Source organism: Polaribacter sp. P097 (genome assembly GCF_036864555.1).
Taxonomy (GTDB): Bacteria; Bacteroidota; Bacteroidia; order Flavobacteriales; family Flavobacteriaceae; genus Polaribacter.
This window is the reverse complement of record NZ_JAZETJ010000001.1, coordinates 1,499,460-1,557,130: the sequence shown is the minus strand read 5'-3', so window position 1 is coordinate 1,557,130 and position 57,671 is coordinate 1,499,460. Positions and strand designations below refer to the sequence as shown.

Genomic DNA, 57,671 nt, shown 5'->3' with positions numbered 1-57,671 from the left:
AAGGTTTAAGGTCTTTAGGAGCTTACAGAAACTCTTTAGTAAGTAATGGAAATTTTAGAGGTACGTTCAGGTATAGAACTAAAAATAATCAATATGAAATTAGAGGGCATTTAACTACTCAAGATTTCTATCATCAAGAAAATGGCGGATTAACTGCGGATGCTCTAGACAATTTTATAAACGAGGACCCAAATTTTGACCAACGTTCTAGACTAGATGTTAATTTAAATGATGCAGAAAGTCAATTTGATGCCACAAGAATTTATTTAGAACACAGTTATAAACTTTTGGCGAACAAAGATACTTTATCTGATAAAGACTTTAGTAATTTAAAGATTGGCCATGTTTTTACTAATGAAAATAAAAGTTATGGCTTTAATCAAACCACAAATACTACTGCAATTTTTGGTGATGCAAATGCAACTGAAGCTACAAATACAGATGCTGATAGCAAGTTAACAAACAACGAATTGAATTTAGAATTCAATTCTAAATATGTACTTGGTCAATTTAAAGCTAAAGTAAATTTAACCAATTACAATTATGGGTATGATACTATTTTAAATCAAAATAGTACCATAAATAAATTAAGGCTCGAGAGCAATGCCATTTCTTTTGGGGCTGATTGGAATGCCAGAATTAAAAACTTTAATCTAAATGCTGATGCCTCTATAACTCCAGGATCTGGAAGGTTATCTGGTAATTATTTAAGAGGAACAGCTGTTTATGAAAAAGATAGTTTATTTGCAATTAAAGGTTCTCTTTTAATCAGTTCTAAATCTCCAAATTTTAATACGTTATTGCATCAAAGTAGCTATGATGATTACAATTGGCAAAATGAATTTAGCAATGTAAATACTAGAGATTTAGGTTTTGCTTTTAGCTCTAAATGGTTAAATGGTTCTGTGAATTTTACCAACATTGATAACTATACCTATTTTGATGAAGATAGCAAACCTCAACAATTTGCAGATCAAATCACATACTTGAAAGTAAAAGCGAATCGTGAATTTAAATTCTGGAAACTGGCTTTAGATAACACAGTAATGTATCAAAATGTTAGTAATGGAAACTCAGTATTTAGGGTACCAGAATTTGTTACCAGAAACACGTTTTATTATTCTGATAATTGGTTTAAAGGAGATGCCATGTTTGTTAATATTGGTGTAACTTTTAAATACTTTACAGCATATAATGTAAATGCTTATAACCCTTTATTGGCTGAATTTAGACTTCAGAATGATGAGGAAATAGGTTTTCCAACTATAGATGTATTCTTTAATGCTAGAGTTAGAAGAACCCGCTTGTATTTAAAGGTAGATAATGTTACTTCTGGTTTTACTAAAAAGAATTATTTCTCTGCACCTAATTATCCTTACAGAGATTTTACAGTGCGTTTTGGTTTGGTTTGGAATTGGTTTATATAACCAAACAAAAGCAAATTATGTTTTATGAAAAATCAACTTAAAAATAACTGGAAATTATTTCTAATTGCAAGCTTAACTTTGGGCTTAGCTCCATTTAATCCTCCTCACTTATTAGGCAAAATTCAATGGATTTTAGGTGGCAATGCTTTTGATTCAGAAAACGGTATGCACGCTGCAGATTGGTTTGATGTTCTCTTACATGGATTACCTTGGCTATTGCTTATTATTTCTGCAATGCTCAATCTTTTCAGTTTCAAAAAAACTAAATAATTTTAAGTATTTGGGTCTTCTTTAAATACTTTAAGAATATTTAAAATCAAGATACAGAAAACTACCCAAATAAACCCTGCTACAAATCCGCCAACGATATCCGAAGGAAAATGTACACCTAGATAAATTCTACTTACTCCTATACTTAAAATAAGCAGCAATAAAACTGTAACTAAAGCAAACTTTAATAATTTACTAATTTTAAATGTTAAGATTAAATAAATTAGAAAACCATAAAAGGCCATTGCTGTCATTGCATGGCCACTAGGATAACTTAAAGTTTTAACCGTAACTAAATGCTCTAACGTTGGTCTTTCTCTATTAATAATTTCCTTTAAAATTAAATTAGAACTTAATGCTAAAACTAAGATCGATGACAATTGTAATACATACTTCCAGTTTTTAAAAAACAAGTAAAACAAAAAGGAACAAATAGAAAACACTACTAAATAGCCTAAAGCATCACCAACATCTGTAACAAATTTAAAATAAGTTGTTAGAGCATCTGTTCTAAAACTAGTTACATATTCGCTTACAACTGTATCAAAATCAGCCAATAAATCTGTATGTAAATTACGAGTTAGTTTCAAGAAAAACTTAATACCTAAAACAACTACTAAAAGTGTAACAACAACTGTAATTATATATGGAATTTTACCATCGTATTTTTTAAATTTCTGAGATAGAAATTCCTTAAATTTTGATATAAATAATTTAAGTTGTTTGTACATAAAAATAAATTGTTTTTAGCAATGTCATCAAAAATGGTCTGTTAAATCTAACTTCATAACTGGTAAAAATCTGTTGTTCACTGAGCTTTCTTTTTGATTTATTACCACAAATCCTTTCGATTTATAAAATGCTTCTGCATTAGGATCTGCCAACAAAGTTATTGTTTTTACATTTAAGGTAATAGACTTAAAAATAGCATGCTGAAGTAACTGATTCCCAAATCCTTTACCAATAAAGTTTGGTTTTACAAATAAAAATTCGAGTTCAACATTCTTGTTTTTGGGTTTATTTAAGATATAGAAACCCACTGTTTCTTCATGATTTAAAACTTTAAAGCAATGCAAGTTTTCAATCATAGTTTTGGTTACAGTTAAATCTGCTTTCCAACTCCTCAATAATTCTGATGAATACCCCCAAAATGATTTAGATTCTATTGCAATACTTGTAAGTAATTGAGCATCTAAAGCAGTTGCTTTCACAATCATTCTACTTACCTCTAAGCATTCTAATTTTTAAATTTAATGCTGCAAAAAGTAGTGTGGTAAATGGACTTAACCAATTGAAAATCGCATACACAAAATACTCTCCTACTCCAACTCCTAAAACTCCAGATTGATAAGCTCCACAAGTATTCCATGGAATTAAAACAGAGGTTACAGTACCAGAATCTTCTAAAGTTCTACTTAAGTTTTCTGGTGCTAAGCCTTTATCTTCGTACGCTTGTTTAAACATTTTACCTGGTATTACTAATGCTAAATATTGATCTGAAGCAACAATATTTAAACCCAAACAACTAACTACTGTACTTGCAAACAATCCAAAAACAGAAGAGGCAATTGAAAGTAAACTTTTGGTTATTTTTGCTAAAGCACCTATAGCATCCATAATACCACCAAAAACCATTGCACAGACAATAAGAAAAATTGTCCAAAGCATTCCATTCATTCCACCTGCTGCAAATAGCTCTGTAAGTTTTTCATCATCCGTTTCAATTTGAGTATCAGTTAAAATAGAGTTTATAATGGTTTGAAACTTTGAGTCAGACAGGCCCTCTAAAACATCTCCCTGAAAAATAAATGCAAAAATTGCAGCTAAAATAACTCCAACCCCTAAAGCAACTAAAGGTTTTGTTTTCATTAAAATCATTGCAATAACAGCCACAGGTACAATAAATAATAGTGGAGTAATGTTAAATGTATTGTCTATAGAAACTAATAAATTACTTATATCTGCGCTACCTGAAGTATCTATAGTACCACTTAATATTGCAAATACGACTAGGGTTATAACAATTGTTGGCACAGTTGTATACCCCATATATTTAATATGGGTAAATAAATCTGTACCAGCCATTGCAGGCGCCAAATTCGTTGTATCTGATAAAGGAGACATTTTATCTCCAAAATAGGCCCCAGATATTACAGCTCCAGCAATCATTCCTGGAGGTATACCCAATGCACTACCAATACCAATTAGTGCAATACCAACTGTTGCAGAAGTAGTCCAAGAACTACCTGTTGCTATCGAAATTATTGCAGCAATAATTACTGAAGCAGGTAAAAATACTGCAGGACTTAATACTTGCAAACCATAATAAACCATTGCTGGAATAATACCACTTACTAACCAAGAGCCTGCTAAAGCACCAACTAAAAATAAAATTAATATTGGTACAAAAACACTTTTCCAATTTTCCCAAACTTCTGCTGCCATTCTAGAAATGGTTACTTTATTAAAGAAACCAACTATTGCAGATACTAAACCTCCTATTAATAAAATAAATTGATTGGTATATGCTCCAAACCACTCTTGCCCTTCTACAAAAAAGATATTATAAGCCAATAAGCCCATTAAAATTACAACCGGAATTAAAGATTCAAATAAACTTAACTCTTTGTTTTCAACAATTTTCTGATCATTAATTTCTATCTCAGAAAGGTTTTTATTCTCTTGCATATAATATAAATTCTACTGTAATGTTACGATTTTACAGAATGCTATGCAAATCAAATTGGTTCACGTATTTTTGTAAATATGGATTCATTAACTCAGATTATTTTAGGCGCTGCTTGTGGTGAAGCTGTACTTGGCAAAAAAATTGGAAACAAAGCACTTTTATTTGGTGCAATTGGAGGTACAATCCCAGATTTAGACGTTTTTATTGGAAAATGGATTTACTGCAATGAAATTCAAGCTATGGCGTTTCATAGAGGATTTATGCACAGTATTCTCTTTGCCATTGTTGGCTGTTTCCTTTTTGGATGGCTTACCTATAAACTCTACAATACTTCGAAAAGAAAAGGAACAACTGAACTTAAAGATTGGGTTTTACTTTTCTTCTGGGCAATATTAACACATCCTATTTTAGATTGTTTTACACCTTATGGTACACAATTATTTGCGCCATTTTCTAATTATCGAGTTGCATTCAATACTATTTCTGTGGCAGATCCTTTATACACAGTACCATTTTTAATTTGTATGATCATCCTTATGTTTTATAACAGAACAAAGACCAAAAGAAAATGGTGGTTAAAGGCTGGGGTTTTTATTAGTTCTTTGTATTTAGTCTTCACTGTATTTAATAAGTTTTATATAGATAATGTTTTTAAAAACTCTTTTGAAAAACAAGGAATAGACATCACTAGATTTTCTGCACAACCCACAATTCTAAATAATATTTTATGGTATGCTGTAGCAGAAACGAAAGAGCAATACCACTTAACTTTTTATTCTTTATTAGATAAAAAATCAATTAGTGATAAGTTTATTACTTTAGATAAAAGCCCATCACTAATTGACATGACCGATAAAAATTTACAAACCTTAGCTTGGTTTAGCAATCAATATTATGACATAAGTAAAAAGGATAAAATTGGTACTTATAAATATGTCGATTTACGTTACCCAATGTTAAATCCTGATGATTTGAATTCATCAATTTTTAATTTTACCCTATACAATGAAAATAACGAATGGGATATTTTACCTTTTGATGGAAACCCACCAAATAAAGAAGATTTTGCAACTTTTATTGAACGCCTAAAAGGAATTTAATATTACAAAACACCCACTTCTTTCATACAGTTTTTCATCATTTGATAAGTACGTTCAATATTATTATCTAAACCAATTGAAAAACGAATTAAACCATCTGAAAGCCCCATTTCTTTCTGCTCATCTTCAGGTATTTCCGAAGATGTAGAACTACCTGGAGCTGAAAATAACGTTTTGTAAAAACCAAGACTTACTGCCAAATACCCAAGGTTTTTTTCTTGCATTAACTCCATTAAAGTATTTGCTTTTTCTAATGATCCAACATCAATAGTTAGCATACCTCCAAAACCATATTCTTTGTTCATCATTGTTTTAAATAAATCATGTGAAGAATGTGATGCTAAACCAGGATACACCGTTTTTAAACCATCATCTTGAAACTTTTCTGCTAAATAGTGAGCGTTTTTACTATGTTGTTTCATTCTAATATGAAGAGTTCTCATATTTTTTAATATAGAAGAAGCTCGCAAACTATCCATAGTAGAACCTAACAACATACAAGCGCCATCGTTTACATTTCTTAAATCATTAATAAATTCTTGTGTACCACAAACTACACCACCAACAGTATCTGAAGAGCCATTAATGAATTTTGTTAAACTATGTATTACAATATCTGCACCTAGTTTTACTGGTGAAATTGATAATGGAGAAAATGTATTATCTACCACCAATTTTAAATTGTATTTTTTAGCTAAAGCTGATAATCCTTTAATATCTGCAACCTCAAGCAGCGGATTACTCACAGATTCGCAATACAAAACTTTGGTGTTTTTAGTGATTGCAGCCTCTACAACATCTAGCTTTGTAATATCTACGAAAGTAGTATCTATAGCTAATTTCGGAGTAAAGTTTTTTAGAAACGCATAAGTACCTCCATAAATAGTTCTACTAGAAATAATATGATCATTTGCGCCACACAATTGTAGTAAAACAGGTGTAATTGCACCCATTCCTGAAGCAGTAACATTTGCTGTTTCTGTACATTCCATAGCCGCTAAAGCTTCACCCAAATATAAATTAGATGGTGTTGAATGACGTGAGTATAAATAACAGCCATCTGCATTACCTTCAAAAGTATCGAACATGGTTTTTGCTGATAAAAACGTGTAAGTAGATGAATCTGAAATAGAAGGATTTACACCCCCAAATTCTCCAAAATATTGTAAGTCTTGTATTTTATCTGCTGGATTATAGTTCATAATTGTATTCTTTATTTTTACACAAATTAACCTATAAGCAGAATAATAATCAACAAATACTTTTAATTATAGTTTTTTTTACTATTAATTATAATTAAAATAGTTTTAATATCTTTCAAACTTATTAAAACCATCCATTTTTAGAAAAAATTACCATCCATGCAATTAGATGTTATCGATAAAAAACTAATAAACCTGTTACAAAACAATAGCAAACAAACAACCAAACAGTTATCTATTGCCTTAAATTTATCTGTAACTGCTGTTTATGAGCGAATTAAAAAACTTGAAAAAGAAGGTGTTATAGAGAAATACGTAGCAATCATAGACAAGAACAAAATAGAAAAGTCCTTTTTAGTTTTTTGTCACGTAAAACTGATACAGCACACCAAAGAAAATGTAACCACCTTTGAAAGAGAAATTCTGAAACTAGAAGAAGTGTCTGAATGTTTCCATGTAAGTGGAGAGTATGACTATATTTTAAAAGTATACGTAAAAGATATGGAACAATACAGAACATTTATGGTTACCAAATTAACTGCCATTAAATATATTGGCAGCACTCATAGTACATTTGCCATAGAAAAAGTTAAAAATACAACAGCTATTTTCTTATAATAAAAAACCCAAAACATTACGTTTTGGGTTTTAATTTACTCTTGAATTGTACCTAAGATTTTACAAGTACAATTTTCTCTGTTTCTTTTTTTACAAGTTTGCTATAAAAGTCTTTTAATGCTTGGTAATATTGAGGTGGAACCATTGAACTATTTACTTGCAATAAAGACACCAACTTAATCTTGTTGCCCCCATTTATTACTTGATACTTAAAAAAACCTAAATTGTCTGGTAATGCAATTGCCAATTGTTCAGGCACAGTTTCTATTGCATATCCATTAGGAATTTGTATGGTTACTTTGTTCGTTTCTTTAAATGCAGAAGTAAAATCTACAGGATATTTTCTTTCCTCTAACTTAAATGGATTACTACGTTTTGTTAAAAATAAAGAAGGCTCTATATATAATTTATTACCTATCGTTTCTAATAAATCTTCTGAGGTGAACTTTACGTTTCTAACAACTGGTTTGGCTAAATTATCTTGATTTACCAATTTAAAATCATCAACTTCTAGATTATTGTTTTCTTCAAACCTTTCTATTAAATCTTCATCTTTAATATGATTGTATCTAATTCTAAATCTCTGAGCGTCAAAATTATCGAAAATAGTTCTTGTAAATCCAGTTACTTCTAATTCATCAGAAATTTTAACCATAATCATATTCTCTTCTGCAGCGTGTTTAGATGAATTTAAATTTACCCAAGTAGATTCACCTGTTTTTGTAACCAATCTACCATTCCAATTTAAAGCTCTAGCAGGTAATTGATTTGGCATGCTATAAGGCTCTGTTGCATCTAATAACACCATAGAATTATCTGCTAATTTTATTCCTGAAACTACATAATCAAATCCCTTAATAGTAGGAAAAAGTGGTACACCATTTCCTTTAGAACTTACTAACACAGGATTTGCATTTAAACCTGCATAACGCAACATAGAAGTAAGCATCAAATTTATTTCTGCAGAATTACCTGTTTTATCTAGGTAAGCTTTTCTAACACCATCATTTGTATATTTACTGGTGTAACCATTCCATTTAATATTAGATTTCACATATTGAAATATCATTGCCAGTTTTTCTAGATTTACATTAGAATTAGCAATTAAAGCATCTATGTCTTTCTTATAATAATTGGTTTTTTCTAACTCTTTACCAAAAGCGTCAGATTTATAAATTTGCTTTGTAACATCATCCCAAGATTTAGAAAAACTTTTAGGAATAGAGTTTGGAAACTTCGTACCAACTAACTCATATTTAACTCCTCCTCTATATGCATATGCACTACCTACATAAGGTTCGTTATCTTTTAAAGCTGGAATATTTTCAGCTTTGTATGTAGAACTATTAAAAGCCATATCTATTTCATTATTGTCATATGTACTACCAACAGTTGTTCCTCCAGGACCAGCTTCTCTAGTTATGGTTCTTACTTTATTTCTAATTGTAATACTCCCATTTCTTACAGTTTCGACTGGTGAAATTAAATAATAACCTTTGTTCTTTTTCGCAAAAATTAACCATTCAGGAGTTTCTACTTCTATAGACAATTTTTTTACTGGTATTCCATACTGAAACTGTAAATCATCTACAATTTCTGTATAAGGAGATGTCATTGTATATTTCAATTCAATTACAGAACCTTCTTTCAAATTTGGAAATGTAATACGTTTTACATGCCTAAATTTACTGGTAGTTTCATCGAAGATGTACTTTTTAGACACCTTATCTTCAACTATTTTACCTTTTTCATTTAAGTTGTAAGTAACTGCTTTGATAGATGAAATTCTTTCTGATTTTCCACTCTCTGGTCTTACATAAGGCAATTTAAATGTTGCAAAATCAAAACCTTCTTTTGTATATAATTTTACTCTTAGATAAACTTCATTTATAACTTCAAAACCAGTATTGTTGCCATAATTAAAGTAAGTTTTTCTTTTTTTATACAAATAGGCTGCATCAGCAGTTGAGTCTAATGGATAAAATTCTTCTTGAAGTTCGTCTTTAGAGACCTTACCAAATTCATAATTTTGGGCATGAAAAGAAACCTGACTTATTAAAATAAGTCCGAATATTATTTTTTTAATCATCATTGTTTTTTGGTTAATATAATTCTTAAATTTTCTGATTTTGCAATTTTTTTTCTAAAAGCACGATAAGCCTTATAGTCTTCTTTAGGGTATACACCCTCCCTAATCTCTATTTCCTTTATATAAGTAAAAGTATTTTTATCTATAACTTTAAAAGTGATTTTATAACTACCAAACTTAGAATTAACCTCAATGTTTGCAGGCTCATAATTGAGTGTAAAATTCGATGGCAGTTTAAATGTAATAGAATCTAAATCTTTGTAACCTCTATCAATTTCTAGAGGCATTTTACGATTTCTGTATCTTTTAGGCACAAAGCTTTCTCTGTTTAAAATATTAACCCTGAAAATGTAATCGTTGTTATTTATTGTTGCAAAATCATTGATAGTTATTTTAAGTGCCTCAACAAATTCAACTTTTTCTTTATTATTTTCGAGCTCTGCTTTATCGATTTGAAGATTGTTGTTATAGTTCCAAACTCTGGTTTTATAATGTTTCTTTAATTCGTTTTCAGTTAGGTTATCATAGTAACTTTTATCATCATACTGCAAACCTTGAGATGTTCTTTTAAAATCCGCCTTTATAGTACCATTTTCTTGCAAATCTATTTGACCAGAAATGGTTTGTAGATTATTCTGATTTTTATAAACAGCTGTTTTTTTGATAATACCTCCTTCAGGTGTTATCACCAAAACATTTCTGTCGTTCGTAAAATCTCCTAAGAAACCAAAAGGTATGGTTTGATTTGTACATTCTAACCAAACATCTTTACCATCAATAGGTATATTTAGAATGGCGTGATTACCTTGTAAAGAAGAAAAATCTTTATCTATATCTCTTTTATCTTTGGCATAAACCAAGGTATAATAAGATTTTACATCAACAACATCTAACAACGCTTTTGTGTAATTTGTAAGACCTTTACAATCACCATAACCAACCTCATCTACTTTATTAGCGGCTATAGGTTCCCAACCACCTATACCAACTTGAACACTTATATAGCGTGTTTTATCTTGCATGTATTGGTATACAATTTTTGCCTTTTCTAGTGGCGATGTTGCATTTTTAGTCAGTTCTAAAATTTTTGCTTTGGTAGTTTCATTTATAAAATCTCTACCATCAATTAAAGAACTATGCATCCACTTGCCAAATTCTTTCCAATTTGTAGCTTCCCCAAAAACACCTTTTAAATAAAATTTATCTAGAGCAACCTTAGCTATAGGTAAAATTTTTAGCGAGGAAATAGAATTGCGTTCGTAGTCCAGCGCTTTTTGATTTTGAAGTGAAAAACGTATTTCTGTTTCAGTTTTATTTTTTTCTATCTCAAAGTTATCAAAGTTAGCTTCTTTTACCCTCCAAGGAATTTGAGTAGGATTTTTAATGGTATAACTACTATTTTCTACTGATAAATAATACCCATTTACAGGAACCCACCAGGGAATAAAACCTGTTGTTGAAGTTCTATATTCTGTTTCAAAAACTAAGGTGTAAGGATAAGAAATTGGTGTATGCCTAACGTATTTTACTTTAGAGTCTGAATATAAAGAACCACCATCTACAGCACTTACATCTGTAAAATCTCTTTCTTTATATTTCTTAATTTCATTACCAAAAGCATCATAAATAATGGCTGACAGGTTTGTAATTTTAGTATCCTCATCATAACTTTCAGAAATTCTAGCATCTGAATCTCCTAACTTATTTAAAACTGTAACAACATATTTTTTGGAGTAAACCAACTCATTAATGCTTTCAATATTAATGCTTGTGCTACTGTTTCTAACAACAGCGTTTGCATCTTCTCTAAGTTCAATAGGAATTGAATAAGCAGTATATAATTGGTTTTGAGAAAAACTAATAAAAGACCATACCAACAAGAAGTATGTAATTTTAGGGGATTTTGAAATCATTAAAGCAATTTATTGACCCCAAAATAAACAAAAAACCCAAAACATTACGTTTTGGGTTAAAAAAAATTATTTTTTTCTGTTTTATGCTTTTGTTTTTACCACAAAAGACATTTCCATATCATCATTGATAAACTTATCTTTTAAATCGTCAAAGAAAGATTTAGAACCATACTTTACATTAAATTCAGCTCTGTCAATCATAAATGTTTCACTCTCTAAAGTAGTAACGCCATTTGCTGTAGACATCATTGCAGGAATAGTAACACTTTTAGTTACATCTTTAATTGTTAAGTTACCAGTAACATGTACTTTATTACCTTCTTTCTTTTTAACATTCGTAATTACAAATTTAGAGGTTGGGTATGTTGCAACATCAAAGAAATCAGCACTAGTTAAATGCCCTCTTAATTTTGCATTACCTTCATTATCGGCAGGAATGTCTTCTACTTTAATAGTGGTCATGTCTATCGTAAATTCACCAGCTTTAAGAGATCCATCTTCAATTAATAAATCTGCATCTTGCATAGCTACAGTTCCATTATGAGAACCTGTTGGCTTATAACCTTTCCAAGTAATCATAGAGGTTGATAAATCTACATTATTAAGCTCTGCCACATTTACTTCTACTTCTTTAGCTTCTTTTGTTTCTACAACTTCTTTTTTTTCATTTTTACAAGCAGTTAATACTGATGCAATAACTACTAAGGATACTACTAATTTTTTCATGGTTTTTTATTTTGAAATTATTTTCCATGGCAAATATATAACAATTTATTTTCCTTGGAAACTATTTTTAATAAAATTAATTTATTTTTAGAAACCTCTACTGTTTGAATCAATGATTATAGTAACTGGCCCATCATTTAGCAAACGGACTTTCATATTTGCTCCAAACTCACCAGTTTGCACCTTTTTACAAATCTCTTGCTCCAATTTTGCTACAAATTTTTCATAAAGTGGTATTGCCATTTCTGGTTTAGAAGCTTTAATATAACTAGGTCTATTGCCCTTTTTTGTATTGGCATATAAAGTAAATTGACTAACAACAATAACCTCTGCACTGATGTCTTTAAGCGATAAATTCATGACTTGATTTTCATCGTTAAAGATTCTTAAGTTGGCTGTTTTTCTTACTAAATACTCAATATCTTCTATGGTATCATCATCTGTAATACCCAAAAGAATAAGTAACCCTTTTTCAATTTCTGCTACCTTATTTTGATTGATGGTAACACTTGCCTCAGAAACTCTTTGAACGACTACTCTCATAGCACCTAATCATCTTCTTCGTTCCAAACATCTGTTCTAAAATGTTCTGTTTCTTCTTCTCCTTCTAAAATTTGCAAATAACTTCTGTACCTAGACCAAGAAATTTCTTCTTCCTCTAAGGCTTCTTTTACAGCACAATGTGGTTCTTTTAAATGAAGGCAATCATTAAATTTACAATATTGCTTTAGCGCAAAAAATTCTGGAAAGTAATCTCCAAGTTCGTACTTATCCATATCAACAACGCCAAAACCTTTAATACCAGGTGTATCTATTATTTTTGCATTGAAACTTAAATCGAACATTTCTGCAAAAGTCGTAGTATGTTGCCCTTGTTTATGCTGACCTGAAATTTCTTGAGTTTTTAGATCTAAATTAGGTTCTATTGCATTTACTAACGTTGATTTACCTACTCCTGAATGGCCAACAAACATAGAAGTTTTACCTACCATTAAATCTTTTAATACATCAACATTTATATTTTCTGTTGCTGAAACTTCTAAACAAGTATAACCTATGGCTTCATATATATCTTTAAGATATAGTATTTCTGCTCGTTCTTCAATTTCGTAAGAATCAATCTTATTAAAAATTAAAACCGTTTCAATTCTATAAGCTCTTGTAGTTACTAAAAACCTATCTATAAAAGCGGTTAAAGTTGGTGGATTATTAATAGTGATCAGTAAAAAAACCAAATCGATATTTGCAGCAATTATATGAGTTTGCTTGGATAGATTTACAGATTTACGAACAATAAAATTTTCTCTATCTAGAATTTTCTTTATAACTCCTATTTCTTCATCACCCTTCTTTTCAAGGTCAAAAACTACTTTATCTCCAACAGCAATTGGATTAGTACTTTTTATACCTTTAATTCTAAATTTACCTTTAATTCTACATTGATGAAATTGGCCATCATCAGACTTTACAAAATACCAACTTCCTGTAGATTTATATACAATACCTGTCATTACTACAAAGATGCAGAATTAAAATCGATTTAAAAAAATAAGCCACAAATCCTTAAAGAATTTGTGGCTTATTAATATTAAATTCTAAGTATTATCCTTTAATAATACTTTCTTGATGATTGATTGATTCTTGATGAATTGCTTTAAACATTCTTAAAACAAACTCTTCACTTAATCCTTTTTCTTGACCTTCTAGAATCATGTTCCCTAAAATCTCATTCCATCTTCTAGATTGTAAAACAGCCACATTTTGCTCTTTCTTTAACTCACCAATTTGATCCGCAACTTTCATACGTTTACCTAACAAATCTATTAATTGACCATCAACAACATTAATTTGAGCACGCAAATTTTCTAACGAATCTCTATAAGTAGAATCTGTTTCTGTTTGCTTTCTAATTTTTAGATCTTGCATAATCTGCTTTAATTTAGTTGGTGTTACTTGTTGTGCAGCATCTGACCAAGCATTTTCTGGATCCCAGTGTGTTTCTATCATTAAACCGTCAAAATTTAAATCTAAAGCAGTTTGAGATACGTCAAAAATCATTTCTCTGTTCCCTGTAATATGAGAAGGATCGCAAATTAATGGTAAATCTGGAAACCTATTTTTAAATTCAATTGCTATTTGCCATTCAGGAACATTTCTATATTTAGATTTTTCATATGTAGAAAAACCTCTATGAATTGCACCTAAATTTTTAATATCGGCAGTGTATAATCTTTCAATTCCACCTAACCATAAAGCCAAGTCTGGATTAATTGGGTTTTTTACCAAAACAATTTTATCAGTGCCTTGTAAAGCATCTGCTAATTCTTGCATGATAAAAGGAGAAACTGCTGTTCTTGCACCAATCCATAATAAATCTACATCATTCTCTAAAGCCAACTTAACATGAGCTGCATTTGCAACTTCTGTACAGGTTTTCATACCTGTTTCTTCTTTTACTTTCTTTAACCATTTTAAACCTAAAGCTCCTACTCCTTCAAAATTTCCTGGTCTAGTTCTTGGTTTCCAAATTCCTGCTCTATAATAGTTTACATCAGAATCTTTTAATTCATGTGCAATTTTTAAAACTTGTTCTTCAGTTTCTGCACTACAAGGCCCTGCTATTACTAGTGGATGATCTAACTTCATATCATCCAACCATGTTCTTAATGCTGCTGTATTCTTCATTTTTCTATTAATTGTGGCGATTTATTTTATGCCGTTTAAAATTTGTTTTATATAATTTGTATTCTCCATTTCGTTAAAAATTTCAGAGAAATTATCTTGTTGCATCAACTCTTTAAACTGTTGTAAATTGTTAATGTATTCTTCTAACGTTTCGATTACGTTATCTTTATTTTGTTTAAAAATTGGTGTCCACATTGCTGGGCTACTTTTTGCTAAACGCACAGTAGACTCGAAACCTGAACCTGCCATATCAAAAATATCGCGTTCGTTTTTTTCTTTATTGATTACTGTTTTTCCTAACATAAATGCGCTTATGTGAGATAGGTGCGAAACATACGCAATATGCTTATCATGAGAAACTGGGTCCATGTAACGAATACGCATTCCAATTGCTCTAAAAAGTTCTAAAGCTTTCTCTTGAAGTTTAAAAGTTGTTTTTTCTACTTCACAAATTATGTTGGTTTTCCCTTTATATAAGCCAGATATTGCTGCTTTTGGCCCTGAATTTTCTGTACCAGCAATTGGATGAGCTGCTAAAAAATTTCTTCTTTTTTGATGATGTTCAACTTCTTTACAAATTGCTTCTTTTGTAGAACCTGCATCAACAACTAAAGTATTATCGCCTATTTTATCTAAAACTGTTGGTAATAATTTAACTGTAGCATCTACAGGAATGGCTACAATTACTAAATCTGCATTTTCTAAATCGTCTAAAGTAGCTTTTCTATCAATTACACCTAAAGCCAAAGATTCATCTAAATACCCTTCATTAGTATCTATACCATAAACTATAGCAGCAGGATTTTCCTTTCTTATATCAATAGCAAAACTACCACCAATTAAACCAACACCAATAATATAAATAACATTCATAATTTAAAATCTTGATATTGCTTCTTTAATAATTTCTTCTGTTACACATAAAGAAAAACGAATGTAACCCTCTCCTTGCGAACCAAAAATAGTACCTGGTGTTATAAATATATCTTTATCATATAACACTGAATCTGTCACCTCTTCTGATTTTTTTCCCTTGGGAATTTTAGCCCAAACAAATAAGCCTATTGCATTTTTGTCGTATTTGGCCTCTAACTTATCTGCCAATTGCCAAACTAATTTCCTGCGCTTTTCGTAAATTTTATTCTGGTCTTGAAACCATTTATCTGATAACTGCAATGCTTTAATTGCACCTTTCTGAATGCCATAGAACATGCCAGAATCCATGTTCGATTTCACCTTTAAAACCTCATTAATAAAACTAGAGTTTCCAAGCAACATACCTACTCTCCAACCAGCCATATTAAATGTTTTGCTTAAAGAATTCAACTCTAGGGCTACCTCTTTAGCACCTTCTACTTGTAGTATACTTATAGGTTTATCATTTAAAATAAAACTGTAAGGATTATCATTAATGATTAAAATATTATGTTTTTTACCAAAGACAACTAATTTTTCAAAAGTTGCTAATGCAGCATTTGTGCCTGTTGGCATATGAGGATAATTTACCCACATTAATTTTACATCGCTTAAATCTAATTGCTCTAAAGCTTCAAAATTGGGTTGCCAATTAGTTTCTTCTGACAAATCATAAAATAAAGGATTTGCACCTACTAATTTTGTAACAGAAGTATAGGTTGGATAACCAGGATTTGGAATTAAAACTTTATCACCTTCATTTAAAAAGGCCATAGATATATGCATGATTCCTTCCTTGCTTCCCATTAAAGGTAAAACTTCATTGTCAGCGTTTAATATTACTGAAAATTTACTAGTGTAAAACCCAGAGATTGCAGTACGTAATTCTGGCAACCCTTGATATGATTGATATTTATGCGCACTTGCATCAGTCAGGCTATTAGAAATAGCATCTAAGACACTTGCTGGTGGTTGCAAATCTGGAGAACCAATACCCATATTTATAATTGGCTTACCTGCAGCAGCTAAACCTCTTACCTCTCTTAATTTTTTAGAGAAATAATATTCTTGAACAGTATCTAATCTTTTTGCGGGTTGTATCATCTTCTACCATTTTTATAGGTTCCTAAAACCTTAAATTCTTCAGCCATAATTTCTAAAATTGATGCTGCTTTTTTGTATTCTTTATAATCATCAAAAGTAATATCAACAAAGAACGAATATTTCCAAGGTGTTTCTATAACTGGTAATGATTGTATTTTGGTTAGGTTCATTTTGCAATCGCTTAACACATTTAAAATAGCTGCTAAGCTTCCTCTTTTATGATCTAATTGAAACTTTAAGGATGCTTTATTTACATTTTCATTTAGTGCTGGCTTACTTGTTTGTACAATTACAAAACGTGTTGAGTTGTCTTTAATCGTTTGAATTTCATCTTCAAGAATTTCTAAATCAAATATTTCTGCAGCTATTTTAGGAGCAATTGCAGCTATACCTTTTAAATTTTTCTGTGAAATTCTTTTTGCAACTTCTGCAGTATCAACATCTTCAACTAATTTGATGTTTGGATATTTTTTAAAAAACTCTTTACACTGCAATAATGCCATTGGATGAGACCAAACCTCATTAATATCTTCTAAAGTTTGATTTTTTAAAGCCATTAAATGATGATGAATATTTAAATATTCTTCATCTATAATGTGCAAGTTGCTATTATCTATAAGTGCATAATTAGGTATTATAGAGCCTGCAATTGTGTTTTCTAAAGCCATAACCCCAACATCTGCAGAATTATTTAACAAACTATCTACTAAAACATCAAAAGACATGCATTCTGCTAACTGAATTTCTTTACCATAGAAATCAATAGCTACTTTATGATGATTTGAGCCTTCTGCACCTTGTATTGCGATTATTTTTTTCAACGTAATATAATATCAAAAAAAAAGCCTCGAATTAAATTCGAGACTTTATATTTATTGTTTTATGTTTAACAAAATGATACAAAGTCTCTCCTTTTATTGTAAAAATAAAAGTAAAAATAGAAACTTGTCCAAGTTGTTTTTAACATTTTTTCTTGTGTTTGAGAGACAAATCTAAAGATTAAATTCAGATACACAAATATTATTAAAAGAATTCCATAATTTTTATCAATAATTCAAAATTGATTAAAAATATTATCTGATTGTGAATTTACATCCTTTTAATATCAATTTCATTCATTGATTTCTAAGGCTTGAAATGATTATCTTTAAGGTTTATAAAACTTATATTTTGGATTTAAACGTTTTGAACCAACCTCTGCAATGTTGTTGCACCTCTCCTTTGACGGGTTTTTATAGAGATGGTTTTTGTAAAACAGGTGCACAAGATTATGGAACGCACACAGTTTGTGCCATTGTAACAAATAATTTTTTGGAGTATTCTTTGAGTAGGGGTAATGATTTGATAACACCCATACCTCAATGGAATTTTCCTGGTTTAAAACCTGGCGATCACTGGTGCCTTTGTATTTCCAGATGGCTACAAGTTGAGAAAGTAGGTAAAGCTCCTTTTATTAAGCTCGAAGCAACTCATATTAAATCTTTAGATTATTGCTCTTTAGATCTTTTAAAAAAGTATGAATTTCAGAAAAAAGACCAAGAATGAATTATCAAGAAATTATAACCTCCCTATTTCCACTCGTAAATTTTGGTTTGGTCGTCTTAATTTGGATTGTTCAACTCATTGTATATCCTAGCTTCTTATTTTACAAAAGAGAAAACCTTGTGCTTTGGCATAATACATATACTCGAAGAATTGCAATAGTTGTGGTACCCTTAATGTTACTTCAATTAATAATTAGTATCACGAATTGTTTATTTGGTTTTAATATGATAAACCCCTTAATACTTCTAATAGCTGTTTTTTTATGGGTATTTACATTTACAAGTTTCGCTCCAATTCATTTTAAAATTTCTGAGAATAATTTTGAAACAGAGCAATTGAATCAACTCGTAACCCGCAATTGGATTAGAACAATTTTATGGACAATTCTTTTTATCCTTGGAATAATATAATCAACAAAAAACTAAATAGAATATAAACGAAAAAAGCGCTTCATAAATGAAGCGCTTTTCGCGGTCTGGACGGGACTCGAACCCGCGACCTCCTGCGTGACAGGCAGGCATTCTAACCAGCTGAACTACCAAACCGTTGCTAATAGCGGGTGCAAATATAACACACATTTTTATATTTGCAAACATAATTTGAAAAATTATTTAAAATTTTTTCTCTGTAATAAATAAGCCGTCAAAATTTCATTGTAACCTTTATGAATATCTACAGGAACATAATCAATTTTGTATTGTAAACAATTGTCTTTTAAATCTTTAAAAAACTGTTGACTTAAAGCCTCATATTTTTCTTTAATATTTTCTGCAAAGACATTAATTTCTTGTCCTGTTTCTAAGTCAATAAATTTTTTGGGTTTATTATCAAAATTGAACTCAAACTCTGTTTTTGAATCATATGTATGAAATAAAACCACTTCATGTTTGTTGTATTTTAGGTGTCTTAAAGCTTCAAACAATTCTTTATGCTCTTTGTTTGTTTGGAACATATCTGTAAACAAAAAAATCAAAGATCTTCTATGAATTTTCTCTGCAATTTCATGCAAATACTGATACGTTTCAGTCGTTTTAAATGAAGAAGGAGATAAAAATAAACTTTCTAATTGATGCAGTAACATATTTCTATGTCTTTCACTCCCTTTTTCTGGAGCATAATATTCGTAGCTATCAGAATAAATACTTAACCCAACTGCATCTCTTTGACGTTTTAAAATTTCCATTAAAGAAGCTGCTGCAATAGCTGAAAAACCAACTTTATTCAAATTACTTATAGACTGTTTCTCAATAACTGGGTAATGCATTGATGCAGAATTATCTATAATGATATGACATCTCAGGTTTGTTTCTTCCTCGTATTTTTTGGTATACAACTTCTCTGTCTTCGCAAACAACTTCCAATCTATATGTCTTGTGCTTTCACCTTTATTATATAGTTTATGTTCTGAAAATTCAACAGAAAAACCGTGAAAAGGACTTTTGTGCAAACCTGTAATAAACCCTTCTACAACCTGTTTAGCAAGTAGGTCTAAATTTCTAATTTCTGATGATTTTACTTCTGATACCTTCATTATTTCTTTATGTTTTGGGCTCTGGTTAAATCATCTGTAGTTTGATATAATTTTTTTAGTAAAATAGGATTATAATCTGGATTCTCGTTCACAAAATTTGTTAAGATATCGTATGCTTTTTGAGACGAGTATTGACCAATAGAAGAAGCCAACCATCCTTTAGGGAAAAATATATCTCCTGTTAACTGTACTTCTTCTAACTTATTTAATATTTCAGGCAAAAACTTTACAGATTGATTTTGTCTTAAAGGATGATGAATATAGCCCAAACCAGATTGCACCCAAGATTCTTTTTCTCTATTCTTTTTATCGAACAACGCTGTCATAAAATCATTTCGAACATTTACATTATTAGAAACAGCAGGTAAAAGCCATTGAAATCTTTCTAATTGATCTGGATTTGAAATTTTAGTTTCTTGGGTTGCTAATATCTCTTCTGTTTCTGGATGTTGTAAAACCGCAAGTTGAAAAGCTAATGATGTTAAATTATTTTCATTCAGAAAAAGTTGATTTATTTTAATCTCACCCTTCCAGATTTTATATAAATTCTCCCTTCCAGATTCTGAAATGGCAATAGATTGATATAGGTTGAAAAGAGTTTTCTTTATGTTTTTAGGCAAATCTTTCTGAAGCAAAAGCATTACGTTTTCTTCTGTTGAAATCTGAATTTCATCTCTTTGCTTCTTAGTTAAAAACGTCCAGTGAATATTTTGAATTCTACCTGATAAATAATTGACAATCAATTCATTTTTCTCTGTTTTAATCGCATCTAAAAAGACATGAAAAGTATCTTTTGGTGAAACTGTACCCAATAACATATTCTCATATAAATTAATGAATTGATAACCTCTAGACACCTCATCACTAATTAATTTATAACTGTCAATTTTATCTTTGTAAATAGGGAAAACCCCATAACCAAATCCGTTTATATTGTATAAAACCTGACCTGGTTTAAAACCTTTGACAGCCTCTGTAATATCAAAAGATGCTCCCATATTTTTAATATTAATATTCTTTACATAACCTCTAGCGTCTATCAATTGAATTTTAAAAGATTGTGTCCAAATTTTATCTGAACCATCTTCTGCTTTTTGATGAACGATAAACTTGGTAACATTACCCTTTTCATTTGTTTCAATTTCCTCAGAAATTATGGGTCTCCCTGAAGAATTTACCCAAACATTACTCCAATTTTTAATATTTCCTGATGATTTTTTATCTAAAACATCTACCAATTCTAACCAATCTGCATTTGAATTTGAGTATGTTTTTATGTATTCTTGAACACCTTCTCTAAATTGATTTTCTCCCAATAAATATTCCAACTGACGCATCATAATTGGTGCTTTGTTATAAATAATTCTGCCATACAAAGACCCAGCATTCTTTAAATTATCTAATTTTTGACGAATTGGATTTGTACCTTTAGTTCTATCTTCTGAATACGCACTTGGATAATGAGACATCATAAAACTTAAAGTATGATTTACCTTTGGATAGACAGGGTTTACAATTTTATCGGCCATAAAATTAGCAAAGACTTCTTTCATCCAAACATCATTAAACCATTTCATTGTAACCAAATCACCAAACCACATGTGAGAAGTTTCGTGAGCAATTAACTTGGCCCTTCTTAACTTTCTGCTTTGTGTAGCATTTTTATCTAAAAACAAAGAAGATTCTCTGTATTGAATAGCGCCAACATGTTCCATTCCTCCATATTGAAAAGGAGGTATAGTAGCAAAATCCATTTTTTGGAAAGGAAATTTAACACTAGTATAATCCTCTAGAAAATCGATTGAATTTTGATGAATATTAAATATATCACTTACACTTTCAGTTATTTTTTCTTGATTATTTTCTCTGTACAAAAAGCGCATATCAAAAGCACCTGGATTTTGAGTTACCTCTGAAAACTTACCAGCCACAAATGAGAATAAATAGCTACTCATTAAATCTGTTGTTCTAAAAGTATGTTCTATAAAACCATCAACTTCTATTGCACTTTCTTCATAACCACCAGCCAAAACTTTCCAATCTTTAGGCGCAGTTATTCTTAGGTTGTATTTGGCCTTCAAATCTGGCTGATCAAAAACAGGAAATAAAGTACTAGCTCTATCTGGAACTAAAAGTGTATACAAAAAATCGTTATTTCTATTTAAAGATTTTTCACCAGCATCAAATAAAATTTCAACTTGATTTGCACCAATAACTAATTTTGTTTTGTCTAAAATTAAATGTTCTTTTTGATGATTAATTGCTACATTTTCATTGTTGATTTTTACTGATTTTAATTTTGAAGTAGCCTCGTTAAAATCTAAATACACATTATATTCCAAGTCATTTACATTAAAATTAACGGTTAATTTTGATGCTATTGATTGCGTTTTTTCAGCCGGAATTTTAATATGTATATTATAAACAATATCAGAAATTTGTTTTTTTCTATATACTGCTAAATCGTAAGAAATACCTTTTTCTAGCTCCAATTTTTTAGAGGGTGATGTACAAGAAGTTATTATGGTAAAAGCCAAAAATAATGTAAGGAATTTCATAAGATTTGTTTAGTTTCTAAAAATAAAAAAAGGTTTGACGTTAGCCAAACCTTTATAAGTTTATAAAATTAAGTGACAACTATAAAGCTGCATCAATTTTATCTGTATATGTTTTTTTAGGTGCTACACCTACTTGCTTATCTACAACTTCACCATTTTTAAATACTAAAACAGTTGGTATATTTCTAACTCCATATTTAGCTGCAAATTCTTGGTTTGCATCTACATCTACTTTACCCACTACTGCTTTACCATCATATTCTGCATGAATTTCATCTACAATTGGCCCTACCATTCTACATGGTCCACACCAAGCTGCCCAAAAATCTACTAATACTGGTTTATCTGATTGTAAAACTACTTCATCAAAAGTAGCGTCTGTTATTTCTAATGCCATTTTATATGTTTTTTGATTGTAATATCATTTATAATGTACAAAAGTAAACATTTATTTTAGGTTGGTTAACTCAAAAAAATTACTTTTTACTATTAATCTATCAATTGAAACTATACAGCAAGTTAAAATAATTCTTTTGCAATAGCCTGAATATTATCACTTTTACCCATAGAGTAGTAGTGTAAAACAGGTACACCTGCCTCTAATAATTCTTTAGATTGTTGAATAGCAAACTCAATACCAACTTGCCTAACCTCTTTATTAGACTTGCAAGAATCTACCTCTTTAATTAGTTCTTCAGGAATATCTATTCGAAAGACTTGAGGCAGTAATTGTAAGTGTTTTTTTACTGCAATTGGTTTAATTCCTGGAATAATAGGTATGTTAATTCCCATAGATTTTGCTGCATCTACAAACTCAAAATACTTTTTATTATCAAAAAACATTTGAGTTACAACGTAGTCTGCACCTGCATCTACTTTTTCTTTTAACCTTTTTAGATCGGTTTGTAAAGAAGGTGCTTCTAAATGTTTTTCAGGATAACCAGCTACACCAATACAAAAATCAGCACAATTATCAGATTCAATTACATCATGCAAATATTTACCTCTATTTAAATTTTGAATTTGTTCTACTAAATTGATAGCATATTGATGCCCACCTTTTGAGGCTTCAAAATATTTTTGATGGCTCATGGCATCACCTCTCAAAGCCATAACATTATCAATCCCTAAATAATGACAATCTACCAACAAATACTCTGTTTCTTCTTTTGTAAAACCACCACACAAAACATGAGGAACAGTATCTACATCATATTTATGCTTAATAGCTGCACAAATACCTACAGTTCCAGGTCTCATTCTTGTTACTTTTCTGTCTAATAAACCGTCTTTTTCTACATAAACATATTCTTCTCTAGAAGTAGTTACGTCTATAAATGGTGGCTTAAACTCCATTAGCGGATCTATATTTGCATATAAATCTTCAATGCTTTTTCCTTTTTTGGGTGGAATAATTTCAAATGAGAATAAAGTTTTCTCATTTGCTTTCTTGATGTGTTCTGTTATCTTCATTTCCTGAATTAATTCAGTAATCTAGAAGAAATAAGCAATAAATAATGCAGTTACAGTTAACATTAAAAGTTGTAGAATAAATTTTAATTCTACATTGTATTTTTTCATTTTAATAATTTTCTGCAAAAATCTTACTTCTTCTATTTATGTTTGTTAGTATTAAAAAAAATAATTGTTAAATAATTGTTTTGTTTACTCTGCTAAATTAGGATGCAACCATTTTCTTGCTTTTGATTTGCTTATGCCCTTTCGATTTGCATAATCTACAAGTTGATCTTCTGTGATTTTACCCAAACCAAAATACTTGGCTTCTTTATTTGCAAAATAATAACCTGAAACTGCAGCTGCAGGCCACATTGCTTTGCTTTCTGTTAATTTCACACCGATTTTATTTTCTACATCTAATAAACTCCAAATAGCATCTTTTTCTAAATGATCTGGACATGCAGGATAACCAGGTGCAGGACGAATTCCTTTATAACTTTCTTTAATTAAATCATCATTAGATAGGGCTTCGTTTGATGCATAACCCCAATGTTTAGTTCTAATTTGTTTGTGTAAATATTCTGCAAATGCTTCTGCAAAACGATCTGCAATGGCCTGAGCCATGATAGCATTATAATCATCATCTTGCGCCTTGTAACTTTCTGCCAATTCTTGTGCTCCAAAAATACCCACACAAAATGCACCTATGTAATCTTGTTTATTGGTTTCAACTGGTGCAATAAAATCGGCTAATGCTAAATTTGGTATACCTTCTCTTTTCTTTAATTGCTGACGTAAAGTTCTAAAAACCGCAATTTCTTTGCCTTTTTTCTGAACCGAAATATCGTCTTCATTTATTGCATTAGCTTCGAACAAACCAAATACAGCTTTTGGTTTTAACAGCTGTTTTGCAATGATTTCTTCAATCATTACTTGTGCTTCCTGAAACAAAACAGTTGCTTGTTCACCTACAATTTTATCTGATAAAATAGCTGGAAACTTTCCATGCAAATCCCAGCTTCTAAAAAACGGACTCCAATCTATAAATGGAACCAATTTTTTTAAACTTAACTGTTCTAAAGTCTGAATTCCTAACTCTTTAGGTTTGCTAATTTCTGATGTATTCCAATCAATGTTATATTTGCGTTTACGAGCTTCATCAATAGAAATGTAGGCTTTTTCTTTACCTCGTTTTAGAAACTTGGTTCTAAACTCATCGTAATCCTTTTTTAATTTAGCAACATATGTATTTGCACTATTTTTATTGAGTAAATCACCAACAACAGTAACTGCTCTAGATGCATCATTTACATGAACCACTGCATTTTTATATTGTGTATCTATTTTTACAGCAGTATGCGCCTTTGATGTTGTTGCACCACCTATTAGTAGAGGCAAATCTAAATTTTGACGTTCCATTTCTTTGGCTAAATACACCATTTCATCTAAGGAAGGAGTGATTAATCCGCTTAAACCAATTGCATCAACTTTTTCATCAATAGCTGTTTGAATGATTTTTTCAGGAGGAACCATAACTCCTAAATCTACAATTTCATAGTTATTACAACCTAGAACAACACTCACAATATTCTTACCAATATCATGCACATCACCTTTTACTGTTGCCATTAAAATTTTACCTAAAGCTTGTTGTTCTTCTCCTTTTTCTGCTTCAATAAACGGATTTAAATAGGCTACTGCTTTTTTCATTACTCTTGCAGATTTAACTACTTGAGGTAAAAACATTTTTCCAGCACCAAACAAATCGCCTACTACATTCATACCAATCATTAAGTGGCCTTCTATAACTTCTATAGGTGCACTTGCTTCTTGTCTTGCTTGTTCTACATCTTCAATAATAAAAGCATCAATCCCTTTTACTAAAGCATGTGTAATTCTTTCTTGTAGCGGTTTTTCTCTCCAAGATAAATCGACTGTTTTTTCTTTTGTGGTTCCTTTTACAGTCTCTGCAAAATCTAATAAACGTTCTGTAGCATCATCTCTCCTATCTAAAATTACATCTTCTATATGCTCTAATAAATCTTTAGGAATATCATCATAGACTTCTAACATTGCAGGATTTACGATACCCATATTCATACCATTTTGAATGGCATAATACAAGAAAACCGAGTGCATTGCTTCACGAACTGTGTTGTTACCTCTAAATGAAAAAGACACATTTGAAACTCCACCACTTACAGATACATTTTCTAAATTTTCACGAACCCATTTTGTGGCTTCTATAAAATCGATAGCATTTCTTCGATGTTCATCCATACCTGTTGCCACAGGAAAAATATTTAAATCAAAAATGATATCTTCTGATGCAAAACCAACTTTGTTTACTAAAATATCATAAGATCTTTTGGCTATTTCTATGCGTCTATCATAATTATCCGCTTGCCCAACTTCATCAAAAGCCATTACAATTACAGCTGCTCCATAACGTTTTATTTGAGTGGCTTCCCAAATAAATTTTTCTTCACCTTCTTTTAAAGAAATTGAGTTTACAACACATTTACCTTGAACTACTTGTAAACCAGCTTCTATGATTTCCCATTTAGAACTATCGATCATCATTGGAACCCTACAAATATCTGGTTCTGCAGCAATTAAATTTAGAAAACGAACCATGGCTTCTTTTCCGTCAATCAAACCATCGTCCATATTAATGTCAACAATTTGCGCTCCACCATCTACTTGATGACGTGCAACATCTAAAGCTTCATCAAATTTTTCTTCTTTAATTAACCGTAAAAATTTACGAGAACCAGCTACATTTGTGCGTTCACCAACATTGATAAAATTGCTATTCTCATTTAAAATCAGAGGTTCTAAACCCGATAATCGTATGTATTTAGTTTGTTTCACTTTCATTAGTGTACTTTTTCTAAAATTTTACGAGGTTTATATTTAGCAGCAATATTTGCAATAACTCTAATATGTTCTGGTGATGTTCCACAACAGCCACCAATAATATTAATTAAATTTTTCTTTAAATATTCTTCTATTTGTTCTCCCATTTCTTCTGGAGTTTCATCATATTCTCCAAATGCATTTGGTAAACCTGCATTGGGATGAGCTGAAATAGCAAATTCTGTTTTGTTGGCAATTGCCTCTAAATGAGGTTGCAACAAATTAGCACCTAGAGCACAATTAAAACCTACCGATAATAATGGAATATGAGAAACAGAAATTAAAAAAGCTTCTGCTGTTTGGCCTGATAAAGTTCTACCTGATGCATCTGTAATTGTACCACTTAGCATTACAGGAATATCCATTTTTCTTTCTTCTTTAACCTGCTCTATTGCAAACAATGCTGCTTTTGCATTTAATGTATCAAAAACAGTTTCTACCAATAAAATGTCTGCACCACCATCTAATAATGCTTCTACTTGTTGTTTGTATGCAATTCTTAATTCATCAAAAGTTACAGCTCTGTAACCAGGATCATTTACATCTGGAGACATGCTTGCAGTTCTATTTGTTGGCCCAATTGAACCTGCAACAAAACGTGGTTTATTTGGTTCTTTAGCCGTAAATTCTAAAGCAACTTCTTTCGCAATTTTCGCAGATTGATAATTCAATTCGTATACCAAATCTTCCATTTGATAATCAGCCATTGCAATTGTAGTTCCAGAAAAAGTATTGGTTTCTATGATATCTGCACCAGCTTCAAAATACTTGGCATGAATTGTTTTTATTGCTTCTGGTTGGGTTAATGATAACAAATCATTATTTCCTTGCAAGGGTGTTGGATACTCTTTAAAGCGCTCTCCTCTAAAATCTTCTTCAGTGAATTTATAGGCTTGTAGCATAGTACCCATAGCACCATCTAAAACCAAAATTCTTTCTTGTAAAGCTTTGTAAATATTCGACATATCTAATTATTATATAATATGTCATCAGGAAAAGTGTAATTTTCTCTGTTATCTGTCAATAGCTATTTGATAAAATATCGAAATAGATTGTAGAATGTAGCACCTTTCTCATTTCTGAGAGGTTGCCAAAGCTTCACTGGGTCTAATCCCTCTGCCTTTCGTGATAACGTATTAATAAGTTTATGAACTAAATTCGAAACAAAGTAACGAACTTTTTTTCTATTTTTTATGGTTTATTCGTAAATATCTGAAGATAAGTATCTATCTCCTCTATCACAAATAATGGCAACCACAACACCTTTTTCTATTGAATTGGCAATTTTAATAGCAGTTGCTACAGAACCTCCACTACTCATTCCAGAAAAAACACCTTCTTCTCTAGCCAAACGAATGGTCATTGCTTTGGCTTCTTCTTCACTTACTTCTAAAACTTGGTCTATTTTTTTTGCATTAAAAATAGCTGGTAAGTATTCTTTTTTCCATTTTCTAATACCTGGAATTCTTGCTCCATCTTTTGGTTGCGCCCCAATTATAGTAATATCTTCATTCTTTTCTTTAAGAAAATCAGAAACTCCAGTTATTGTACCTGTTGTGCCCATTGCAGAAACAAAATGAGTTACTTTACCTTGAGTATCTCTCCAAATTTCTGGGCCAGTTGTTTTGTAATGTGCCTTTGGATTATCGAAATTATCAAACTGATTTAATCGAAAATAACCCTTTTTATATTTTAAACTTAGTGCATGATCTATTGCACCTTCCATACCTTTATCTGCAGGAGTAAGTATAACTTCTGCACCATAAGCACGCATCGTTTTTACTCTTTCTATTGTTGAGTTTTCTGGCATAGTTATTACCATATTTACCCCTAAAACTTTCGCCATTAAGGCCAATGCAATACCTGTATTACCACTAGTCGCTTCTACTAAAGTATCTCCTTTTTTAATATTTTTTCTTTTAATAGCCTCAGAAATCATATAATAAGCAGCTCTGTCTTTTACACTACCTCCAGGATTATTACCTTCTAGTTTTAATAAAAGTGTAACACCCTCTTTTTTAAAGATGCTTTGCGCTTCTACTAATGGAGTATTTCCTACAAAATCTATGATACTTTTTGTTTGCATTTTAAATTCTTTTTTGAAAAATATTATTTTCTTTTTGCACTGTAACTACTGAGTTAATAGGTATAGACTCTGTTACACAAACATTCGCACCAATTACAGAGTTTGCACCTATAATTACATCTCCTCCTAAAATAGTTGCGTTTGCATATATGATAACATTGTCTTCTATTGTTGGGTGTCTTTTTGTGAATGCCAAACTCTTTTTTACTTGAATTCCTCCTAAAGTAACTCCCTGAAAAATTTGAACATTATTTTTAATGATGGTAGTTTCACCAATAACAATACCTGTTGCATGATCTATAAAGAACGATTCTCCAATTTCTGCTCCTGGATGTATATCTGTACCTGTTATACTATGAGCAAATTCACTCATCATTCTAGGTAAAATAGGAATATCTAATTTTAGTAATTGATGACTTAGTCTGTACACAGCTATTGCGTAAAAACCAGGATATGCCAAGTATATTTCTTCTAAACTTTTAGCAGCTGGATCATTTCTATTTGCAGCCTCTGCATCTAAATCTAACTTTTTACGAATGGCGTTAAATGATTCTTGAAAATCGCTCCAAAGGTTTTCTCCATTTTCTACAGCTAGCCTTTCTAATATCAATAAAAATTTTCTTCGAGTATCTGAACCATTTTCCGATAGATGATTTTGGTCAAATAAATCGTTTATCAACTGTTTTGTAAAAACTTCAACAGCATCTCTTAAACACATGTTGTAATTCTTAAATTCAACCGATTTTTTATTTTCTATGATTTGTTCTGTCTGCTTCATAAAGGTTTAACTTTCAGGTGCTAATTCTACCTCTAAACCATTTAATTCTGGTGTAATTTGTATTTGACAACCTAATCTGCTGTTATCTTCTACATAAAATGCCTCTGCTAACATTGCATCTTCATCATCTGTCATTTCTGGCAGTTCATGATCTGACTTCACATAACATTGGCATGAAGCACACATAGCCATTCCACCACAAATACCAATAGTACCTTCTTCTGCTAACTCATAAGAACGAACTACTTCCATTAAATTCATAGACATATCTGTAGGCGCTACAATATCATGCGTTTTACCTTCTCTGTCCGTAATTTTTATATTGATGTCTTGCATCTCTTTGTCAATTATTGATCTAGTCTACAAATTTACGCAAACCTAACAATATACTCTTATTGAATTGCTTTAATTACTGCTTTTGGTGCTTCTTTCTTAGTACCATCAAAACCTTGTACACCGCCAACTGTAGTATATTTCATTACGTATTTTTTATCAGGAAAGATTCTTTTATAAGCACTTTGACACATCAATGTAGCTTCATGGAAACCACATAAAATTAGTTTTAATTTACCTGGATATGTATTTACATCTCCAATTGCATAAATACCTGGAACATTTGTTTGATAGTCTAACGCATTATTTACTTTAATAGCATTTTTCTCTATTTCTAAACCCCAATTGGCAATTGGCCCCAATTTTGGTGACAAACCAAATAGTGGAATAAAATGGTCTGTATCTATGATAAAGCCATCTTCGCCTTTTTTCTCTACTACAACTCCTGTTACTTTTTCATCACCCAAAATACCTTTAACTTCTGCTGGAGTTATGATATTGATTTTGCCTAAATTCTTTAATTCTTGTGCTTTTTCTACAGAATCTAAAGCACCTCTAAATTCATTTCTTCTATGAATTAAAGTAACTTCTGATGCAACATCAGCTAAGAAAATAGCCCAATCTAAAGCAGAATCTCCACCACCAGAAATGACTACTTTTTTATCACGATATAATTCTGGCTCTTTAATTATATATTCCACACCTTTATCTTCAAACTTAGCTAAATTTTCTATTTGTGGTTTTCTAGGTTCGAAAGACCCTAAACCACCTGCAATTGCAACAACTTTTGCATGATGCTTTGTACCTTTATTAGTGGTAACAATAAAAGAACCATCTTCTTGTTTGTCTATGGTTTCTGCCCTTTCTCCTAATGTAAAACCAGGCTCAAACTGCTTGGTTTGTTCTAAAAGTTTTGCAGTTAAATCTCCTGCTAAAATTTCTGGATAAGCAGGAATATCATAAATCGGTTTCTTAGGATAAATTTCTGAACACTGACCTCCAGGTTGTGGCAAGGCATCAATTAAATGACATTTTAACTTTAATAAACCCGCTTCAAAAATGGTAAACAATCCTGTTGGTCCTGCACCAATTATCAATATATCTGTAGTAATCATTTTTCTTAATTTACTTTTCACTATTTTAATTTTCAACTAAACTTTTTGTGAATTCGTTTAGCTTTTGAACTTTTTCCTCGAAATCTCCTTTAATAGTTTTTCGATATTTATTTAAATTTTTCACTAAATCGTCTATATTTTCTGGAATTACTTCCTCAAAAAACTGACGTAATCTTTTGGCTGTAGTTGGCGATTTTCCATTGGTAGAAATTGCCATTTTCACATTGCCTTTAGTAACAATTCCACCCATATAAAAATCGCAATATGGAGGATTATCAGCAACATTTACCAATTTTGATAAGGCTCTGCAATCTTTCCAAACTTGTACATTTACTTCTGGAATATCGGTTGTAGCCACAGCAATATGTCGTCCTTCTAAATATTTTTTATTGTAGACATCTTTTATTAAAGTTACACAACCTTGCTTTGCTAGCTCTATGGTTCCTTTTCTAAACATAGGAGAAACCATAACAACCTTTGCATCAGGACTAGACTTTAACAAAAATGTCAACTTTTCTTCTGCAACAAAACCACCACCCACAATTAGGAAGTTTAAATTTCTCGCCTTTAAAAAAATTGGGTACAAATTATTTCTTTCCATGCCTAGTTTTTAAACAGCTATAGAACTTAGTTGAGCTTGACTTACGCTTTGTAAAATAGCCCTATGATTGACCACTTCACCCAAAACAATAATTGCAGGATTGCTTAGCTTTTTCTCTTGAACAACCTCTAAAATAGAATCTACTGTACCTACTCCAACTTTTTCTCTAGAAGTTGTACCATCTTGAATTATGGCTACAGGTAAATTGTTTTTCCTTTCATTTTGAAACAATTTTACAATTTGAGGCAACTTGCTCATACCCATTAAAACCACCACTGTTGCATTAGATTTTGCTGCTAACTTTACATCGCCTGAAATTTGATGCTCTTTTGTAGTACCAGTAATTACCCAAAAACTTTCTGCACTACCCCTTTTTGTTAAGGGTATATTTTGATAGGCTGGTACTGCCAAAGAAGAAGATATACCAGGCACAACTGCTACTTTAATATTTTCATTTGCTGCAAATTCCATTTCCTCTGCACCTCTGCCAAAAATGAAAGGATCTCCACCTTTTAAACGTACTACATGACCATGAGATTTTGCTCTAGCTACAATTAAATCGTTAATTTGTTCTTGTTCATATTTATAACAACCTAATCTTTTACCTACGAAAATAAGTTCTGCATTCGGATTTACATATGCCAACAGATCAGCATTAACGAGAGCATCATACAAAACAACATCAGCAGACTTTAAAACTTTTATTGCCTTGATTGTTATTAAATCTACATCTCCAGGACCTGCTCCAACCACTGTTAATTTTGGTGTTTTTACCTTCATAATTTTTAATTATTAACCACGGTTTTTGCTACTGATTCTTCTCTAAATAATCTTACTTTTTCTAAAAAAGCCTCAGCATCTTTAATATACTTTTTAGCAAATTCTTCTTTAGGCGCATATTTATTTATTTGATAAATTAAATCTGCAAAAGAACCTTCTAAACCGATTTTGTTTGATGTGATGTAATATTCATCAAATTGTTTTATGATATTTGCTTGTGAGTTCGTTTTAATATTTTCTGCCAACAACATTGCTTTTGCTGAATTCACCAAAGAGCTGTAAGCGTGATAAATAGAACTAGAATACACAGAGTTTACAAACGACTCCTTAGCTTTATCTATTTTTTCTTCGCTTTCTAAAAATAGAGTTGCTATTAAATCAATAACAACGCCTGCACATTCTCCAATTCCAATTTCTTTTTTATAAACCTCGTTATTACCCCAATCAATAAAATCTTCTTGAGTTAAATTGCTTGTATCTTGCAGATCATTTAGAAAATTGTAGAAATACTTTTCTCCTTTTTCCTTATAATATTCCACAAATTGTAAACCGTTTGCATTTTTTTCAAAATCGTTAAGAATTCTACGCATTGCTTCTGGGCCTCTTCTACTTGGTACCTTTACTACTTTATCTGCAAAAATTCCTTGCCCATTTCCTAAATTTCCACCTCCTAAAAGCACTTGCAAAGCAGGTGCAACAAGTTTTTCTGGAGTTCTTACAGACATTCCTTGAAAACCAATATTGGCCATATTATGTTGCCCACAGGCATTCATACAACCACTTATTTTAATTACTAAATCTTGATTTTCTAAGTATTGTGGATATTCATGGGCAATAACTTTTTCTAATTCTTCTGCAATTCCTGTGCTACTTGCAATTCCTAAATTACAAGTATCTGTACCTGGACAAGCTGTAATATCTACTGCTTTATTATAACCAGCTTCTACAAAATCTAGTTTTTGCAATTCTTGATAAAAGAAAGGCACTAATTCTTGTTTTACAAACGGAATTAATATGTTTTGACGCAAAGACAATCTTATTTCTCCTGCTGCATAATTTTCTACTAAATCTGCCAATAACCTTGCCTTATCTGTATAAAAATCGCCTAACAAAACCTTAATGCCTATGGCAACATAACCTTCTTGTTTTTGCGGAATTAAATTGGTCAACTTCCACAATTCGAAAGCTTTTTCATCTTTAATGATAGCATTAGGCGCATCAACATTTACAGGTTTTGAAACTTCATAAGCATCAGCATCTATTGCTACAGATTTAAATTCGATTGCTTTTTGTTCTTGTAGAATTAAATCTCTAAAGGCATCTAAACCTATATCTTTTAATAAGAATTTCATTCTAGCTTTGGCTCTACTTTTACGTTCTCCATATCTATCAAAAATCCTTAAAACACCTTCCATTAAAGGAATTATTTTATCACTAGCCACAAATTCGTATAACAAATCTGCATGTCTTGGCTGTGAGCCTAATCCTCCACCAATCATCACCTTAAAACCACGAATTCCGTTTTCTATTTTAGCGATAAAACCTAAATCGTGCATATAAGATAAACCAGTATCTTCATCTGACGCAGAAAAAGAAACCTTGAATTTACGGCCCATTTCTTGACAAATTGGGTTTCTTAAAAAGAAACGAAAAAGTGCATCTGCATAGGGAGATACATCAAAAGGTTCGTTTACATCTATACCTGCAGTTTCTGATGCTGTTACATTTCTTACTGTATTACCACAAGCCTCTCTTAAGGTTACATTATCTCTTTCTAGTTCTGCCCATAACTCTGGAGTTCTGTTTAAATCTACATAATGAATTTGAATGTCTTGACGCGTTGTAATGTGTAATCTACCTCTAGAATATTCATCAGATACATCTGCAATTCTTTTTAATTGATGACTTTTAACTTTACCATAAGGCAATTTTATACGAATCATCTGAACTCCTTGCTGACGCTGACCATACACACCTCTAGCTAAACGTAAACTTCTAAATTTTTCTTCATCAATTTGTAGATTATTAAAAGCTGCAATTTTATCTGCTAACTCAATAATATCTTTTTCTACAACCGGATTTTCTATTTCTGTTCTAAAACTTTGCATGGCACTTTGTTTAAATTACGAAAGCATGAAAGTTGAAAAGTTGCATTTTTCAACTTTATGCTTTCTTAACTTCCTTTCTTCTTTTTCTTATTTTATAAAACCAACACCTACAGTATTGTTTGTTTTTGGGTTGATTAGAATAAAAGATCCATTAGATTTATTCTCTTTATAACTGTCTACCAACAAAGGTTTGCTTAGTTTTAATTGAATGTCTCCAATTTGATTTAATTCTAAAGCTGACGGATTTTCTTCAATTCCTGAAAAGTCTGTTTTTATAATACTTGACAAGTAGGTTACTTTAGCTTGCCCATCATTCACACCATGTTTGATGAAGTATTTCTGTGAGGCTTGCAGTGGATCTTTATCCATCCAACAAATAGTAGCATCTAATTGTTTGGTAATGGTTGGCTCTTGTGCAACCTTAACCAACATATCTCCTCTACTTACATTCACATTATCTTCTAGTGTAATCGTTACAGAACTGCCACTTTTAGCTTTGGTATATTCTTTATCAAAAAAATGAATGCTTTTAATTTTAGACCTTGTTTTTGATGGTAACACAGTAATTTCTTCTCCTATTTCTAAATCGCCTCCATACACTTTACCTGCATAACCTCTAAAATCATGATATTCGTTTGTTTTAGGTCTGATAACTGTCTGCACTGGAAAACGAGTTTGAGACTCATCATTTATATCTTGTGTTTCTAAATTCTCTAAGTGATGCATTAATGTTGACCCCTTGTACCAACTCATATTTTCTGAGTGATCTACAACATTATCACCCTTTAAAGCTGATAAAGGAATAAATGTTAAGTTCTGACCTTTATACTCGCTTTTACTGGCTAAATATTCAATTTCTCCCTTAATGATATTGTATTTCTCTTCAGAATAGTCTACTAAATCCATTTTATTTATGGCAATTACCACGTCTTTAATTCTCAATAAATTATTGATAAAAAAGTGTCTGTAAGTTTGCTCTACAACTCCATTTCTTGCATCAATTAATACTATTGAAGCTTGTGCTGTAGATGCACCTGTAACCATATTTCTGGTGTATTCTATATGACCTGGAGTATCTGCAATAATGAAACTTTTACTAGGTGTAGAAAAGTAAATATGAGCTACATCTATAGTAATACCTTGCTCACGTTCTGCAACCAAACCATCTGTAGCCAAAGAAAAATCTAAATAATCAAAACCTCTTTGTTTACTTTTTTCTTCTATAGCCTCTAATTTATCATCTGTAAGTGATTTTGTGTCGTATAAAATTCTACCTATTAAGGTACTTTTACCATCATCTACACTACCTGCTGTTGCTATTTTTAATACTTTCATTTTATAAGCTGTTCACTAAAAGATTTTGGCTTTTAGCTTAATTTGTAATCGATTTAATTTTCTACTAAAGGCTAAAAGCCAATAGCTAAAGGCTACTTTTTAAAAATATCCCTGTTGTTTTCTCTTTTCCATTGCAGCTTCTGAACGTTTGTCATCAATTCTTGCACCTCTTTCAGAAATGGAGGAATCTCTAATTTCTTCTACTACCTTCGAAATATCTACTGCTTCAGATAAAACTGCTGCAGTACAACTCATATCACCAACTGTTCTAAAACGCACCATTCTTTCTACTACCTCTTCTTCTTCATCTCTATACACTACCTCATCTGCAGCAGACCAAATCATGCCATCTCTTACAAAAGTTTTGCGTTTATGAGCAAAATAGATAGATGGAATTTCGATATTTTCTTGTTTGATGTAAGACCAAACATCTAACTCTGTCCAGTTAGAAATTGGAAAAACTCTTACGTTTTGGCCTAAATCAATTCTACCATTTAACATATCAAAAACCTCTGGCCTTTGATTTTTTTCATCCCATTGTCCGAAATCATCTCTAACAGAAAAAATTCTTTCTTTAGCTCTTGCTTTTTCTTCATCTCTTCTTGCACCACCAATACAAGCATCAAAACCAAATTCTTCTATAGCATCTAATAGCGTTTCTGTTTGCAACATATTTCTACTGGCATACCTACCTGATTCTTCTTTTACTCTTCCAGAATCGATATTGTCTTGCACATTTCTAACAATTAATTCTACTCCTAATTCTTTTGCCAATCGATCTCTAAATTCAATCGTTTCAGGAAAATTATGACCTGTGTCTATATGTAATAATGGAAAAGGAATTTTTGCTGGATAAAATGCTTTTTGCGCTAAACGCACTAAAGTGATGCTGTCTTTACCTCCGGAAAAAAGTAGTACTGGTTTTTCAAATTGTGCTTGTACTTCTCTAAATATATATATGGCTTCACTTTCTAAAGCATCTACTTGTATCGTATTTTGATTCATAATCATATCTTTTATATATGTAAACCACATTCTCTATTACTTTCTACTTTGGTTGGGTCGAAATAAGTGAATTCATTAGGTAAATTCTTTTCTACTAAATACGCATCTAATTCTTCATCTGACCAATGGTAAAATGGGCTCACTTTTACAATACCATCTTTGCTAACAGAAACAATATCAATGCTATCTCTAAAAGCAGTTTGTCCTTTTCTAAGGTTTGTAAACCAAACATCTGGCTGATGTTTGTTCATAGCTCTGGTAAAAGGTTCAAGTTTAACCTGCTGAGTAAATAAAGCATGTTTTGTATCGTCTATTGAAGGCACCCCTAAAACAACATTTCTATGAGCTGTTGTTTGTTTAGGCGTATACAACTGAATGTTTAAGTTCAATTTTTCTATAATTTCTTCAGCGTGTTTATAGGTTTGAACAGTATTGTAACCAGTGTCACACCAAATGACTTTTATATTTTTTTCTACTTCAGTTACAGCATTTAAAATAGCCACTTCATAAGGTCTAAAATTGGTGGTTATAACTGGTTTTTCTGCAATTGAAATAGCCCAAGCAATAATTTCAGTAGGACTTTTGTCTTGCAAATCTTTATTTATGTTATCTAAATCTAGGTTCATTATTTTCCCCATTTTATAGTGTTCCAAATTCTTTCATGAAAAAAATAGAGTATAAGTTTTGTTATAAAATCAATGGATGCTATTGAAGTTGCCAACGCAATTTTACCTGTAAGTATATAAGAAACTATTAACGTATCTAATGTACCAACCACTCTCCAACTCAAAGCTTTTATAACACTTCTTATAGGTTTTTCGGATATTTTATCTTCTTTAAAACCTTTATTTTCTGATTTCTTATTAAGTAAAACTTGGTCTAAAATCATGTATTATTTATTCTATTTTTCATTACCCTACTTATTTAGTAGAGTATGCAAACATACATCAATTAAATTCAAAACAGAGTGATTATCAACCTTATTTTAGATAAACCCTATAGATTTAGTAGATTAATAAAAATAATCAAACTTATTTAAGAATATATCAGTTGAAATTTTGTTTAGATTAAAATAATTAGAAGAAAAGTAGAAATAAACTAAAAAGTTTTACCCAATGTAAACTGAATAGGTACAGCAACACCTGCATTTCTAGTAAAAATGTTACCATTTGAATAATGCATAATTCTTAATTCGAAATTATAAGCTCTCTCTTTTCCAAAGAAAACTCCAAAACCCATGGTATCTTGATAGGTAATTTTGGGCCCTGTTTCAAAACCATCTATATCACTTTTAGATATAAAAGCTGGACCAATAATTGAGTAATTTGTATAAAAATCATAGTTTTTATTTCTATATAAATAAAAACGAAGTACAGGAAAAATAGAGAAAGCAAATACATCTGATTTGCCCTGCTGAGATTGAAAATAAGTTGCACTTACACCCCAATCTAATGAAAAAATCTTTTCAGATCTATATATCAATCTTTGATAAGTTAATGAAAAAGCATGTTGTGCTTTTACATCACCCAACCAAAAAACAGGAATTCCAAAACTCTCGAAATTACCAACTTTAACATTCATCGAAAAAAACTCGTTCATACCAAAGCCTAAAGCTCCTGTTCCATAACTGACCTGAAAGATATTTTTTGGAAAAAAATATTCGTTGTTCGCATATTCTTCTGCAGTTTTATCATCTACTTGCTGTAAATGGTATTCAAAGCCTAGCGATGCTTGTGATATAGAAGGTTGATTGTATTTATCTGACTTGGGCATAAATGTACCATTTGCAGACAATCGCCATCTGTTAGACAACCAATACTGCAAACCAAATCCGTAGAGAAAACTTGCAAAATGTGCATCTTCGTAAATCACCTGTTCATTAATAGAAAAACCAATTCTTGTAACATTTGCAATACCTGCCTCTGCATAAACAGACATTTTATCTGTTAAGTTAAAGTCTTTTTTTAAAGATAAACTCCAGGCATTAATCCAAACACTTCTATCATAACCAATATTGTTTACATTATCGTATTTGAACCAAGAAGCTGGTCTTATAACTCCAAATTGTGCAGATAAATCATTTTTTATTTTATAACCCAATAACATTCTACCTGAAAACCTGTTTTTACTAAAGGTTTCAGTTTCAAATCCGTCTATTAAATTGTCATTAGAAAAAGGATAAAAAATAGCTCCAAAATTGATGCTGTAATATGATTTGGCTAAGAACTCTGTAAATTTGGTTTTCTCTGTATTTTCTTCTTGAGAAAATCCTTGATTCATTGAAAAAATCAACAATGTAGTTAATACAATTTGTTGCCATTTAATATTCATCTATTCTTGATTAGATGCATTAATGGTTAAATCTGCTAAAGTTGTGTTTCTAAAAATTTGAAGGGTATTGTCTCTAACTTGAATCATTAACTTATGCACAGCACAGGCATTTTCATCTGGACAATCATCGCACTTTTCATAGAAATTTAAACTCACACAAGGCACCATAGAAATTGGCCCCTCTAAAATTCTCATAATCGTCGTCATTAGAATTTCGTCTGGTTTTTTAAGCAGGTAATATCCACCTCCCTTTCCTTTTTTAGAACCTAACAAACCGTTTTTACGAAGGGTAAGTAAAATACTTTCTAAAAACTTTAATGAAATATTTTCACTCTTAGAAATTGTAGCAATAGCAATAGGCATTTTATGCTCTTGTTTTGCTAAATAAGTAAGCGCTTTAATTCCGTATTTTGTTTTTTTAGAAAGCATGAATCTAAAGTAAACAAATTCTAGCTAACCTAGTTTATTGTATGCGATTTTTCTATTTGATAAAATGTAGCTTGAGCGTAATCTATTGCAGTACCTGAATTATTTACATGATATAAACCTGCCTTAAAATATTGGTATTGACCAGTTTGATCAAAACCACTATTAGACATATCTACAGTTTCTACAACATCTGGTTTTCCTTCTCTAGAAATGGTAACTGTAAGTGTATTATTAACAGTTTTAATTTGATAAGAAAATTTTTCATCTAAAGCGATACCATCTGTTGGGTTTGCTGCTGAATTGCTTCTAGAACCAATCATATCATACCATTGTTCGCTACCAAAACCATCTCTAGGTTCATGAGCAAAATAAATAGCGCCTAAACTGTTATTTGGTAATTTTCTGTAGTATAATCTTACAGGTTCATCATCATTGGCATGAATTTGTCCTATAATTACTCTACCTACATGACTTGAACTTCCTGTTGTTGTAACATGATTTACAGCTAAAGTTACATTCATTTCTCCATCAAAACCAGCTGCAGCATTTTTATCTGAAGTTGGTGATGAACCAAAAACCCAATTATTTTTATTTACGCCTTGAGTAGGAATGCTAGTGTCTGTACCTCTCAGCATTTCTCTCAATTCAACTCTAGTATAACTTGTATTAGCGGAAGTTTTAAAACCTTCTACTGGACATTTAAAAACCAGACCACCATCAGTACCTGTATAAAAATAATTATCATCTTCATAACCGCCATTAATTTCACTTACAGAAATAGTTTTAGAAAAACCACTTCCATTATTTTCTGGAGTATTCAACTTCCAAGTAGATAAATCGAAATTTTGAGCTGGAGTTTTGTTAGGATCTAAAACACCTCCATTATCCACCTTTGCTTCTTGAGTTATTGTAACATTTCTAGTTAAGTTACCACCAATAACTTTTATAGTTCCTGAACGTTCTTCGAAGTTTGGGTTGGATGCTGCTGTAATATTTACTGTACCATCATTTGTACCAAACCTAGGAGAGATTGTAAGCCAATTTAAATCACTTTCTGTGTACCAATATAAATTGGCAGTAATTTCTAATGATTGTGATTCTTGATCTGCAGAAAATGTATTTAAGGTAGAAACCGTTAGTTGATCTTGTGTAATAACTTCATCTATTGGTTCTGATGAACTACAAGATAAAAATGTAAAAAACACAATACTTAAAAGACTTATTTTGAATACATATTTCATAGAAATCAAGCTAAATTTTATTTTTTTATAAAAATACAAAATTGGTTAACCAATTTTAATAATTAAATCTTAAAATTTGAATTTCTACATAATTGAATTTTTAATCCTCTAAAGCTTGAGCTAAATCTTCTATGATATCAACCACATTTTCTAAACCAACAGAAACTCGAACTAATCCATTAGTAATACCAACTTCTAATCGATCTTCTTCTGACAAGCGCCCATGTGTTGTAGAAGATGGATGCGTAACAATGGTTCTAGTATCTCCTAAATTTGCAGATAACGAACACATTTTTATTTTGTCTAAGAATTTTCTACCAGCTTCAATTCCACCCTTAATTTCGAAAGCAACAATATTACCTCCTAATTTCATTTGTTGTTTAGCCACTTTAAACTGAGGATGAGATTCTAAAAAAGGATATTTTACCAAATCAACTTTAATATTATTCTCTAAAAACTTGGCCACCTTCAAAGCATTTTCAGAATGTTTCTCTACTCTAATAGCTAAAGTTTCTAAACTTTTTGACAAAACCCATGCATTAAATGGTGACATTGCTGGCCCAGTATTTCTGGCAAATAAATAGATTTCACGAATCAAATCTTCTTTACCTACTGTAACTCCACCCAAAACTCTTCCTTGACCATCAATTAATTTGGTAGCTGAATGTATAACCAAATCTGCACCGAATTTAATTGGTTGTTGTATATATGATGTAGCAAAACAATTATCAACAATAAAAATTAGATTGTGTTTTTTAGCGATGTTGCCTATCAATTCTAAATCTAAAATATCTACTGCAGGATTTGTAGGAGTTTCTACATATAAAATCTTAGTATTTTCTTGAATTAAACTCTCTACCAAGGCTACTTCATCAACCTTAAAGTAAGAGGTTTCAATATTCCATTTTGGCAAGTATTTGGTAAACATGCTATGTGTAGAGCCGAATACAGATCTGCAAGATACAATATGATCGCCAGCATTTAATAAGGCTGCAAATGTAGAGAAGATGGCAGACATACCAGTTGCAAAGGCATACCCACTTTCTGCACCTTCCATAGCCACAATTTTATTTACAAATTCACTTGTATTCGGATTTGTAAATCGGCTATATAAATTACGCTGTTTTTCTTCTGCAAACGAGGCACGCATTTCTTCTGCATCATCAAAAACAAAACTTGAAGTTAAATATAAGGGTGTAGAATGTTCAGAAAACTGACTTCTTTCTGTCTGACTTCTAATGGCTTCTGTTTCGAAATGTTTCTTATTACTCATGATTTATTTTATGATATTCTGAAACAAGTTCAGAATGACACATTGTGTTAATTATTATGTTTTGCCAGTCTTAAAATATCACCAAAAACACCTCTTGCAGTTACACTTGCTCCTGCTCCTGCTCCTTGAATTACTATGGGTTGCTCTCCATAAGATTCTGTATAAATTTCAAAAATGGCATCAGATCCTTTTAAAGAACCTAAAGGTGTACTTGTAGGCGTAGAAACTAATTTTACTTCTAAATTTCCTTTTTCTTTAGATAAATCTCCACTTAATTCTCCTATATATCTTAATACATGATGCTCTTCTTGATTGTCTTTTATAGCCTGATAATCTTCATTTAAAGCCTCTAATTGATTTAAGAATTCTTCAGACGAACCTTTTCTTAAGTTTTCTGGAATTAAATTTTTAATGATGACTTCGTCCAATTCGTTTTCTAAATCTAATTCTCTAGCTAAAATCAATAATTTTCTAGCAACATCATTACCTCCTAAATCTTCTCTAGGATCTGGTTCTGTAAAGCCTTTATCTATTGCTTCTTGTAAAACTTCTGAAAAAGGAACATCTTGCTCAGAAAAATTATTGAATAGGTAACTCAAACTACCAGAAAAAACTCCTCGAATTTTGGTGATATTTTCTCCAGATTCATGCAGTAAACGAATGGTATCTATTAAAGGTAAACCTGCACCAACATTGGTTTCGTATAAATATTGCTTTTTGTATTCTTTTAATTTTGCTCTTACCTCTTTGTAAAAATCAAAAGATAATGTGTTGGCAATTTTATTACAAGAAACCAAATCAAAACCTGCCTCTATTAAAGGTATATAATTACTAACAAAATTTTCACTTGCAGTATTATCAACAGCTATCAAATTTTCTAAATGATGTGTTTTTGCAAATTCTATTATATTTTTTACAGATGCATTTTCATCACCTTTTTCTAATAAATCTTGTTTCCAATTTTTAGAAGCTCCATTTTTAGTTAACAACACTTTTTTAGAGTTGGCAACAGCAAAAACATTCAATTGAATTTTACGTCTTTCTAAAACAGATTGTGTGTTTTCTATAATTTGATCTATTAAAGTACCACCAACCAAACCTTTACCAAAAATAGCAATGTTTATTTTTTTGGTAACTCCAAAAACTTGACCATGAATTACATTTACAGCTTTGTACAGTTCTTCTTTCTTTACAACTAAACTCACGTTTTTTCCAGAAACTGTATTATTAAATAAAAGTGGAATAATCTGGTTTTTAATTAAAGCATTATAAGGATGATGAAATTCGCTTAAATCTTGCCCAATAATAGAAATAACAGCAACATTATTGTTTACTGAAACTTGATTTACATCTTGTGAATTCAAATCATTCTCAAACTCTTTTTCTAAAGCTTCAACAGCCTCTTTGGCTTTGGCAGACTCTATAATTAAACCTATTCCTCTCTCTGATGAACCTTGAGCAATAATGCTAACATTGATGTTTTTATCGCTCAACGTTTTAAAAATTCGAGCATCTATACCTACTTTACCCAATAAACCTCTACCTTCAAAATTAATCAGTGAAACATGATCTATAGTTGATATAGATTTTATTCCTTTTACAGAAGATTCTGATGTGATTAAAGTACCTTGATCATCTTTATTAAATGTATTTAAAATACGTAGGTTGATATTCTTTTCAAGTAAAGGAATAATGGTTTTAGCATGTAAAATAGTAGCTCCAAAATTGGCCAATTCATTTGCTTCTGAATACGATAATTGTGCTATTTTCTTTGCATCAACAACAATATCTGGGTTTGCCGTAAAAATTCCATTTACATGAGTGTAATTCTGTAATTCATCCGCATCTAAAAAATTAGCTAACAAAGCTGCAGTATAATTGCTACCATTTCTGCCTAAAGTAGTTGTTTCTCCTTTTTGATTTGATGAAATAAAACCGGTAACAATATTTAAAGTAGCTTTATTATTCTTATAAAACTGAATCACGTTTTCTTTAGAAATAGCCTGAATAGGTTGTGCATTACCAAAGTTTTCATTAGTAATAATTAAAGCTCTTGCATCTACAGGATTAACAGAAACGCCTTCTTTTTCTAATAAACTTGCCAATAATTTTACCGACAATAATTCACCTTGAGCTAGCACCTCGTCTTTAATTTTCTGACTGAAATCTCCTAGTAAAAATACACCTTCAAAAATAGTTTCCAACTTTGTAAATTCCTTTGATAAATCGATTGAATTATTAGGTTCTTCTTGGTATTTTTTAAATTTTGAAAACTCAGTTTTATATTCTTTTTTATTTGCTGCTAAATCTAAAATAGATTCTAATTCATTGGTAGAATTGCCCCTTGCAGATGCAACAATTGTAAATTGCTCATTGTTCTTATACTTTTCTACAATAATATCAATCGCATTTTTTAAACCTTTTCCGTTTGCTAAAGATTTGCCTCCAAACTTTATAACTTTCATCTTCTTTTCTTTGTAATCTTTATTAAAAATTGGTTCAATAATTTTTTCTAATTGATTGTATTCTATTAAAAATGCATCATGCCCATGTACTGAGTTAATCTCATTATAAGTCACATTTTCTTTAGTTAAGGCCAATTTTTTATGGGTTTCTCTATTTTCTTCTGCTGTAAAAAACAAATCAGAATTAACACCAATGATGTGAATATTAGCCTCAATTTGATCTAAAATGGAAATATTTTTTTTACCACCAACAGTTACATCAATTGTTTTTAACAACTGATTCATTAATTTATAAGATGATAATTGATAACGTTCTTGCAGTTTTTTTCCATGATGCAACAACCAACTTTCTACATTAAAAATAGCGGAGTCTTCGTTTTTAGATCTGTGAAAACGTTCTTTAAAAGATTCTGGAGTTCTATAACATAACATTGCATGCATTCTTGCATCATGCACAGGATTGCTAGAATTTACCAAGAATTGTTCTTGAATTTGGCAATTTGCTATTAACCAGTCTGTAGATTTCCAGTCTGTAGCAATAGGTAAAAAATGTTGTGTTAAATTTTTCTTCAAAACAACCATTTCCCAAGCAATTCCACCTCCTAAAGAACCACCAATCAAAGCAAATAATTGCGTTATTTTTAAGGTAGATAAACCCAACAAAAATATTTTAGCAATATCTCTTGCAATAAAATCTTTATAATTATCTATTAAAAATTCATCAAAACCATTACCTGGAATATTAAAAGATAAAACAGTATAAACACCAGTGTCTATGGCTTTTTCTTTCCCTACAATATCTTGCCACCAACCATTTTTACCTGCAACTTCACTATTACCTGTTAATGCATGATTGATTAAAACCACAGGAGCTGTGCCTAATTCTTTACCAAAAACTTGATAGCTCAAATTTAATTCAGGAATTATTACACCAGCTTCTGTGGTAAAATCTTTTATTTTGATATGTGATAATGGATGTTTCAATTAATGACTTTTTTAATCTTTCAGAATTTAAATTTCTGAAAAAGCTGCTTTTAAATCTGCCTTTAAATCTTCTATATCTTCTATACCAACAGACAAACGAATTAAATCTTGAAAAACACCTGCTCCTTCTTGAGCAGCTTCATCTAATTGTTGATGCGTGGTACTTGCAGGATGAATAATTAAAGATTTAGTATCACCAATATTTGCTAATAAAGAGAACACTTTTGTTTTATCTGCAATAGTTTTTGCAGCTTCATAACCTCCTTTATGACCAAAAGTTACAATTCCACTTTGACCTTTTGGCAAATATTTCTTAGCCAATTCGTTGTACTTGTTACTTTCTAAACCAGGATAATTTACCCAAGCTACTTCCTCTTGTTCCTCTAGCCACTTGGCTAAAGCCAAGGCATTTTCTGAATGCTGTTTAATTCTAACTGGTAAAGTTTCTAATCCTTGAATAATATTAAATGCGTTTGTTGGACTTAAAGCTCCTCCAAAATCACGCAAACCTTCAAGAATTAATTTAAAAGTATAAGAGGCAGCACCTAAAACTTCGTGGTATTTTAAGCCATGATAACCTGCAGAAGGCTCTGTAAATTCTGGAAATTTACCATTTGCCCAGTTAAAAGTTCCTGCATCAATAATGGCACCACCTAAAGAGGTTCCTTGACCTCCAATATATTTTGTTAAAGAGTGAATTACAATATTTGCTCCGTGTTTAATAGGATTTAATAATGCTGGTGTAGCAACAGTATTGTCTACAATAAATGGCACTTCTGCAGCTTTAGAATGCTCAGCAATTGCTTCTAAATCTAAAACATCTAACTTTGGGTTACCTAAAGATTCTACAAAAAATGCTCTTGTATTTTCTTGCACAGCATTTGCAAAATTATCAGGATTATAAGCATCAACAAATGTTGTTGTAATTCCAAATCTTGGTAAGGTTACATTTAGCAAATTAAATGTTCCTCCATACAAACTACTAGAAGCTACAATATGATCTCCTGCTTTTAAAAGGGTCAACAATCCTGTTGATATGGCAGATGTTCCAGAAGCAAAAACTACAGCTCCTATTCCACCTTCTACAGCTGCTAAACGTTCTTGTAAAATTTGGTTTGTTGGGTTGTTTAATCTTGTGTAAATAAAACCTAATTCTGCTAAAGAGAATAAGTTTGCTGCATGATCTGAATCATTAAAAACATAAGATGATGTTTGATAGATAGGAACTGCTCTTGCTCCTCCATTAGATTTTACATCATGACCTGCGTGCAACGCATTTGTTGCTAATTTGTGAGTACTCATTTTTCTATTTTTTTGAGTTAATAAATAATTAAAACAAAAGTCAAATGCATCAATTTTAATTGATGTGTTTACCAGAAAAATGTTATTAAGAAAATAGAAAATTCAAGGAATTTGAAAATTCTCTTTTGTTATCTATCCTTTTAAATTAAACGATTTAAAAGAGTAGAATTTAGCACCTTCTTTATTTCTAAAGGGTTGCTAAGGCTTCAATGGGTCTAATCCCTCCACCTTTCTTGATAACATTTCAATAAGTTATTGAACTTTGTGAGTACAAATATTGCAACAGAAAAAGTTAACATCCAAATAAAAAACACTAAAATTTATAAAATGTATCATTTTCACAAAAAATGGATTGATTATTTTTTTTATCCTCAAAAACCAACTTAATATTCTGTTAAAAATGATTTATTGATGATGGCATTGCAAATAATTATAGTTCTAAATTGATTAAATATAAAATTATGACGTATTTTTGCATCATAATTAGAGGAAAAATTTGAACTGATTGCAACCTCATTAAAAAAATGCTAAAGCAGTAATTCTATACTCCTTTTAGCCTCCTGCAATCTTTCTCGAATTTTTTAAATCATATAAAAAAGAAGAGTATTATGTCATATTTATTTACCTCAGAAAGCGTTTCTGAAGGACATCCAGATAAAGTTGCAGACCAAATATCAGATGCTTTAATCGATAATTTTTTAGCATTTGATAAATCTAGTAAAGTAGCTTGTGAAACCCTAGTTACTACTGGGCAAGTTATATTAGCAGGTGAAGTAAAATCGAACACTTATTTAGATGTTCAACAAATTGCAAGAGATGTAATCAATAAAATTGGTTACACAAAAAGCGAGTATATGTTTGATGGAAATTCTTGTGGTGTTTTATCTGCAATTCATGAACAATCTCCAGATATTAATCAAGGTGTAGACAGATCTAAACCAGAAGAGCAAGGTGCAGGAGACCAAGGTATGATGTTTGGTTACGCTACTGATGAAACTGAAAACTACATGCCTCTAGCTCTAGAATTATCTCATAGACTGTTAACAGAATTGGCAGAAATTAGAAGAGAAAATTCAGACATTACCTATTTAAGACCAGATGCAAAAAGTCAGGTAACTATTGAATATTCAGATGACAATGTACCTCAAAGAATAGATGCTATTGTAATTTCTACGCAGCATGACGATTTTGATGCATCTGAAGAAGTAATGTTATCAAAAATTAAAAAAGATATTGTAGAAATTTTGATTCCGAGAGTAATTGCAAAATTACCAGAACATATTCAAAAATTATTTACAGATGATATTACCTATCACATAAATCCTACTGGAATATTTGTTATTGGTGGTCCTCATGGAGATACTGGTTTAACTGGTCGTAAAATTATAGTAGATACTTATGGAGGAAAAGGTGCTCATGGTGGAGGTGCTTTTTCAGGTAAAGACCCTAGTAAAGTAGATAGGTCTGGAGCTTATGCTACAAGACATATTGCTAAAAACTTAGTAGCTGCAGGTTTATGTAAAGAAGTTTTAGTACAGGTTTCTTACGCAATTGGAGTTGCAAAACCAACTAGTATTAATGTAGAAACGTATGGAACTTCTACAGTAGATTTATCTGATGGAGAAATCAGTAAAAAAGTAGAAGAAATTTTTGATATGCGTCCTTATTTTATTGAGCAACGTTTAAAGTTAAGAACTCCTATTTATTCTGATACTGCTGCATATGGACATATGGGTAGAAATCCTGAAGTAAAAACAGTAACTTTCTCAAATCCTATGGGAGAAACTGTATCTGAAGAAGTAGAAACTTTTACTTGGGAAAAATTAGATTATGTAGATAAAGTTAAAGAAGCATTTAATTTATAAATGTTAAATACATCAAGTTAAAAGGCTCTCAGTTTTATAAATTGAGAGCTTTTTTAGGTTAAAATTCACAAACTGTCTTTAACATTTATTTAAGAGTTCGTCCTTTATGGTTTGCGTAATTTCGAAAACAATTCAAATTAAACATAATCATGACAAAAAAAGTATTCTCGCAATTGGTTCTAATTGCACTTGTTTTTGGCTTTTCTGTAGATGCAAATGCACAGATTTGGAAAAGAAAAAAGAAGGAAGAACCTAAAAAAGTAGCTCCAAAGCCTAGGCCAAAACCTAAAAAAGGAGCCATTCAACCTTATTCTAAGGTAGTAACAAAAGACATGAAAACAGACGAAGGTTTATTTCATGTACATTCAAAAGACAACACTTTCTTATTCGAAATTCCAGATTCTTTAATGGAAAGAGAAATGCTAATGGTAACACGTATTGCGAAAACTGCTAGTGGCATTGGTTTTGGTGGTGGTAAAGCAAATACACAAGTTTTACGTTGGCAAAGAAAAGACAAAAAGGTTTTACTTAGAGTTGTATCTCACAATGTTGTTGCAGACACAATTTTACCTGTTCATGAAGCAGTTGTAAATTCTAACTTTGAGCCTATTTTATACACGTTTCCTATTAAAGCGTTTAATAAAGACACTACAGGTGTAGTTATTGATGCTACAAAATTGTTAACCGAAGATATTAAACCTTTAGGTTTTCCTCAATTTTACAGAACAAGATACAGAGTTACAAGATTAGATAAATCTCGTTCTTACACAGAAAGAGTAAGTAGTTATCCTCAAAACATAGAGTTTAGACATGTAAAAACTTATTTTGCATCTAGACCACCATCTAATGGTAGTGTAGGTTCTATTTCTTTAGAAATGAGCAACTCTATGATTTTATTACCAAAAGTACCTATGAAACGTAGATACTTTGATGAAAGAGTAGGTTGGTTTGCTAGAGGTCAAACAGATTATGGTTTGGCTGATCAAAAAAGTAAAACTGTACAATATTTAGACAGATGGAGATTAGAAGTTAAAGATGAAGATATTGAAAAGTTTAAAAGAGGTGAATTAGTAGAGCCTAAAAAACAAATTGTTTATTATGTAGATAGAGCTACACCAAAAGAATGGGTGCCATACATTAAGCAAGGTATTGAAGATTGGCAAGTTGCTTTTGAAGCAGCTGGATTTAAAAATGCAATTATTGCAAAAGACCCACCTAGTAAAGAAGAAGATCCAGATTGGAGCCCAGAAGATGTTCGTTATTCTGTTGTAAGATATTTAGCATCTCCTATTCCAAATGCAAATGGTCCTCACGTTAGTGACCCAAGATCTGGAGAAATTTTAGAATCTGATATTAACTGGTATCACAATGTAATGACCTTATTACATAACTGGTACTTTATTCAAACAGCGGCTATAAACGAAGAAGCTAGAAGTAATAGTTTCAAAACAGAAATTATGGGACGTTTGGTACAATTTGTATCTTCTCATGAAGTTGGTCATACATTAGGTTTACCACATAACATGGGTAGTTCTGTAGCATATCCTGTAGACTCTTTACGTTCATCTACGTTTACTGATAAATATGGTACAGCACCTTCTATTATGGATTATGCTCGTTTTAACTATGTTGCTCAACCAGAAGATAAAGGTGTTGCTTTAATGCCAAACATTGGTGTTTACGATAAGTACGCAATTTCTTGGGGTTATAGACCAATTTTAGATAAAGATGCAAAAGCTGAAAAAGAAACTTTAGATGCTTGGATTATGAAACATGCTGGAGACCCAATGTATAGATTTGGTCATCAACAAGCAGGTGGAGTTGTAGACCCTAGTTCTCAAACAGAAGATTTAGGAGATAATGCAATGAAAGCATCTATGTATGGTATTAAGAACTTAAAAAGAATTTTACCTAACTTAGAAAAATGGACATCTGAAAAAGGTGAAAATTATGATGAGTTATCTACAATGTATGGTCAGTTATTAGGTCAGTTTAACAGATATATGGGGCATGTTTCTGCAAATGTTGGTGGTGTTTATGAATACTACAAAACATCAGATCAAGAAGGAGCTGTTTATACACATGTAGATAAAGCAACTCAAAAAGAGGCTTTAGACTTTGTTATTGATAATCTTTTTGAAACACCAACTTGGATGTTAGATGAAAATATTTTTAGCAAAATAGAGTTTTCTGGAGCTGTTGAAAGAGTTCGTGGTTTACAAGCTAGAACTTTAAATAACATTTTAGATGCTGGTAGAATGGCGAGAATGATTGAAAATGAAACTTTAAATGGTAGCAAAGCTTATACACTTGTTAACATGATGAGTGATTTAAGAAAGGGAGTTTGGACAGAATTATATAATGGCGCTTCTATAGATACTTACAGAAGAAACTTGCAAAGAGCTCATTTAGATCGTTTAAATTTCTTATTAAATGAAGCTAAAAACCAAAGAGGTTTTAATAGTGGATACTTAAAAAGAAGTGGAATTAACATTAATCAATCTGATGTAAAATCAGTTGCGAGAGGAGAATTAAAGAGAATTCAAAGAGATGCAAGAGCTGCAGCTTCTAGAGGAAATACTTTAAGACGTTACCACTTACAAGATGTTGTTGATAGAATTGATATGATTTTAGATCCTAAATAATCTAAAAATTAGATAAAAGAAAACCTCGCAAATGCGAGGTTTTTTTATGCTTAAAAAATATTACTTCCATTTAATTCCACAACCCATACTTGGCTTCTGATTTGCCAAATTGTCTTTATGCTCTAAAAGATTGTGTAATGCTTTTCTAATATCCTTACCATTTAAAGGTGCTGAATTTCCTGGTCTTGAATCATCTAACTGACCATGATAAACAGTATTTAATTCTGCATCAAACACATAAAAATCTGGTGTACACGCTGCATCATAAGCTTTGGCTACTTGCTGAGTTTCATCAAACAAATAAGGAAAAGGATAGTTTAAGTTCTCAGCAACCTCTTTCATGTATTTAGGTGCATCTTGAGGATAATTCTCTATTTCATTAGAACTTATAGCAATAAATTTAATTCCTTTTTCTTGGAATTCGTTGGCCATTTTAACCAACTCAGTATTCACATGAATAACAAAAGGGCAATGATTGCAAATAAACATAATCACAGTTCCTTTTTCTCCCTTAAGCTGATTCAGAGAGTACTCTTTATCATCAACAGTATTAATTAACGTGAAATCTGGAGCCTTTGAGCCTAATTTAAATTCATTCGATTCTGTTAAAGCCATTTCTTTACATTTTTAATTATTTATTCAGCTAAAGCAATTGCACAAATATAGCCACCTGTCCAAGCATTCTGAAAATTAAATCCACCTGTTACAGCATCAATATTTAAAACTTCACCTACAAAAAATAAATTTTTATGCTGTTTACTTTCAAAACGTTTAAAATTTATTTCTTTTAAATCTACACCACCAGCAGTTACAAATTCATCTTTAAAAGTAGTTCTACCATTTGCATTGTACAAACCTTTTGTAAGCTCATTGGCCAATTGTTCTAATTGCGTGTTTTTTAAATCTGCCCAATTCTGATTTTTAGAAATACCAGAAAATAGCACAAAACGTTCCCAAAGTCTTTTTGAAATTTCTGTAAAAGGAGATTTTAAAATTACCGTTTTTCTTGGTTCTTTCTTCTTTAAATTTAAAAGTACGTTAAGAACTTTATCTGTAGACCTAGATAACCAATTTACTTCTACATTGTATTGGTAATTTTTATCAGCTAAAATTCGAGCCCCAAAAGCAGATAATTTTAAAACAGCTGGCCCACTCATTCCCCAATGTGTAATAAGCAAAGGGCCTGAAGCTTCTAGTTTTGTGCCCACGATATTTACAGTGGCATTTGGTACAGAAATACCCAATAAATCTACCAATCTTTTATCGTTAATGTTAAACGTAAATAAAGAAGGTACTGGTTCTACAATCTTATGATCTAAAGTTTTACAAAGCTCCCATACTTTTTTAGAACTACCAGCTGCTATAACTACCTTGTCCGCAATAAAATCTTTATTTTTTGTGTTGACAACCCACTGTTTTTCTTGTTGATAAACTGAATTAACACCAGTGTTTGTTAACACTTTAATTCCTAATTTATCAACAGAATTTTGAAAGCAATCAATGATTGCCTGACTTGTATTTGCTTCTGGAAAAACTCTATTATCACTTTCAATTTTTAAAGGCACTCCTTTGTTTTCAAACCACTCAAAAGTATCTCCTGTCATGAATTGATGAAAAGGGCCCAACAATTCTTTTTTTCCTCTAGGATAAAATTCAATCAACTCTTTAGGCGTAAAACAAGCATGTGTTACATTGCATCTACCTCCTCCAGAAATTTTTACTTTCTGCAATACATCTTTTCCTTTTTCTAAAATAATGATGTCTAATTCAGGATTGTTTTCTTTGGCATTTATGGCTGTAAAATAGCCAGCAGCTCCACCCCCAATAATTATTACTTTACTCATAAAATCATTTCTGAATAGGTAAGAATTGTTTCAAATCCTTTATTTTTAAAATATTTAGGTGTTTCTTGATTTCCTGTGGCTAATACAAAATCTCCACCCCAAGCTCCTAAACTTTTAATCTCTCCAAAATAATCTGGAAATAGCTTTTCTTTAACAGGCTGTAATTTTATGATTGAACTTATAATTTGTTCGTGTTCTACAAGAAGTGTGTCGAATTCATGAAGCGAGTTTACTTTTGGAAACGTCTCTGAAATTTCTGAAATTCGATTAATTTGTGCACTATAATCTATATTACTTTCTCTAAATTTTGCAATGCCTTCTTTAGAATCTTGCTTTTGATTTAAATACACAAAATATAAATTATCTTTAAACTCAGGTTTAAAAACCACTGAATCAACTAAAGGTTTCTGCTCTTTTATTTGATAATATATAGGTGTATCATTTTGCGCACATGCAATATCATATCCACTACCTTTAAAAGAGTTCCATAATAATTGAAAAGCATCAACTTTAGCCCAAGATGCAATAGAATTTATTAATGTAGATGAACTGCCTAAACCCCAATTTCTTGGAAAATTTAGTTCGGTTTTTACTACAAAACCATGATCTACATCTAGAAAATCTGGGTTTAATCTTTTTGCCTCTGCTAAAATATCTAATAAAGTTTCTGCTATAAATTCAGCACTTCCTTCTTTGTCTGAATTAAAAGTACAATTTACTAAACGTAATTTTGGTAAATCAAAAACTGCTTCAAACCAACAATTACCCGTATTTGTAAAACTAGCCCAAATTAAATTAGGTTCTTTAATTTTTTCTACACTTAAGTTTTGCCCGAATTTTGTAGGTAATGCTAGTGATTTTGCACCATCTAACACGAGATACTCACCTGTAAGCAACAATTTTCCATTAGAATAATAGTTCATTACAGTAAATCGAATTGTTTAAAATGATGGGTAAAATGTTTTACTTGAAACTTTTTCCAATAATCGAAATCCAATTCTCCAAAAAATGGGTGTACCACAGTTCTACCTTCCTCTTTATTGAAGATCATTACAAATTGTTGTACTTGATAATCTAAATCATCTATAGCTTCAGCCAAAGAATTAAACTTTAATGGCACTGGACCATCAGATAAGAAAGAGGCTCTAAAACCCATTTGCAATTCGTTTTCTGAATTTAGAAATGGTTTTCTTCTTGCACTTTTTTCATCAGAAACAAAAACATCAACGTTCCAGTTACCATTTGCAATTTGGGTTACTGAACTTAAATGCTCAATCATTTGTTGCGCATTCATTTGGCCAAATACAGGTTTTGTATCTTCTTTTAAGTTTAATAATTTACTTCTAACATCATCAAAATTTAAGAAATTTACCCAATTCACTTTTGGCTTTCTAAGTGCTTTTATTTTTTCGACTACTGCAGAGTGTGATACTGTTCTTTCTTCAAAATACTTTTCTACAGCCTTTTTCTCATCTTCTGTAGCATCAAATTGATTCAATATATTTTGCAAATGCATTTTCATATGACCATGTTGAATACCTTTGGTAGTTAACGCTCTTAAAGCTGCATAATTTTGTGCTAAACCTGCTGCAGCCATAATTTGCATTAAGACTCTTGCAGATGGTTTTTGCAACATTTCTAGTGATAATCTAGCCATTGGATGTAAGGCTGTTAAACCACCTACAGTACCTAAAGCCAATGGAATTTCTATCCAAAACTTAAAAATACCATCATCTATTGTGCAATGAGATAAGCTTGAATAAGAGCCTTTTCTAGAAGCATAGGCATGTGCACCAGCCTCTACAGCTCTAAAATCATTACCAGTTGCTAATACAACAGCATCTACTCCATTCATTATACCCTTGTTATGCGTAACTGCTCTGTAAGGTTCTATTTCTGCAATTTCTACTGCTTGTTTAAATTTTTCGGCAAATTTCTGAGGATTCTCTCCTCCTAAATCTTCAATTTTACAGCTTACTTCTGCCCTAACTAAACATTCAGGAACGTAATTAGACAGAATACTCATGACAATTTCTATATCCTCATTTTCAAATTTCTTAGCAATTGCCTCTAAACAAGAATTAATGAAGTTTGCACCCATTGAATCTTTAGTTTCGAAAGTAACATGCAATTGATAATAATTGGCTAGCTTGTCTGTTTTATCAACCAAAGAAATATCTAAAATACCTCCACCTCTTTTTTCCATATTCTTTGTTATGGAAGCTGTAGCAGCATATAGCTCTGTCTTGTTTTTGTTAAAATAATTATGAAGCTCCTCTTTTTTACCTGCATACATAAAGTGTACTTGGCCTATTTTAGTGGTTCCTAAAACCTTGGTTTTAAAACCTCCTCTTGTACTCCAAAATTTAGCAACTTTAGAGGCTGCAGCAACTACAGAACTCTCTTCTACCACCATTGGTATTACATAAGTTCTATCATTAATAACAAAATTTGGTGCAACTCCAAAAGGCATGTAAAAGTTAGAAATTGTATTTTCTATAAAATCATCATGTAATTCTTGAAGGTTTTTATTTGCATTCCAATATTGCTTAATAATTGCAATGGATTCAGATTGATTTTGAAAGTAATTTTCTGTTAACCAATCAATTTTTTCTTCTTTGGTTAGTTTGGAAAAACCAGATATAATTTTGCTCATTTATGCAGATATAAACTATGTTCAACAAATATAAATCAATCTTAGAAAACAATGTAGAATAATCAAGATTTCTGATTTTTTAGGATATTTTTTGCTGATTTTTCCGTAAACTTGGCAAACTTTTATCAAAAACAAAGTCTAAATGAAAAAATCTATCATTTTAGCAACCTTACTACTTTCTATAATAGGTTGTACAAATACTAGTTCTGAAACCTCAAATAACACTTCTACTGGCACTAAAGAAATTACTCTCGAAGAAATTTGGGATGGTACTTTTTCTACAGAAAGAATGAATGCACTTAATTCTATGAATGGTGATTTTTATTCTTTGCTAAACAGAGATGAAGAAGGTAATACAACTGTAGACAAATATAGTTACAGCACTTTAGAAAAGGTAGAAACTATTGTAAGTAGTGCAGATTTGAAAGATTTAGATGGTTTTTCATCTTATAAATTTAATGCTGATGAAACTAAATTAATACTAGGTACTCAGTTTAAAAAAATATACAGACGTTCTTATAGTGGTACATTTTATGCCTATGATGTAGCTTCTAAAAAACTTTCTTTAATAGGGAAAGACATTCAAGAGCCGTTGTTTTCTCCTGATAATAAAAAGGTAGCTTATGCTAAAGACAATAACATTTACATTAAAGATTTTTCTAGAAATGCGTTAATACAAGTTACGAAAGATGGCAAGAAAAATAGTGTTATAAACGGAATTACAGACTGGGTTTACGAAGAAGAATTTGGCTTTGTAAGAGCTTTTGAATGGAGTAAAAACAGTAGATATTTAGCTTTTTTAAGATTCGACGAATCTGATGTACCTACTTTTTCTATGGATATTGTTGGTGATGCTCTTTATCCAAATCAGCAAGTATTTAAATACCCTAAAGCAGGTGAGAAAAATGCAGATGTTACTTTACATATGTATACTCTAGCAAATAAGACTACAAAGAAAATTAGTCTAGGTGATTATGAATACATCCCAAGAATTAAATGGTCTAATAACGATGCTATTTTAGTGGCAACTACCTTAAATCGTTATCAAAATAATTTAAAATTACACAAGGTAAATGCTTTAAGAAGTTCATCTACAGTATTGTTAAATGAAACTGATAAAGCGTATATAGACATTACAGACAATCTTACGTTCTTAACAGATAATTCTTTTATCTGGACAAGCGAAAGAGATGGTTTTAATCATATTTATCATTATGATTTTAATGGTAATCTTATCAACCAAATTACAAAAGGAGATTGGGAAGTAACCAACTACTATGGCTTTAATCCAACTAAAAAAACAATTTATTACCAATCTGTAGAAAATGGTTCTATAAATAGAGGTGTATACTCTATTGGTTTAGATGGTAAAAACAAAAAGTTGCTTAGTAATAAGGATGGTCAAAACTCGGCTGCCTTTAGTACTAACTTAAACTATTTTATAAATACATTTTCTACATCAGAAATTCCACCTATTTACAGTTTGTATTATGCTGAAGGAGAAATGCTAAAAGTGGTAAAAGACAATGCTGAACTTAAAGAAGAATTGGCAGAATATAAAATGAGTCCTAAAGAATTTTCTACCATTAACATTAATGGTAATGACTTAAATATGTGGATGATAAAACCTGTTGATTTTGATGAGAACAAAGCATACCCAATGTTAATGTTTCAATACTCAGGTCCTGGTTCTCAGCAAGTAGGTAATAGATGGAATGGAACCAATGACTACTGGCACAATATGCT

The 57,671-nt window shown here is 31.1% G+C and carries 48 protein-coding genes, 1 tRNA gene, 1 pseudogene and 2 riboswitches (2 of these 52 cut by a window edge); of the genes and pseudogenes, 8 read left to right on the top strand and 42 right to left on the bottom strand.

Features of this window, described 5'->3' with window-relative positions:
* Together V7R38_RS07135 and V7R38_RS07130 are read left to right on the top strand one after the other, a co-directional pair.
* Positions 1-1,427: the 3' portion of a putative porin gene (locus V7R38_RS07135; RefSeq protein ID WP_334057037.1), read on the top strand. The gene continues 547 nt to the left of window position 1, outside the view; 1,427 of the gene's 1,974 nt are visible here — the last part of the coding sequence; its start codon lies beyond the left edge, outside the window; it ends in the stop codon at positions 1,425-1,427.
* A gap of 24 nt (positions 1,428-1,451) precedes the next feature.
* The gene (locus V7R38_RS07130) at positions 1,452-1,697 is read left to right on the top strand and encodes a hypothetical protein (protein WP_334057036.1); all 246 of its coding nucleotides are present in this window, start codon (positions 1,452-1,454) and stop codon (positions 1,695-1,697) included.
* Positions 1,698-1,699: 2 nt separating this feature from the next.
* On the opposite strand, the gene V7R38_RS07125 is transcribed toward V7R38_RS07130, so the two are convergent.
* Genes V7R38_RS07125 through nhaC form a run of 3 tightly spaced genes read right to left on the bottom strand, consistent with a single transcriptional unit; the run spans position 1,700 to position 4,385 of the window.
* Positions 1,700-2,428, bottom strand: coding sequence for a phosphatase PAP2 family protein (locus V7R38_RS07125; protein ID WP_334057034.1), 729 nt, complete (start codon positions 2,426-2,428; stop codon positions 1,700-1,702).
* A 27-nt stretch (positions 2,429-2,455) separates the two neighbouring features.
* Complete coding sequence (locus V7R38_RS07120; protein WP_334057032.1) at positions 2,456-2,914, bottom strand: GNAT family N-acetyltransferase; 459 nt, start codon at positions 2,912-2,914, stop codon at positions 2,456-2,458.
* A gap of 1 nt (position 2,915) precedes the next feature.
* Positions 2,916-4,385, bottom strand: coding sequence for a Na+/H+ antiporter NhaC (nhaC, locus tag V7R38_RS07115; RefSeq protein ID WP_334057030.1), 1,470 nt, complete (start codon positions 4,383-4,385; stop codon positions 2,916-2,918).
* Between the two features lie 78 nt (positions 4,386-4,463).
* Here nhaC and V7R38_RS07110 point away from each other — a divergent pair, with 78 nt between their 5' ends.
* A complete protein-coding gene (locus tag V7R38_RS07110; RefSeq protein ID WP_334057028.1) occupies positions 4,464-5,486 on the top strand; it encodes a metal-dependent hydrolase in 1,023 nt (340 codons plus the stop codon).
* Positions 5,487-5,488: 2 nt separating this feature from the next.
* Here V7R38_RS07110 and V7R38_RS07105 read toward each other — a convergent pair whose 3' ends face one another.
* A complete protein-coding gene (locus V7R38_RS07105; protein WP_334057026.1) occupies positions 5,489-6,688 on the bottom strand; it encodes an aminotransferase class I/II-fold pyridoxal phosphate-dependent enzyme in 1,200 nt (399 codons plus the stop codon).
* Positions 6,689-6,847: 159 nt separating this feature from the next.
* On the opposite strand from V7R38_RS07105, the gene V7R38_RS07100 reads away from it, so the two are divergent.
* Entirely contained in the window at positions 6,848-7,306 is a 459-nt protein-coding gene (locus tag V7R38_RS07100) for an Lrp/AsnC family transcriptional regulator (protein ID WP_334057024.1), read from the top strand.
* A 52-nt stretch (positions 7,307-7,358) separates the two neighbouring features.
* Here the strand turns inward: V7R38_RS07100 and V7R38_RS07095 are convergent, their stop codons facing one another.
* The 9 genes from V7R38_RS07095 to V7R38_RS07055 all read right to left on the bottom strand — a co-directional run bounded on the left by V7R38_RS07095 (position 7,359) and on the right by V7R38_RS07055 (position 17,559).
* Positions 7,359-9,395 carry a DUF3857 domain-containing protein gene (locus tag V7R38_RS07095; RefSeq protein ID WP_334057022.1) on the bottom strand — a complete coding sequence of 679 codons (2,037 nt, stop codon included), beginning with the start codon at positions 9,393-9,395 and terminating at the stop codon, positions 7,359-7,361.
* Positions 9,395-11,308, bottom strand: a complete 1,914-nt coding sequence (locus tag V7R38_RS07090) for a DUF3857 domain-containing protein (RefSeq protein ID WP_334057020.1) — start codon at positions 11,306-11,308, stop codon at positions 9,395-9,397. Before V7R38_RS07090 ends, V7R38_RS07095 begins: the two co-directional genes overlap by 1 nt.
* A gap of 81 nt (positions 11,309-11,389) precedes the next feature.
* The gene (locus V7R38_RS07085; RefSeq protein WP_334057018.1) at positions 11,390-12,034 is read right to left on the bottom strand and encodes a YceI family protein; all 645 of its coding nucleotides are present in this window, start codon (positions 12,032-12,034) and stop codon (positions 11,390-11,392) included.
* A gap of 87 nt (positions 12,035-12,121) precedes the next feature.
* Positions 12,122-12,577, bottom strand: a complete 456-nt coding sequence (gene dtd, locus V7R38_RS07080; RefSeq protein WP_334057016.1) for a D-aminoacyl-tRNA deacylase — start codon at positions 12,575-12,577, stop codon at positions 12,122-12,124.
* A gap of 5 nt (positions 12,578-12,582) precedes the next feature.
* Positions 12,583-13,545, bottom strand: coding sequence for a ribosome small subunit-dependent GTPase A (gene rsgA, locus V7R38_RS07075; RefSeq protein WP_334057014.1), 963 nt, complete (start codon positions 13,543-13,545; stop codon positions 12,583-12,585).
* Positions 13,546-13,636: 91 nt separating this feature from the next.
* Positions 13,637-14,719, bottom strand: coding sequence for a bifunctional 3-deoxy-7-phosphoheptulonate synthase/chorismate mutase type II (locus V7R38_RS07070; protein WP_334057012.1), 1,083 nt, complete (start codon positions 14,717-14,719; stop codon positions 13,637-13,639).
* 21 nt (positions 14,720-14,740) lie between these two features.
* Positions 14,741-15,592 carry a prephenate dehydrogenase gene (locus V7R38_RS07065; protein WP_334057011.1) on the bottom strand — a complete coding sequence of 284 codons (852 nt, stop codon included), beginning with the start codon at positions 15,590-15,592 and terminating at the stop codon, positions 14,741-14,743.
* Positions 15,593-15,595: 3 nt separating this feature from the next.
* Positions 15,596-16,738, bottom strand: a complete 1,143-nt coding sequence (locus tag V7R38_RS07060; protein ID WP_334057009.1) for a pyridoxal phosphate-dependent aminotransferase — start codon at positions 16,736-16,738, stop codon at positions 15,596-15,598.
* A complete protein-coding gene (locus V7R38_RS07055) occupies positions 16,735-17,559 on the bottom strand; it encodes a prephenate dehydratase (protein ID WP_015480977.1) in 825 nt (274 codons plus the stop codon). Before V7R38_RS07055 ends, V7R38_RS07060 begins: the two co-directional genes overlap by 4 nt.
* Before the next feature lie 349 nt (positions 17,560-17,908).
* Between V7R38_RS07055 and V7R38_RS07050 the strand changes: the two genes are divergently transcribed.
* Positions 17,909-18,283: a DUF2237 family protein gene (locus V7R38_RS07050; RefSeq protein ID WP_438825589.1), complete on the top strand. Its 375-nt coding sequence runs from the start codon at positions 17,909-17,911 to the stop codon at positions 18,281-18,283.
* Between the two features lie 471 nt (positions 18,284-18,754).
* Here the strand turns inward: V7R38_RS07050 and V7R38_RS07045 are convergent.
* The 24 genes from V7R38_RS07045 to V7R38_RS06930 all read right to left on the bottom strand — a co-directional run bounded on the left by V7R38_RS07045 (position 18,755) and on the right by V7R38_RS06930 (position 46,915).
* Positions 18,755-18,828: transfer RNA gene (locus V7R38_RS07045), tRNA-Asp, on the bottom strand.
* Positions 18,829-18,890: 62 nt separating this feature from the next.
* Positions 18,891-19,814 (bottom strand): DUF58 domain-containing protein, encoded by a 924-nt coding sequence (locus V7R38_RS07040; protein ID WP_015480980.1) that lies wholly within the window; start codon positions 19,812-19,814, stop codon positions 18,891-18,893.
* The gene (locus V7R38_RS07035; protein ID WP_334057003.1) at positions 19,814-22,372 is read right to left on the bottom strand and encodes a M1 family metallopeptidase; all 2,559 of its coding nucleotides are present in this window, start codon (positions 22,370-22,372) and stop codon (positions 19,814-19,816) included. The genes V7R38_RS07040 and V7R38_RS07035 overlap by 1 nt, the downstream gene beginning before the upstream one ends.
* Before the next feature lie 79 nt (positions 22,373-22,451).
* Positions 22,452-22,769, bottom strand: coding sequence for a thioredoxin (gene trxA / locus V7R38_RS07030; protein ID WP_015480982.1), 318 nt, complete (start codon positions 22,767-22,769; stop codon positions 22,452-22,454).
* Between the two features lie 122 nt (positions 22,770-22,891).
* Entirely contained in the window at positions 22,892-23,845 is a 954-nt protein-coding gene (gene metF / locus V7R38_RS07025; protein ID WP_334056998.1) for a methylenetetrahydrofolate reductase [NAD(P)H], read from the bottom strand.
* A 192-nt stretch (positions 23,846-24,037) separates the two neighbouring features.
* Positions 24,038-26,710: a methionine synthase gene (gene metH / locus V7R38_RS07020; protein WP_334056996.1), complete on the bottom strand. Its 2,673-nt coding sequence runs from the start codon at positions 26,708-26,710 to the stop codon at positions 24,038-24,040.
* Positions 26,710-27,714, bottom strand: a complete 1,005-nt coding sequence (locus tag V7R38_RS07015; RefSeq protein ID WP_334056994.1) for a homocysteine S-methyltransferase family protein — start codon at positions 27,712-27,714, stop codon at positions 26,710-26,712. The genes metH and V7R38_RS07015 overlap by 1 nt, the downstream gene beginning before the upstream one ends.
* A 45-nt stretch (positions 27,715-27,759) precedes the next feature.
* Positions 27,760-27,884: riboswitch (SAM riboswitch) on the bottom strand.
* Between the two features lie 63 nt (positions 27,885-27,947).
* Positions 27,948-28,835, bottom strand: a complete 888-nt coding sequence (gene cysM, locus V7R38_RS07010) for a cysteine synthase CysM (RefSeq protein WP_334056992.1) — start codon at positions 28,833-28,835, stop codon at positions 27,948-27,950.
* 1 nt (position 28,836) lies between these two features.
* Positions 28,837-29,613: a serine O-acetyltransferase EpsC gene (epsC, locus tag V7R38_RS07005; RefSeq protein WP_334056990.1), complete on the bottom strand. Its 777-nt coding sequence runs from the start codon at positions 29,611-29,613 to the stop codon at positions 28,837-28,839.
* Between the two features lie 6 nt (positions 29,614-29,619).
* Complete coding sequence (locus V7R38_RS07000) at positions 29,620-29,949, bottom strand: 2Fe-2S iron-sulfur cluster-binding protein (RefSeq protein ID WP_015480988.1); 330 nt, start codon at positions 29,947-29,949, stop codon at positions 29,620-29,622.
* 56 nt (positions 29,950-30,005) lie between these two features.
* Positions 30,006-31,061: an NAD(P)/FAD-dependent oxidoreductase gene (locus V7R38_RS06995; RefSeq protein ID WP_334056987.1), complete on the bottom strand. Its 1,056-nt coding sequence runs from the start codon at positions 31,059-31,061 to the stop codon at positions 30,006-30,008.
* A 25-nt stretch (positions 31,062-31,086) separates the two neighbouring features.
* Positions 31,087-31,662, bottom strand: a complete 576-nt coding sequence (locus V7R38_RS06990; protein ID WP_334056985.1) for a precorrin-2 dehydrogenase/sirohydrochlorin ferrochelatase family protein — start codon at positions 31,660-31,662, stop codon at positions 31,087-31,089.
* A 9-nt stretch (positions 31,663-31,671) separates the two neighbouring features.
* Positions 31,672-32,442 carry a uroporphyrinogen-III C-methyltransferase gene (gene cobA / locus V7R38_RS06985; protein WP_334056983.1) on the bottom strand — a complete coding sequence of 257 codons (771 nt, stop codon included), beginning with the start codon at positions 32,440-32,442 and terminating at the stop codon, positions 31,672-31,674.
* A gap of 5 nt (positions 32,443-32,447) precedes the next feature.
* Positions 32,448-34,550, bottom strand: coding sequence for a HEPN domain-containing protein (locus V7R38_RS06980; RefSeq protein ID WP_334056981.1), 2,103 nt, complete (start codon positions 34,548-34,550; stop codon positions 32,448-32,450).
* Positions 34,551-34,637: 87 nt separating this feature from the next.
* Complete coding sequence (locus V7R38_RS06975) at positions 34,638-35,885, bottom strand: sulfate adenylyltransferase subunit 1 (RefSeq protein WP_334056979.1); 1,248 nt, start codon at positions 35,883-35,885, stop codon at positions 34,638-34,640.
* A gap of 99 nt (positions 35,886-35,984) precedes the next feature.
* Complete coding sequence (gene cysD / locus V7R38_RS06970; RefSeq protein ID WP_015480994.1) at positions 35,985-36,890, bottom strand: sulfate adenylyltransferase subunit CysD; 906 nt, start codon at positions 36,888-36,890, stop codon at positions 35,985-35,987.
* Positions 36,891-36,901: 11 nt separating this feature from the next.
* Positions 36,902-37,516 (bottom strand): phosphoadenosine phosphosulfate reductase domain-containing protein, encoded by a 615-nt coding sequence (locus V7R38_RS06965; RefSeq protein ID WP_334056977.1) that lies wholly within the window; start codon positions 37,514-37,516, stop codon positions 36,902-36,904.
* Positions 37,516-37,779, bottom strand: coding sequence for a DUF2061 domain-containing protein (locus V7R38_RS06960; protein ID WP_015480996.1), 264 nt, complete (start codon positions 37,777-37,779; stop codon positions 37,516-37,518). The genes V7R38_RS06965 and V7R38_RS06960 overlap by 1 nt, the downstream gene beginning before the upstream one ends.
* Before the next feature lie 209 nt (positions 37,780-37,988).
* Entirely contained in the window at positions 37,989-39,221 is a 1,233-nt protein-coding gene (locus V7R38_RS06955) for an acyloxyacyl hydrolase (protein WP_334056974.1), read from the bottom strand.
* On the bottom strand, positions 39,222-39,650 hold the full coding sequence (locus tag V7R38_RS06950; RefSeq protein WP_015480998.1) for an RrF2 family transcriptional regulator: 429 nt from the start codon (positions 39,648-39,650) through the stop codon (positions 39,222-39,224). It lies immediately after the preceding gene.
* A 29-nt stretch (positions 39,651-39,679) separates the two neighbouring features.
* Entirely contained in the window at positions 39,680-40,891 is a 1,212-nt protein-coding gene (locus V7R38_RS06945; RefSeq protein WP_334056971.1) for a polysaccharide lyase family 7 protein, read from the bottom strand.
* A 100-nt stretch (positions 40,892-40,991) separates the two neighbouring features.
* Positions 40,992-42,164 (bottom strand): trans-sulfuration enzyme family protein, encoded by a 1,173-nt coding sequence (locus V7R38_RS06940; RefSeq protein WP_334056969.1) that lies wholly within the window; start codon positions 42,162-42,164, stop codon positions 40,992-40,994.
* A gap of 47 nt (positions 42,165-42,211) precedes the next feature.
* A complete protein-coding gene (thrA, locus tag V7R38_RS06935; protein ID WP_334056967.1) occupies positions 42,212-45,613 on the bottom strand; it encodes a bifunctional aspartate kinase/homoserine dehydrogenase I in 3,402 nt (1,133 codons plus the stop codon).
* Between the two features lie 27 nt (positions 45,614-45,640).
* Positions 45,641-46,915, bottom strand: a complete 1,275-nt coding sequence (locus V7R38_RS06930; protein WP_334056965.1) for an O-acetylhomoserine aminocarboxypropyltransferase/cysteine synthase family protein — start codon at positions 46,913-46,915, stop codon at positions 45,641-45,643.
* Positions 46,916-47,040: 125 nt separating this feature from the next.
* Positions 47,041-47,158, bottom strand: a riboswitch (SAM riboswitch).
* 365 nt (positions 47,159-47,523) lie between these two features.
* Here V7R38_RS06930 and metK point away from each other — a divergent pair.
* Both metK and V7R38_RS06920 read left to right on the top strand, forming a co-directional pair.
* Positions 47,524-48,780 (top strand): methionine adenosyltransferase, encoded by a 1,257-nt coding sequence (metK, locus tag V7R38_RS06925; RefSeq protein ID WP_334056963.1) that lies wholly within the window; start codon positions 47,524-47,526, stop codon positions 48,778-48,780.
* Positions 48,781-48,929: 149 nt separating this feature from the next.
* Complete coding sequence (locus V7R38_RS06920) at positions 48,930-51,425, top strand: zinc-dependent metalloprotease (RefSeq protein WP_015481004.1); 2,496 nt, start codon at positions 48,930-48,932, stop codon at positions 51,423-51,425.
* Positions 51,426-51,485: 60 nt separating this feature from the next.
* Here the strand turns inward: V7R38_RS06920 and V7R38_RS06915 are convergent, their stop codons facing one another.
* The 5 genes and pseudogenes from V7R38_RS06915 to V7R38_RS06895 all read right to left on the bottom strand — a co-directional run.
* On the bottom strand, positions 51,486-52,040 hold the full coding sequence (locus tag V7R38_RS06915; protein WP_334056961.1) for a thioredoxin family protein: 555 nt from the start codon (positions 52,038-52,040) through the stop codon (positions 51,486-51,488).
* A gap of 20 nt (positions 52,041-52,060) precedes the next feature.
* Entirely contained in the window at positions 52,061-53,269 is a 1,209-nt protein-coding gene (locus V7R38_RS06910; RefSeq protein ID WP_334056959.1) for an NAD(P)/FAD-dependent oxidoreductase, read from the bottom strand.
* A complete protein-coding gene (locus V7R38_RS06905; RefSeq protein ID WP_334056957.1) occupies positions 53,266-54,192 on the bottom strand; it encodes a GYDIA family GHMP kinase in 927 nt (308 codons plus the stop codon). Before V7R38_RS06905 ends, V7R38_RS06910 begins: the two co-directional genes overlap by 4 nt.
* Complete coding sequence (locus V7R38_RS06900; RefSeq protein ID WP_334057130.1) at positions 54,192-54,425, bottom strand: DUF1569 domain-containing protein; 234 nt, start codon at positions 54,423-54,425, stop codon at positions 54,192-54,194. The genes V7R38_RS06905 and V7R38_RS06900 overlap by 1 nt, the downstream gene beginning before the upstream one ends.
* Positions 54,426-54,656: 231 nt before the next feature.
* Positions 54,657-55,925, bottom strand: a pseudogene (locus V7R38_RS06895) (hydroxymethylglutaryl-CoA reductase, degradative); the annotation flags it as partial.
* A 142-nt stretch (positions 55,926-56,067) separates the two neighbouring features.
* Here V7R38_RS06895 and V7R38_RS06890 point away from each other — a divergent pair.
* A protein-coding gene (locus V7R38_RS06890) for a S9 family peptidase (RefSeq protein ID WP_334056955.1) crosses the window boundary here: on the top strand, positions 56,068-57,671 show its 5' portion. Its footprint extends 619 nt past the window's final position; the window shows 1,604 of its 2,223 coding nt (coding positions 1-1,604); it begins with the start codon at positions 56,068-56,070; its stop codon lies off the right edge, out of view.

Coding starts and splice junctions, on each gene's coding strand:
- V7R38_RS06945 (WP_334056971.1), bottom strand. CDS start 40,891: ATGAAATATGTATTCAAAATAAGTCTTTTAAGTATTGTGTTTTTTACA.
- metF (WP_334056998.1), bottom strand. CDS start 23,845: ATGAAGATAACAGAACACATCAAGAAAGCAAATGAGAAAACTTTATTC.
- V7R38_RS07065 (WP_334057011.1), bottom strand. CDS start 15,592: ATGAATGTTATTTATATTATTGGTGTTGGTTTAATTGGTGGTAGTTTT.
- V7R38_RS06930 (WP_334056965.1), bottom strand. CDS start 46,915: ATGAGTACTCACAAATTAGCAACAAATGCGTTGCACGCAGGTCATGAT.
- V7R38_RS06965 (WP_334056977.1), bottom strand. CDS start 37,516: ATGAACCTAGATTTAGATAACATAAATAAAGATTTGCAAGACAAAAGT.
- V7R38_RS07015 (WP_334056994.1), bottom strand. CDS start 27,714: ATGTCGAATATTTACAAAGCTTTACAAGAAAGAATTTTGGTTTTAGAT.
- metH (WP_334056996.1), bottom strand. CDS start 26,710: ATGAAAGTGAAACAAACTAAATACATACGATTATCGGGTTTAGAACCT.
- V7R38_RS06900 (WP_334057130.1), bottom strand. CDS start 54,425: ATGGGTTTTAGAGCCTCTTTCTTATCTGATGGTCCAGTGCCATTAAAG.
- V7R38_RS07095 (WP_334057022.1), bottom strand. CDS start 9,395: ATGATTAAAAAAATAATATTCGGACTTATTTTAATAAGTCAGGTTTCT.
- cysD (WP_015480994.1), bottom strand. CDS start 36,890: ATGAATCAAAATACGATACAAGTAGATGCTTTAGAAAGTGAAGCCATA.
- V7R38_RS07000 (WP_015480988.1), bottom strand. CDS start 29,949: ATGCAAGACATCAATATAAAAATTACGGACAGAGAAGGTAAAACGCAT.
- V7R38_RS07120 (WP_334057032.1), bottom strand. CDS start 2,914: ATGATTGTGAAAGCAACTGCTTTAGATGCTCAATTACTTACAAGTATT.
- V7R38_RS06990 (WP_334056985.1), bottom strand. CDS start 31,662: ATGGAAAGAAATAATTTGTACCCAATTTTTTTAAAGGCGAGAAATTTA.
- V7R38_RS06920 (WP_015481004.1), top strand. CDS start 48,930: ATGACAAAAAAAGTATTCTCGCAATTGGTTCTAATTGCACTTGTTTTT.
- V7R38_RS07100 (WP_334057024.1), top strand. CDS start 6,848: ATGCAATTAGATGTTATCGATAAAAAACTAATAAACCTGTTACAAAAC.
- V7R38_RS07105 (WP_334057026.1), bottom strand. CDS start 6,688: ATGAACTATAATCCAGCAGATAAAATACAAGACTTACAATATTTTGGA.
- V7R38_RS07060 (WP_334057009.1), bottom strand. CDS start 16,738: ATGATACAACCCGCAAAAAGATTAGATACTGTTCAAGAATATTATTTC.
- V7R38_RS06950 (WP_015480998.1), bottom strand. CDS start 39,650: ATGCTTTCTAAAAAAACAAAATACGGAATTAAAGCGCTTACTTATTTA.
- cobA (WP_334056983.1), bottom strand. CDS start 32,442: ATGAAGGTAAAAACACCAAAATTAACAGTGGTTGGAGCAGGTCCTGGA.
- V7R38_RS06975 (WP_334056979.1), bottom strand. CDS start 35,885: ATGAAAGTATTAAAAATAGCAACAGCAGGTAGTGTAGATGATGGTAAA.
- V7R38_RS07085 (WP_334057018.1), bottom strand. CDS start 12,034: ATGAAAAAATTAGTAGTATCCTTAGTAGTTATTGCATCAGTATTAACT.
- dtd (WP_334057016.1), bottom strand. CDS start 12,577: ATGAGAGTAGTCGTTCAAAGAGTTTCTGAGGCAAGTGTTACCATCAAT.
- nhaC (WP_334057030.1), bottom strand. CDS start 4,385: ATGCAAGAGAATAAAAACCTTTCTGAGATAGAAATTAATGATCAGAAA.
- V7R38_RS07070 (WP_334057012.1), bottom strand. CDS start 14,719: ATGAAGAATACAGCAGCATTAAGAACATGGTTGGATGATATGAAGTTA.
- V7R38_RS06940 (WP_334056969.1), bottom strand. CDS start 42,164: ATGAGTAATAAGAAACATTTCGAAACAGAAGCCATTAGAAGTCAGACA.
- trxA (WP_015480982.1), bottom strand. CDS start 22,769: ATGGCATTAGAAATAACAGACGCTACTTTTGATGAAGTAGTTTTACAA.
- V7R38_RS07125 (WP_334057034.1), bottom strand. CDS start 2,428: ATGTACAAACAACTTAAATTATTTATATCAAAATTTAAGGAATTTCTA.
- V7R38_RS06915 (WP_334056961.1), bottom strand. CDS start 52,040: ATGGCTTTAACAGAATCGAATGAATTTAAATTAGGCTCAAAGGCTCCA.
- V7R38_RS07040 (WP_015480980.1), bottom strand. CDS start 19,814: ATGAAGGTATCAGAAGTAAAATCATCAGAAATTAGAAATTTAGACCTA.
- V7R38_RS06955 (WP_334056974.1), bottom strand. CDS start 39,221: ATGAATATTAAATGGCAACAAATTGTATTAACTACATTGTTGATTTTT.
- V7R38_RS07090 (WP_334057020.1), bottom strand. CDS start 11,308: ATGATTTCAAAATCCCCTAAAATTACATACTTCTTGTTGGTATGGTCT.
- metK (WP_334056963.1), top strand. CDS start 47,524: ATGTCATATTTATTTACCTCAGAAAGCGTTTCTGAAGGACATCCAGAT.
- rsgA (WP_334057014.1), bottom strand. CDS start 13,545: ATGACAGGTATTGTATATAAATCTACAGGAAGTTGGTATTTTGTAAAG.
- V7R38_RS06960 (WP_015480996.1), bottom strand. CDS start 37,779: ATGATTTTAGACCAAGTTTTACTTAATAAGAAATCAGAAAATAAAGGT.
- V7R38_RS06995 (WP_334056987.1), bottom strand. CDS start 31,061: ATGATTACTACAGATATATTGATAATTGGTGCAGGACCAACAGGATTG.
- cysM (WP_334056992.1), bottom strand. CDS start 28,835: ATGCAAACAAAAAGTATCATAGATTTTGTAGGAAATACTCCATTAGTA.
- V7R38_RS07110 (WP_334057028.1), top strand. CDS start 4,464: ATGGATTCATTAACTCAGATTATTTTAGGCGCTGCTTGTGGTGAAGCT.
- epsC (WP_334056990.1), bottom strand. CDS start 29,613: ATGAAGCAGACAGAACAAATCATAGAAAATAAAAAATCGGTTGAATTT.
- V7R38_RS07130 (WP_334057036.1), top strand. CDS start 1,452: ATGAAAAATCAACTTAAAAATAACTGGAAATTATTTCTAATTGCAAGC.
- V7R38_RS06980 (WP_334056981.1), bottom strand. CDS start 34,550: ATGCAAAGTTTTAGAACAGAAATAGAAAATCCGGTTGTAGAAAAAGAT.
- V7R38_RS07035 (WP_334057003.1), bottom strand. CDS start 22,372: ATGAAATTCCTTACATTATTTTTGGCTTTTACCATAATAACTTCTTGT.
- V7R38_RS06905 (WP_334056957.1), bottom strand. CDS start 54,192: ATGAACTATTATTCTAATGGAAAATTGTTGCTTACAGGTGAGTATCTC.
- V7R38_RS06910 (WP_334056959.1), bottom strand. CDS start 53,269: ATGAGTAAAGTAATAATTATTGGGGGTGGAGCTGCTGGCTATTTTACA.